At 55.1% G+C, this 56,380-nt stretch carries 58 protein-coding genes and 1 tRNA gene (1 of these 59 running past the window's edge); 43 read left to right on the plus strand and 16 right to left on the minus strand.

Translation table 11 applies throughout. The features are described 5' to 3' along the window. Positions 1-72: 72 nt before the first annotated feature. Positions 73-324, plus strand: a complete 252-nt coding sequence (locus tag ACRBB0_RS16000) for a hypothetical protein (RefSeq protein WP_431375453.1) — start codon at positions 73-75, stop codon at positions 322-324. Then, positions 321-623 carry a hypothetical protein gene (locus ACRBB0_RS16005; RefSeq protein ID WP_431375454.1) on the plus strand — a complete coding sequence of 101 codons (303 nt, stop codon included), beginning with the start codon at positions 321-323 and terminating at the stop codon, positions 621-623. The genes ACRBB0_RS16000 and ACRBB0_RS16005 overlap by 4 nt, the downstream gene beginning before the upstream one ends. Positions 624-630: 7 nt before the next feature. On the opposite strand, the gene ACRBB0_RS16010 is transcribed toward ACRBB0_RS16005, so the two are convergent. Beyond that, complete coding sequence (locus tag ACRBB0_RS16010; protein WP_431375455.1) at positions 631-1,113, minus strand: DUF2938 family protein; 483 nt, start codon at positions 1,111-1,113, stop codon at positions 631-633. 67 nt (positions 1,114-1,180) lie between these two features. Between ACRBB0_RS16010 and ACRBB0_RS16015 the strand changes: the two genes are divergently transcribed. The 5 genes from ACRBB0_RS16015 to ACRBB0_RS16035 all read left to right on the plus strand — a co-directional run bounded on the left by ACRBB0_RS16015 (position 1,181) and on the right by ACRBB0_RS16035 (position 4,858). Beyond that, positions 1,181-1,585: a MerR family transcriptional regulator gene (locus ACRBB0_RS16015; protein WP_431375456.1), complete on the plus strand. Its 405-nt coding sequence runs from the start codon at positions 1,181-1,183 to the stop codon at positions 1,583-1,585. A gap of 67 nt (positions 1,586-1,652) precedes the next feature. Then, positions 1,653-2,537 (plus strand): S-methyl-5'-thioadenosine phosphorylase, encoded by an 885-nt coding sequence (locus ACRBB0_RS16020; protein ID WP_431375457.1) that lies wholly within the window; start codon positions 1,653-1,655, stop codon positions 2,535-2,537. Positions 2,538-2,746: 209 nt separating this feature from the next. Further along, complete coding sequence (locus ACRBB0_RS16025) at positions 2,747-3,211, plus strand: DUF2927 domain-containing protein (protein WP_431375458.1); 465 nt, start codon at positions 2,747-2,749, stop codon at positions 3,209-3,211. A 3-nt stretch (positions 3,212-3,214) separates the two neighbouring features. Then, positions 3,215-3,838, plus strand: coding sequence for a LysE family translocator (locus ACRBB0_RS16030; protein ID WP_431375459.1), 624 nt, complete (start codon positions 3,215-3,217; stop codon positions 3,836-3,838). 480 nt (positions 3,839-4,318) lie between these two features. Then, on the plus strand, positions 4,319-4,858 hold the full coding sequence (locus tag ACRBB0_RS16035; RefSeq protein ID WP_431375460.1) for an adenine phosphoribosyltransferase: 540 nt from the start codon (positions 4,319-4,321) through the stop codon (positions 4,856-4,858). Between the two features lie 116 nt (positions 4,859-4,974). Here ACRBB0_RS16035 and phaZ read toward each other — a convergent pair whose 3' ends face one another. Further along, on the minus strand, positions 4,975-6,267 hold the full coding sequence (phaZ, locus tag ACRBB0_RS16040; protein WP_431375461.1) for a polyhydroxyalkanoate depolymerase: 1,293 nt from the start codon (positions 6,265-6,267) through the stop codon (positions 4,975-4,977). A gap of 131 nt (positions 6,268-6,398) precedes the next feature. Between phaZ and ACRBB0_RS16045 the strand changes: the two genes are divergently transcribed. The 3 genes from ACRBB0_RS16045 (at position 6,399) to ACRBB0_RS16055 (ending at position 9,343) form a co-directional block, all read left to right on the plus strand. Next, positions 6,399-8,201 (plus strand): PHA/PHB synthase family protein, encoded by a 1,803-nt coding sequence (locus ACRBB0_RS16045; protein WP_431375462.1) that lies wholly within the window; start codon positions 6,399-6,401, stop codon positions 8,199-8,201. 123 nt (positions 8,202-8,324) lie between these two features. Further along, complete coding sequence (locus ACRBB0_RS16050; RefSeq protein ID WP_431375810.1) at positions 8,325-8,765, plus strand: phasin, PhaP; 441 nt, start codon at positions 8,325-8,327, stop codon at positions 8,763-8,765. A gap of 215 nt (positions 8,766-8,980) precedes the next feature. Next, complete coding sequence (locus tag ACRBB0_RS16055; RefSeq protein WP_431375463.1) at positions 8,981-9,343, plus strand: hypothetical protein; 363 nt, start codon at positions 8,981-8,983, stop codon at positions 9,341-9,343. 81 nt (positions 9,344-9,424) lie between these two features. Here ACRBB0_RS16055 and ACRBB0_RS16060 read toward each other — a convergent pair whose 3' ends face one another. Beyond that, the gene (locus ACRBB0_RS16060) at positions 9,425-10,051 is read right to left on the minus strand and encodes a 3-oxoacid CoA-transferase subunit B (RefSeq protein ID WP_431375464.1); all 627 of its coding nucleotides are present in this window, start codon (positions 10,049-10,051) and stop codon (positions 9,425-9,427) included. After that, a complete protein-coding gene (locus tag ACRBB0_RS16065) occupies positions 10,051-10,755 on the minus strand; it encodes a CoA transferase subunit A (protein WP_431375465.1) in 705 nt (234 codons plus the stop codon). Before ACRBB0_RS16065 ends, ACRBB0_RS16060 begins: the two co-directional genes overlap by 1 nt. Before the next feature lie 272 nt (positions 10,756-11,027). On the opposite strand from ACRBB0_RS16065, the gene ACRBB0_RS16070 reads away from it, so the two are divergent. Continuing rightward, the gene (locus ACRBB0_RS16070; protein WP_431375466.1) at positions 11,028-11,570 is read left to right on the plus strand and encodes an RNA polymerase sigma factor; all 543 of its coding nucleotides are present in this window, start codon (positions 11,028-11,030) and stop codon (positions 11,568-11,570) included. Further along, entirely contained in the window at positions 11,563-11,940 is a 378-nt protein-coding gene (locus ACRBB0_RS16075; protein ID WP_431375467.1) for a DUF6768 family protein, read from the plus strand. The genes ACRBB0_RS16070 and ACRBB0_RS16075 overlap by 8 nt, the downstream gene beginning before the upstream one ends. A 43-nt stretch (positions 11,941-11,983) precedes the next feature. On the opposite strand, the gene topA is transcribed toward ACRBB0_RS16075, so the two are convergent. Next, a complete protein-coding gene (topA, locus tag ACRBB0_RS16080; protein ID WP_431375468.1) occupies positions 11,984-14,692 on the minus strand; it encodes a type I DNA topoisomerase in 2,709 nt (902 codons plus the stop codon). A gap of 165 nt (positions 14,693-14,857) precedes the next feature. Between topA and ACRBB0_RS16085 the strand changes: the two genes are divergently transcribed. Next, positions 14,858-15,301 carry a hypothetical protein gene (locus tag ACRBB0_RS16085; RefSeq protein WP_431375469.1) on the plus strand — a complete coding sequence of 148 codons (444 nt, stop codon included), beginning with the start codon at positions 14,858-14,860 and terminating at the stop codon, positions 15,299-15,301. 3 nt (positions 15,302-15,304) lie between these two features. Here ACRBB0_RS16085 and dprA read toward each other — a convergent pair whose 3' ends face one another. Together dprA and tldD are read right to left on the minus strand one after the other, a co-directional pair. Further along, a complete protein-coding gene (gene dprA, locus ACRBB0_RS16090; RefSeq protein WP_431375470.1) occupies positions 15,305-16,519 on the minus strand; it encodes a DNA-processing protein DprA in 1,215 nt (404 codons plus the stop codon). Between the two features lie 207 nt (positions 16,520-16,726). Then, complete coding sequence (gene tldD / locus ACRBB0_RS16095; RefSeq protein WP_431375471.1) at positions 16,727-18,148, minus strand: metalloprotease TldD; 1,422 nt, start codon at positions 18,146-18,148, stop codon at positions 16,727-16,729. Between the two features lie 179 nt (positions 18,149-18,327). Between tldD and coxB the strand changes: the two genes are divergently transcribed. The 10 genes from coxB to ACRBB0_RS16145 all read left to right on the plus strand — a co-directional run bounded on the left by coxB (position 18,328) and on the right by ACRBB0_RS16145 (position 27,389). Continuing rightward, positions 18,328-19,194 (plus strand): cytochrome c oxidase subunit II, encoded by an 867-nt coding sequence (coxB, locus tag ACRBB0_RS16100; protein ID WP_431375472.1) that lies wholly within the window; start codon positions 18,328-18,330, stop codon positions 19,192-19,194. Positions 19,195-19,289: 95 nt separating this feature from the next. Beyond that, the gene (gene cyoE / locus ACRBB0_RS16105) at positions 19,290-20,225 is read left to right on the plus strand and encodes a heme o synthase (RefSeq protein ID WP_431375473.1); all 936 of its coding nucleotides are present in this window, start codon (positions 19,290-19,292) and stop codon (positions 20,223-20,225) included. Further along, a complete protein-coding gene (locus ACRBB0_RS16110; protein WP_431375474.1) occupies positions 20,222-20,389 on the plus strand; it encodes a hypothetical protein in 168 nt (55 codons plus the stop codon). Before cyoE ends, ACRBB0_RS16110 begins: the two co-directional genes overlap by 4 nt. Beyond that, entirely contained in the window at positions 20,379-20,963 is a 585-nt protein-coding gene (locus ACRBB0_RS16115) for a cytochrome c oxidase assembly protein (protein ID WP_431375475.1), read from the plus strand. Before ACRBB0_RS16110 ends, ACRBB0_RS16115 begins: the two co-directional genes overlap by 11 nt. A 19-nt stretch (positions 20,964-20,982) precedes the next feature. Continuing rightward, entirely contained in the window at positions 20,983-21,792 is an 810-nt protein-coding gene (locus ACRBB0_RS16120) for a cytochrome c oxidase subunit 3 (protein WP_431375476.1), read from the plus strand. A gap of 99 nt (positions 21,793-21,891) precedes the next feature. Continuing rightward, positions 21,892-22,563 carry an SURF1 family protein gene (locus ACRBB0_RS16125; protein ID WP_431375477.1) on the plus strand — a complete coding sequence of 224 codons (672 nt, stop codon included), beginning with the start codon at positions 21,892-21,894 and terminating at the stop codon, positions 22,561-22,563. A gap of 4 nt (positions 22,564-22,567) precedes the next feature. Beyond that, on the plus strand, positions 22,568-23,956 hold the full coding sequence (thrC, locus tag ACRBB0_RS16130) for a threonine synthase (protein WP_431375478.1): 1,389 nt from the start codon (positions 22,568-22,570) through the stop codon (positions 23,954-23,956). Continuing rightward, positions 23,953-25,215: a M16 family metallopeptidase gene (locus tag ACRBB0_RS16135; protein ID WP_431375479.1), complete on the plus strand. Its 1,263-nt coding sequence runs from the start codon at positions 23,953-23,955 to the stop codon at positions 25,213-25,215. Before thrC ends, ACRBB0_RS16135 begins: the two co-directional genes overlap by 4 nt. Next, positions 25,215-25,802, plus strand: coding sequence for a GNAT family N-acetyltransferase (locus ACRBB0_RS16140; protein ID WP_431375480.1), 588 nt, complete (start codon positions 25,215-25,217; stop codon positions 25,800-25,802). The genes ACRBB0_RS16135 and ACRBB0_RS16140 overlap by 1 nt, the downstream gene beginning before the upstream one ends. A gap of 174 nt (positions 25,803-25,976) precedes the next feature. Further along, positions 25,977-27,389: an FAD-binding oxidoreductase gene (locus ACRBB0_RS16145; RefSeq protein ID WP_431375481.1), complete on the plus strand. Its 1,413-nt coding sequence runs from the start codon at positions 25,977-25,979 to the stop codon at positions 27,387-27,389. 5 nt (positions 27,390-27,394) lie between these two features. Here ACRBB0_RS16145 and ACRBB0_RS16150 read toward each other — a convergent pair whose 3' ends face one another. Beyond that, entirely contained in the window at positions 27,395-28,240 is an 846-nt protein-coding gene (locus ACRBB0_RS16150; RefSeq protein WP_431375482.1) for a lytic transglycosylase domain-containing protein, read from the minus strand. Positions 28,241-28,590: 350 nt separating this feature from the next. Between ACRBB0_RS16150 and ACRBB0_RS16155 the strand changes: the two genes are divergently transcribed. From ACRBB0_RS16155 to ACRBB0_RS16220, 14 genes are all read left to right on the plus strand, one after another. Continuing rightward, positions 28,591-28,770, plus strand: coding sequence for a Flp family type IVb pilin (locus tag ACRBB0_RS16155; RefSeq protein ID WP_299930108.1), 180 nt, complete (start codon positions 28,591-28,593; stop codon positions 28,768-28,770). Positions 28,771-28,856: 86 nt separating this feature from the next. Further along, positions 28,857-29,039: a hypothetical protein gene (locus tag ACRBB0_RS16160; protein ID WP_431375483.1), complete on the plus strand. Its 183-nt coding sequence runs from the start codon at positions 28,857-28,859 to the stop codon at positions 29,037-29,039. Positions 29,040-29,230: 191 nt separating this feature from the next. After that, on the plus strand, positions 29,231-30,088 hold the full coding sequence (cpaB, locus tag ACRBB0_RS16165; RefSeq protein WP_431375484.1) for a Flp pilus assembly protein CpaB: 858 nt from the start codon (positions 29,231-29,233) through the stop codon (positions 30,086-30,088). A gap of 203 nt (positions 30,089-30,291) precedes the next feature. Further along, positions 30,292-31,710 carry a type II and III secretion system protein family protein gene (locus ACRBB0_RS16170; protein ID WP_431375485.1) on the plus strand — a complete coding sequence of 473 codons (1,419 nt, stop codon included), beginning with the start codon at positions 30,292-30,294 and terminating at the stop codon, positions 31,708-31,710. A 16-nt stretch (positions 31,711-31,726) separates the two neighbouring features. Beyond that, a complete protein-coding gene (locus tag ACRBB0_RS16175; RefSeq protein ID WP_431375486.1) occupies positions 31,727-32,407 on the plus strand; it encodes an OmpA family protein in 681 nt (226 codons plus the stop codon). Positions 32,408-32,644: 237 nt separating this feature from the next. Continuing rightward, a complete protein-coding gene (locus tag ACRBB0_RS16180) occupies positions 32,645-33,892 on the plus strand; it encodes an AAA family ATPase (protein WP_431375487.1) in 1,248 nt (415 codons plus the stop codon). 15 nt (positions 33,893-33,907) lie between these two features. Continuing rightward, a complete protein-coding gene (locus ACRBB0_RS16185) occupies positions 33,908-35,356 on the plus strand; it encodes a CpaF family protein (protein ID WP_431375488.1) in 1,449 nt (482 codons plus the stop codon). 5 nt (positions 35,357-35,361) lie between these two features. After that, positions 35,362-36,327: a type II secretion system F family protein gene (locus ACRBB0_RS16190; protein ID WP_431375489.1), complete on the plus strand. Its 966-nt coding sequence runs from the start codon at positions 35,362-35,364 to the stop codon at positions 36,325-36,327. 12 nt (positions 36,328-36,339) lie between these two features. Next, positions 36,340-37,311, plus strand: coding sequence for a type II secretion system F family protein (locus tag ACRBB0_RS16195; protein WP_431375490.1), 972 nt, complete (start codon positions 36,340-36,342; stop codon positions 37,309-37,311). A gap of 2 nt (positions 37,312-37,313) precedes the next feature. Then, positions 37,314-37,895: a tetratricopeptide repeat protein gene (locus ACRBB0_RS16200; RefSeq protein ID WP_431375491.1), complete on the plus strand. Its 582-nt coding sequence runs from the start codon at positions 37,314-37,316 to the stop codon at positions 37,893-37,895. A 15-nt stretch (positions 37,896-37,910) separates the two neighbouring features. Then, positions 37,911-38,762 carry a tetratricopeptide repeat protein gene (locus ACRBB0_RS16205; RefSeq protein ID WP_431375492.1) on the plus strand — a complete coding sequence of 284 codons (852 nt, stop codon included), beginning with the start codon at positions 37,911-37,913 and terminating at the stop codon, positions 38,760-38,762. Between the two features lie 14 nt (positions 38,763-38,776). Next, positions 38,777-39,310, plus strand: coding sequence for a prepilin peptidase (locus tag ACRBB0_RS16210; RefSeq protein WP_431375493.1), 534 nt, complete (start codon positions 38,777-38,779; stop codon positions 39,308-39,310). Positions 39,311-39,454: 144 nt separating this feature from the next. Next, positions 39,455-40,768: an ATPase gene (locus ACRBB0_RS16215; protein ID WP_431375494.1), complete on the plus strand. Its 1,314-nt coding sequence runs from the start codon at positions 39,455-39,457 to the stop codon at positions 40,766-40,768. A 259-nt stretch (positions 40,769-41,027) separates the two neighbouring features. After that, positions 41,028-41,104: transfer RNA gene (locus tag ACRBB0_RS16220), tRNA-Met, on the plus strand. A gap of 268 nt (positions 41,105-41,372) precedes the next feature. Here ACRBB0_RS16220 and ACRBB0_RS16225 read toward each other — a convergent pair. Then, complete coding sequence (locus ACRBB0_RS16225) at positions 41,373-42,122, minus strand: DUF1013 domain-containing protein (protein WP_431375495.1); 750 nt, start codon at positions 42,120-42,122, stop codon at positions 41,373-41,375. Positions 42,123-42,407: 285 nt separating this feature from the next. Between ACRBB0_RS16225 and ACRBB0_RS16230 the strand changes: the two genes are divergently transcribed. Beyond that, positions 42,408-43,058: a ribonuclease T2 family protein gene (locus ACRBB0_RS16230; protein WP_431375496.1), complete on the plus strand. Its 651-nt coding sequence runs from the start codon at positions 42,408-42,410 to the stop codon at positions 43,056-43,058. Positions 43,059-43,070: 12 nt separating this feature from the next. Further along, entirely contained in the window at positions 43,071-43,400 is a 330-nt protein-coding gene (locus ACRBB0_RS16235; RefSeq protein WP_431375497.1) for a DUF1294 domain-containing protein, read from the plus strand. 86 nt (positions 43,401-43,486) lie between these two features. Here ACRBB0_RS16235 and ACRBB0_RS16240 read toward each other — a convergent pair whose 3' ends face one another. Continuing rightward, positions 43,487-44,164 carry a methyltransferase family protein gene (locus ACRBB0_RS16240; protein ID WP_431375498.1) on the minus strand — a complete coding sequence of 226 codons (678 nt, stop codon included), beginning with the start codon at positions 44,162-44,164 and terminating at the stop codon, positions 43,487-43,489. 310 nt (positions 44,165-44,474) lie between these two features. On the opposite strand from ACRBB0_RS16240, the gene ACRBB0_RS16245 reads away from it, so the two are divergent. Further along, positions 44,475-44,993 carry a helix-turn-helix domain-containing protein gene (locus ACRBB0_RS16245; RefSeq protein WP_431375499.1) on the plus strand — a complete coding sequence of 173 codons (519 nt, stop codon included), beginning with the start codon at positions 44,475-44,477 and terminating at the stop codon, positions 44,991-44,993. Here ACRBB0_RS16245 and ACRBB0_RS16250 read toward each other — a convergent pair. Continuing rightward, a complete protein-coding gene (locus ACRBB0_RS16250; protein ID WP_431375500.1) occupies positions 44,990-45,628 on the minus strand; it encodes a sulfotransferase family 2 domain-containing protein in 639 nt (212 codons plus the stop codon). The genes ACRBB0_RS16245 and ACRBB0_RS16250 overlap by 4 nt on opposite strands. Positions 45,629-45,729: 101 nt before the next feature. On the opposite strand from ACRBB0_RS16250, the gene ACRBB0_RS16255 reads away from it, so the two are divergent. After that, complete coding sequence (locus ACRBB0_RS16255; protein ID WP_431375501.1) at positions 45,730-47,352, plus strand: AMP-binding protein; 1,623 nt, start codon at positions 45,730-45,732, stop codon at positions 47,350-47,352. Positions 47,353-47,563: 211 nt separating this feature from the next. Here ACRBB0_RS16255 and ACRBB0_RS16260 read toward each other — a convergent pair whose 3' ends face one another. The 5 genes from ACRBB0_RS16260 to ACRBB0_RS16280 all read right to left on the minus strand — a co-directional run bounded on the left by ACRBB0_RS16260 (position 47,564) and on the right by ACRBB0_RS16280 (position 53,305). Beyond that, positions 47,564-48,670 (minus strand): hypothetical protein, encoded by a 1,107-nt coding sequence (locus ACRBB0_RS16260; protein WP_431375502.1) that lies wholly within the window; start codon positions 48,668-48,670, stop codon positions 47,564-47,566. Between the two features lie 353 nt (positions 48,671-49,023). Further along, the gene (locus tag ACRBB0_RS16265; RefSeq protein ID WP_431375503.1) at positions 49,024-49,284 is read right to left on the minus strand and encodes a hypothetical protein; all 261 of its coding nucleotides are present in this window, start codon (positions 49,282-49,284) and stop codon (positions 49,024-49,026) included. A gap of 34 nt (positions 49,285-49,318) precedes the next feature. Beyond that, entirely contained in the window at positions 49,319-49,798 is a 480-nt protein-coding gene (locus ACRBB0_RS16270; protein WP_431375504.1) for a hypothetical protein, read from the minus strand. A 193-nt stretch (positions 49,799-49,991) separates the two neighbouring features. Further along, positions 49,992-52,142 (minus strand): hypothetical protein, encoded by a 2,151-nt coding sequence (locus ACRBB0_RS16275; protein WP_431375505.1) that lies wholly within the window; start codon positions 52,140-52,142, stop codon positions 49,992-49,994. Next, positions 52,139-53,305 (minus strand): phosphatase PAP2 family protein, encoded by a 1,167-nt coding sequence (locus ACRBB0_RS16280; protein WP_431375506.1) that lies wholly within the window; start codon positions 53,303-53,305, stop codon positions 52,139-52,141. The genes ACRBB0_RS16275 and ACRBB0_RS16280 overlap by 4 nt, the downstream gene beginning before the upstream one ends. A 210-nt stretch (positions 53,306-53,515) precedes the next feature. On the opposite strand from ACRBB0_RS16280, the gene ACRBB0_RS16285 reads away from it, so the two are divergent. Both ACRBB0_RS16285 and ACRBB0_RS16290 read left to right on the plus strand, forming a co-directional pair. Then, positions 53,516-55,114 carry a hypothetical protein gene (locus tag ACRBB0_RS16285; protein WP_431375507.1) on the plus strand — a complete coding sequence of 533 codons (1,599 nt, stop codon included), beginning with the start codon at positions 53,516-53,518 and terminating at the stop codon, positions 55,112-55,114. 194 nt (positions 55,115-55,308) lie between these two features. Then, on the plus strand, positions 55,309-56,380 hold the 5' portion of the coding sequence (locus ACRBB0_RS16290; RefSeq protein ID WP_431375508.1) for an efflux RND transporter periplasmic adaptor subunit. 173 nt of this gene lie beyond the right edge of the window; 1,072 of the gene's 1,245 nt are visible here — the first part of the coding sequence; it begins with the start codon at positions 55,309-55,311; its stop codon lies off the right edge, out of view.

The following is a 56,380-nucleotide window of genomic DNA, read 5'->3' on the forward strand; positions in this document are numbered from 1 at the left end:
CGCAGCCATATGCGTCTGCTGCACCTCACCTCGGAGCTTGACGCTTGTTACCTTGGTAGCTAGATAACAAATATGCGAAAAATTGAACGAATCCAAACGGGCTTGCGATTGGAGAAACGTCTGCTCAAAACCCTCAAGGCTTTGGCCGAGCATTTGGACATTTCGACCGCAGAATTGGTCGAAGCCATGGCTCTGCACGCCTTTGAAGGAAAAGCGCCGTTTTCTCCTGAAACGCGGGCAAAAATCGACATGTTGCGTCAAGTCTATGACCTTGATTTGACCGCTGCCGACAGTCACGCGACCCACGAAACGGATACTGAATGACCCTGCTTCAGGCCTTTTTGAACGACACAATCGACGCGCAAGATTTTGATCAACGCGCCCATGTGATTGTTGGGTTTGAGATCCTCAGGTCGCATACTACGAAGGACGCGACTGCGATCTATGCGCGACACCTCAAGGCGCTGACCATTCGGGCCGGGGCCCCCGAAAAATTCAGCGCCAAGATCACCGAGCATGCCTTGAGCTTGATTGCCTCTCGTATGAGCGGTGATGAAGACGCCGCGGCGTTTCTTGATCAAAACCCCGACTTGTTAAACTCAAAGAGTTTTCGTTCTGATTGACACGTTGTCAGAGAATGTAGGCAGCCAAGGCAACGGCCACATAGTGTCCGATGCCGTAACTGAAATGCGCAAACAGGCTTCGTACTCGGGCCAAGGGCGGGGTTGGGGTACGACTGGCGAAAAAGCCGAAACCAAAACACGGCATCATAATAAGGAATGGCATGGCAACCGTCGCAATCCCAAATCCGACGTGCAGCCAAACCGATGGCACAAGCGCCACCTCAATCCCGACAATCAGCCCCAGACACAGTGCAAAACCGGCACCAATCAAGTAATGAGCGCCCCATCCGAGCGGCTTTTCGCCCTGGATACGGGCGGAGGTCATGATTGAGGCATGCGCAAATTTCCCATGCCCCCAATGCCCGATCCATCGCCCAACCAAGGCATAATCGAGCCCGAAAATCCCCGTCAGGCGTGCTTTCCCCCAAGCCACGACATCCATAAACGCCGTCGCGCCCAACCCAGTGGCCATCAAAACGATCCAATCCATTCCCATATCTCCGATATCTCTTTAAGACGGCGGGCAACCTGCCACTTGAAGCGCGATTGAGGTCAACATGGAATTGCTAGACATTTCGGACGTCGCCGAACAATCCGGCATGACAGCGTCTGCGTTGCGATATTATGAAAAGCGTGGGCTTATCGAAGCCCTTGGGCGCAAAGGCCTCCGTCGCCAGTATGAACCCTCAGTCCTGCCACGGCTGGCATTGATCCAAATGTGCCAGACTGCGGGTTTCACATTGCAAGAAACAGCTGATCTTTTGCCAAATGAGCCGCGGTTTTCACTTGATCGGGTCAAGATCGACCGTCGAGCCGACGAGATAGACGCGCAGATCGCCAATTTACAACGGCTTGCAAAGCTGTTGCGCCACATCGCCAAATGTAGCGCCCCAAGCCACGCGGAATGCCCTTCCTTTCAAGCCACCTTGGCCGAGCTGGCAAACCAAAAACGCAGCGCGTGATACCTTTCCTTTTCAGCCTGCGCAGTGCACAAATAACAGCAAGCAAAACACCTATGGGTTCCATGACATGACACAAACAATGATCGGCGTGATTGGCGGTTCGGGCATCTATGACATTGACGGTTTAGAGAGCGCAGAGTGGATCGATGTCGCCAGCCCGTGGGGCACCCCTTCGGACCAAATTTTAACCGGTACGCTGGGTGGTGTGAAAATGGCGTTTCTGCCGCGTCACGGACGCGGACATGTCCATAGCCCGACCACTGTTCCATACCGCGCGAACATCGACGCGTTGAAACGTCTGGGCGTGACCGATGTGATTTCAGTGTCGGCCTGTGGGTCCTTTCGCGAAGAATACGCTCCAGGCCATTTTGTTGTGGTTGATCAATTCATTGACCGAACCTTTGCCCGTGACAAAAGCTTCTTTGGCACCGGATGTGTTGCCCATGTGAGCGTGGCCCATCCCACCTGCCCCCGCCTAGGTGACGCGTGTTATCAAGCGGGCCTGGACGCGGGCATTACAATCCACAAGGGCGGCACGTATCTGGCGATGGAAGGGCCGCAATTCTCGACATTGGCGGAATCTAAGTTGTATCGCGAACAATGGGGCGCAGATGTGATCGGCATGACCAATATGCCCGAAGCCAAACTGGCCCGCGAAGCAGAGCTTTGTTACGCCTCCATCGCGATGGTGACCGATTACGACAGCTGGCACCCAGATCATGGCGAAGTTGACGTCACCGACATCATCAAGACACTGATGGGGAACTCAGAAAAGGGTCGGGACATGGTGCGCCGCCTCCCTGCCCTTCTCGGGACAGAGCGCGATGTTTGCCCGCATGGCTGTGACAGGGCGCTGGAATTTGCAGTGATGACCGCCCCAGACAAACGCGATCCGGCGTTGGTGGCAAAGTTGGATGCGGTCGCTGGCCGTGTCCTTGGGGCACAAGCCTAATCCTGCGGATGCAGATGGTGCGATGGATAGGTCTCTGCTGTTGCTTGGCCCAATCGGCGTATGCGCAGGAATTTGTTGAAACCAATGGCCCCCTTACTGACGATGCCTTTTATCGGCTGGTGTCCTGCGCTGCGCATCCCGACGGTCCATGCCAAAAGGAACAGCTTCGCTGGCCACAGGGAGCCCGCCTTCGGGTTAGCCTCGAGCCCATGGATCGCGCCTTTCTTGGCGGCAAGAAAAAGCGCGCAGGGGCGGCATTGGTTCGTGCGCTTCAGCATTTAAACAAGGCGTCTTTCAACCTGTCGCTGACCCAGGTCCCGCCAGAGAACGACGCAGACATCCGCATTTACTTCATTGATACCGATGGAGAGGCCCCCATTTCCGGTCGTAATATCAACGGTGTAGATGGCCAGACCGTCAAGGGCGCGCGGGTGTTGGTATGGGCTGACGAGGGGACAATCACCCGTAGCGTGATCATTTTTGGCACCCGCCTCAATATTCGCAGCTACGAAAGCGCAATGCTTGAGGAAATCACCCAAGCGCTCGGGCTCTTGACCGATATTCGGAACCCTGATTACGATGGCATCTCGATTTTTTCGCAGGACAGCAACGCTTCCAAAACCCTTGGCCCACAGGACATAGTGGCCCTGCAACGCCATTATCCACCGGAGTAACCCATGAGTTTTGATCTTTGGCTCGCTTTTGCGGCGGCAACCTGTGTCTTACTAATCATTCCCGGCCCGACGATTCTGTTGGTATTGAGCTATGCTTTGACCAAAGGCCGCTCCGTTGCTGTGGCATCTGCTGCCGGCGTCGCCATGGGGGATTTCATCGCCATGAGCCTATCACTCGCAGGGCTCGGCGCGTTGGTTGCCACCTCAGCGACCCTGTTCACGGCGCTCAAATGGGCTGGCGCGGTGTATTTGATCTACCTCGGCGTGAAACTGATCCGCTCTGCCCCGACCGACGGTCTGAGCCTTCCTGAGACAGAGATTTCTGCCAAGGGTATCTTTGCCCACAACGCGGCGGTGACCGCTCTCAACCCCAAAAGCATCGCTTTCTTTATTGCTTTCGTTCCGCAATTTGTAGACAGCACCGCGCCGCTTTTGCCGCAGTTTGCCATTTTGATCAGTACGTTTGTTGGCCTCGCCACTTTGAACGCCCTGGCCTATGCGCTGGCCGCGGATCGCCTGCGAAAAGTAATCGACCGCCCATCGGTGATTGCATGGATCACCCGCGCTGGCGGTGCGGTTTTGATCGCAATGGGCGTGTTCACCGCAACCTTGCGGCGCGCGGCCTAAGCCCTAATCCTCGCCTAAATCTCATCGGCGTTTTCTTTCAAAAAACGCCGAATAAACAGCCGAACCTCCCTTGAGGCGGAGCTGTCCAGCGCCTTGCACATGTCAACAAAAGCGTCTCGTTCCTCTCGGTCAAGGCGCAAAACCAGCTGTGCATCCTTGCCCTTTGGCTTCTTTTTCTTGTCGTCCTTGGACAAAAAGACCTCACGTTATTTGAATTTTAAGTAAATACTACGTATATACAAATTACAGCACACGCACAGCAAGATGCTATTCTTAAAACGGGGTATTAACAATGAATCCAATGCTAGCAAAGACTTTCTTCATCAACGATCGCCTCAACGGATCTCGCCCACAGCTGCGCTGGTTGCCACAAAAACTCTATACGTGGCGTCTAAAAAAGCGCTGACCTCCGGCTTGGGTCTTGCTATGTGCGCCGCGCTCCGACACTAGAGGGCGGCTTTGATCGCGCAGGAGAGACCCATGCCCGCCCAACCTCAAGTTCGTGACTACATCCGCACAATCGTGGATTTTCCGCACGAAGGTATTCTGTTTCGAGATGTCACAACACTCTTCGCTGACCCGCGTGGATTTCGCATGGCCATCGATCAGCTGCTTCATCCATATGCGGGCGTTCGCTTTGACAAGGTGATTGGCCTAGAAGCCCGCGGCTTTATCTTGGGCGGTGCCGTCGCGCATCAGCTCTCGGCGGGATTTGTTCCGATCCGCAAAAAGGGCAAGCTTCCCGGTGCGGTCATTTCAGAAGAATACACTCTGGAATATGGGGAAGCCGTGGTTGAAATCCATGATGAGGCCATTCAGCCCGGTGAAAAAGTGCTGGTTGTCGATGATCTCCTGGCCACGGGGGGCACCGCCGAAGCCGGGATCAAATTGATCGAACGCCTGGGAGGTGAAATCATCGGCTGTGCGTTTATCGTGGACCTTCCCGAGCTTGGCGGGCGCAAAAAACTCGAAGATATGGGAATGGATGTCCACGTTCTGTGCGAATTCGAAGGTCTTTGACCGGCGCTCGCGGCGTTCTGGATGGCACCCTGAGGACGTCGCCCACGGCGTAAGGACGAAACAACAAGAGCGCGCCCATGGGCGCGCCCCTTTTAACAACATCTAACCTTTTGACTTTAAGCCGCGCTGCTTTTTACAGCTTTCAACTTGGCTTTTCCCTTGGGGGCAGGCTTTTTGGGGCCAGAATTGGAATCGATAAAGTCCAAAACCAATGGGCGAATATTGTTCCGCCAGCTTTTACCGGCAAAAATTCCGTAGTGCCCTGCACCAGGTTCCAAATGTGACGCCTTCATCTCATCAGGAAGACCCGTGCACAAATCCAGAGCCGCCACACATTGACCGGGTGCAGAAATGTCATCTTTTGAGCCTTCGACGGTTTTAACCGCCACATTGGTAATCGCTCCGATGTCGACTTTATGACCGTCGACCACAAACTCATTTGCCGCGATTTCGCCCTTCTTAAAGATTCTCTCCACCGTCGACAGGTAAAACTCCGCCGGCATATCCATCACAGCGAGGTATTCGTCGTAGAATCGGTTGTGCGCATCGTGGTCCGACGCTTCGCCGCGACACACGCGCATGATCTGATCCCGGAACGCTTGGCTGTGACGCTCACCATTCATGCTCATGAACGATGATAGCTGCAGCAGGCCAGGATAGACCATCCGGCCGACGCCTTTATACTTGAACCCGACCCGTTGGATCATTGTCTCTTCGAGCTGGCCCATCGTCACACGGTGGCCAAAATCGGTCACCTCAGTGGGCGACGCATTGGGATCAATTGGACCGCCAATCAACGTCAGTGTCCGTGGCTGTGCATCAGGGTTCAACTCAGCCAGGTAAGCCGTCGCGGCAAGCGTCAAAGGTGCTGGCTGACAGATCGCAATCACATGCGTATCAGGGCCAAGTTCCTTCATGAATTCCATCAGATAGAGCGTGTAGTCCTCGACATCAAACTTGCCGGCAGAGACCGGAATGTCGCGGGCATTGTGCCAATCTGTTATGTAGACTTCACAGTTTGTAATCAAGGACTTAACTGTTGAACGAAGCAGGGTCGCATAATGGCCCGACATCGGGGCAACCAACAGGATCTTGCGCGGTTGCTCCTCGCGGCCAGAAACATCGAAATGGATCAGATCGCCGAAGGGTTTTTCCACGACCGTTTCGACATTCACCAGATGGTCTTTGCCATCGTCGCATGTGAATGTCCGAATCCCCCAATCGGGTTTCACCACCATACGTTCAAAGGTGCGTTCCGTGACTTCGCCCCAAGCCGCCGCCCATTCCAATGCTGGATTTGGAAAGACTGAGAACATGGGATACGACGCCACGGTCTTGGCGGTCGCGCCCAGCCACTGGTTGGTGTTACGGACCGTTTCCATCAGATCATAGGTCGCCATATAGCGCATGCGTGCCACTCCTTACCGTGTCAAAGGGGGCGCATATTTCTGCGCCATTTGCCCCGAGCCAATTCGTCGCTTTGCCGCAAAGGCAACCCGACGCTATGCTGCGGATGCGAAGATAGGGGGAATTTGCATCAATGACAACGAACGACGTTGACGCAGGCCAAAGTCGCGCCCGAATGGAAGCGAATTTGACCAAAATTGAAGAGTTACAGCAGCGGCTTGTCGCGGCATTAACCAAGAAACAACAAATACCTGCCTCCTTGAATGGACCTGAGGCCACGCTTTATGCAAAAGCCGGTCAGAGTTACTGGCAAGAGGCCATGCAAAACCCGGCAAAGTTGATTGAACAGCAGGTTCAATACTGGGGCCAAACCATGCAGCATTTTGCTGAGGCGCAAAAAGCGTTTGCCTCTGGCAAAATGGCAGCACCAGAAAACACGGGCCCTAAGGATCGCCGTTTTGCGAACCCTTTGTGGAACACCAACCCATATTTCAACTTTATCAAGCAACAGTACCAGATCAACGGTGAGGCGATCCGTAAGGCGGTCGAAAGCATCGAAGATCTCGATGCCACGGAAAAACGCCGTTTGCGCTACTTTGCTCAGCAGATCACAGATATGCTGGCACCGACCAATTTCTTTGCCACCAATCCCGACGCCTTGGAACGCGCGATCCAGACGGATGGCGAAAGCCTTGTCAAAGGGCTCGAAAACCTTGTGGCAGATGTGGAAGCCAATCAGGGCGAGCTGATTGTTCGTCTCGTGGATGAAACAGCCTTTGAAGTTGGCGGAAATATCGCCACAGCAGAGGGCAAGGTTGTCTACCGGAATCGGATGATGGAGCTGATTCAGTACTCTCCTACGACCGAAAAGGTACATGAAATACCTATCGTTTTGTTCCCGCCGTGGATCAACAAGTTTTACATTCTCGATCTCAAAGAGAAAAACAGCATGATCCGTTGGATTGTGGATCAAGGGTATACGCTGTTTGTCGTTAGCTGGATCAACCCCGATGAGGCCTATTCAGACGTTGGCCTCGAAGACTACATCGAAGAGGGCTATTTGACGGCCTTCAACATCGCGCGCGAGATTTGCGGGACCGAACAAGTCAACGCCGTTGGGTATTGCATTGCGGGCACCACATTGTCGTTGACCCTGTCGCTCTTGAAGAAGCGCAAACAAAAAGTGGTGAAATCGGCCACGTTCTTTACCACGCTGACTGACTTTAGCGATCAGGGTGAATTTACACCCTTCCTTCAGAACGATTTCATCGACGGCATCGAAGAAGAAATCGACAACAAAGGCATGTTGTCGTCCTTTATTATGGCGCGAACGTTTTCGTTCCTGCGGTCTAACGACCTGATTTATGGCCCCGCGATCAAAAGCTATATGATGGGTGAGACACCTCCGGCGTTTGATTTGCTCTATTGGAATGGCGATGGTGCCAATCTGCCCGGCAAGATGACCATGCAATATCTGCGGGGCCTTTGTCAGCGGAACGAGTTTTCGAACGGAACCTTTGAGTTGTTTGGTGAAACCCTGTCCTTGAAGGACGTTGATGTTCCTTTGATGTCGATCGCGACCGAAACCGATCACATTGCGGCAGCGCGCGACGTCTATCGCGGGGTGCAGCAGATGGGTTCACGGTCGAAAACCTTTGTCTTGGGCGAATCCGGCCACATTGCAGGTATTGTGAACCCACCCAGCAAGGTGAAATACGGTCATTTTCTGAATGATGATCTGAGTGCCGATTTTGACAGCTGGCGCAATGCAGCAACGCAGCACGAGGGCTCATGGTGGCCACAATGGGGGGCGTGGCTCAAGAAGCGTTCGGGCAAGCAAGTGACGGCTCGCGCTCCGGGTGATTCGACTTACAAAGCACTCGCCCCTGCTCCTGGAACCTATGTTCAGATAAAAGCTGTGAAGCAAAAACAGTAGTTTAGCAAAAATCATGCTGCGTCGCAGAAATTTCACTTGAAATGCCGCGATGCAGCATGCATATTGTTTGCAGCTGCAGCACACGGGGTGGGCCCGGAGGCAGCGGAACTAAGGATTTGTAAGATGGCACAAGCTCAAGATTTCACCGCTGCACTCAAAGACGCTCTGGGTGCTTTCCCTGTTGACACCAAAGCCATGGAAGATGCGTTCAAATCGCAAGCGACCATGAACGAAAAGCTGGCCGGCGTTGCGCTGGAAGCTGCTGAAAAATCTTCCGAGCTGTCTGCAGCATGGACAAAAGACACTCTGGCCAAACTGGCTGACATCACTGCTGTTAAAGCAGAGCCAGCTGACTACGCCAAAGCCGCAACTGATTTCGCTTCCGCTCAGGCTGAAGTTGCTGCCGAAAACATGGCCGCCTTCGCTGAAATCGCGAAAAAAGTTCAGATGGACACCGTTGAGCTGCTGATGGCTGCTGGCAAAGACCTGCAAGAAGATGCAACTGCCGCAGTTAAAAAAGCCACTGACGAAGTGACCAAAGCCGCGAAAAAGACAGCTGCTTAAGCATATCGACCCTGACGGGTTGAACAGATAATTGTGCCCCTCCTCCCAATCAGGCACAATTACCTTGAGGCGGGTTCCCTAGCGGAGCCTGCCTTTACTTTTGGGACCGGCCCTTTTTGCAGGTAAGGAATGGCTGACCGTCAATCATGCCATTTTGCGCACGGTGTCATGCACTGCTTTACTATAGCTGTCGCAGACAACATCGGAGGCAAAAAATGCGTTGCCTGATCGCCGCCCTAATCCTTGGTCTCATCACCGCCCATTCTGCAACTGCACAAGAGCGCGTGCTGAGATGGCAAAACCTAGACCCAACCACCACAGAGGCATTGCTGCAAAAGCTAGAGACAGCTGGATTTGAATTGCAAGACATGCGCCCGCTCAGCTTGATCGTTACGCAACAGGCCTGCAGCGCCGGGTGTACTGTTCGTGCTGCCGGATGCGCCTGCCCTAAAACGGACGCGCCCTGCCCCCAAGGCCAAAGCGAAAGCCCAGGCGGCGCGCTCTGCAGCGGCCCCTTGTCAGGCGTTCAGATCATGTTGGAAGACGGCCGGGTCAGCGCGCCGGTAGCCCTGCCTTAGGGTCTGCGTCCCAGCACGCGGCAAAGAAAAAAGGCCGCAAGGTTTCCCCTGCGGCCTTTGGTACAAATTAGTTCGATGATCTTAGACAATCGTCGCCTCGGTCGCAGCGCGGAACTCTTCCTCGCTCACACCATCAGCCAGTTCGACGATTTTCAAGCCGCCTTCAACCACATCCATCACACCCAGATTCGTGATGATCCGGTCCACAACTTTCTGGCCGGTGAGCGGCAGCGTGCATTCTTTTAGAACCTTGGACACACCATGTTTGTTGGTGTGATCCATCACAACAACCACACGCCCAACACCAGCAACGAGATCCATCGCGCCGCCCATGCCTTTGACCAGCTTGCCGGGGATCATCCAGTTTGCCAAATCACCGTTTTCGGCCACTTCCATCGCGCCAAGGATCGCCATAGCAATCTTGCCGCCACGGATCATCGCAAAACTCTGCGCGCTATCGAAATAAGCCGTCTGAGGCAGCTCAGTGATGGTTTGCTTACCAGCGTTGATCAGGTCTGCATCCTCGTCACCCGCAAAAGGGAACGGGCCCATGCCCAGCATGCCGTTTTCGGATTGCAGCGTGACTTCAACACCTTCGGGGATATAGTTCGACACCAGCGTCGGAATACCGATACCGAGGTTCACATACCAACCGTCTTGCAGCTCTTGTGCGGCGCGGGCCGCCATTTGGTTACGATCCCAAGGCATTATGCTTCCTCCCGCTTGCGCACAGTGCGCTGTTCAATCCGCTTTTCATGATCGCCCTGGATGATGCGATGCACGTAAATTCCGGGCAAGTGAATGGTATCGGGGTCAAGCGAACCTGTTGGAACGATTTCTTCAACCTCAACAACACACAGTTTGCCACATGTCGCAGCAGGCGCATTGAAGTTTCGCGCCGTTTTGCGGAACACCAGATTGCCGGTTTCGTCGGCTTTCCACGCTTTTACAATGGCAAGATCGGCAAAAATTCCTTCTTCCATGATAAAGGTTTCGCCGTTGAAGTCCTTGTGGTCCTTGCCCTCGGCGATGACCGTGCCCACACCCGTTTTGGTGTAGAACCCAGGAATACCGGCCCCACCCGCGCGCATGCGCTCGGCCAAGGTGCCCTGCGGATTGAACTCAAGCTCAAGCTCACCCGACAGGTATTGGCGCATGAATTCCGCGTTCTCGCCCACATAGGAAGAGATCATTTTGCGAACCTGCTTGGTCTGCAACAAGATTCCGATGCCAAAATCATCAACGCCTGCATTGTTGGACGCAAAGGTCAGATCCTTAACGCCACTTTGCTTGATCGCCTCAAGAAGCAGTTCTGGAATGCCGCAGAGGCCAAATCCGCCTGATGCAACCAGCATTCCGTCCGTCAAAACGCCGTCCAGCGCTTCTGCGGCCGAGCCGTATACTTTCTTCATGATGTCCTCCCTTGGAACACGTGCCTAGAACAGGTCGATGAAGGGAGTTGTGACGCCCGATAGTTAACCTGTCAACAAATTCGCCGCAACGCAGCAAAGAGTGAATTTAAATCACCCTTAGGTTGCGTGCTTCGCGTCGCATTTTATCAATAAATATATAGAACTGTAATTCATATTGAGATTCTTCCTTGGGTTGTTTTACCTATTTCATCTAACAAAATGAACCTTTTGTCTCCCGTGGCGCACTCTCTAACATAAGCTCAGGAGAGGACATGTCAGACACAAGACGCGCTTACGAAGAGTATTTGGTTGCTCAGGTCCGAATGGGCCGCGAAGAGGCCGCAATCGCCCTTGTGGAGCTGCGCGGGCCAAGGCTTATGCTGCATGCAACCCGATTATTGGGGAATCACGAGGAAGCGCAGGACGCCGTCCAAGATGCGTGGATCGAGGTTTTCAAAGGGCTCAAAGGGCTGCGCAACGACGCCGCCTTTCCCGTCTGGGCTTTGCGGATCGTGACACGAAAATGCGCCCAGTTGATCAAAGGCAAACAACGCGACAGATCGCTGGCTCGGGCCCTGGCACCTGTTTTGCCACAAGTGATAGAGCCTCCGCCCGGCGTTTCCCGCGATCTGGCCCGCGCTATTGCCGACCTTCCGGCAGGTCAAGCAACTGCCGTGGCGCTGTTTTATATCGAAGGGCTGAGCGTGATCGAAGTGTCCATTGCCTTGGACATCCCGGTCGGAACCGTAAAATCGCGCCTGTCCTTGGCGCGCCAATCCCTAAAATCCGCATTGCAAGGAGACCATGATGCCTGACGTTTTCGAAAAAGATCTCGACGCCCAGATCAAAGCCGCCCTCACCAGGCAAGATCGGGAAATCTTGGAAGCCACACAAGAGCTTGGCTGGTTTCAGTTGGGTCTGAATCAATTTACCGGCAAGCTTGGGTGGGTGACCTGGGTGCTTATTATCCAACAGCTGGCAATGTTCGTTGTCGCGATCTGGTGCGCCGTAAACTTCTTTGCTGCGACCGACGTTTTGCCAGCCCTCAGATGGGGGCTGAGCTCGGCGGTTTTAATGCTGGCGTCCTTGCAGATAAAGCTGAGCCTCATGCCGCAAATGCAGGCAGACCGTGTCATTCGCGAGGTAAAACGCCTTCAGCTGATGATTGCCGCCAAAGACGGCTAGCACGAGTCAAACAAAAGCCCGGCCATAACAGCCGGGCTTTTCATTATTCGGTATCTGCGGCCTTCTTGGCCGCCGGTTTCTTGGCTGCTGGCTTCTTGGCAGCCGTCTTTTTCGCCGCGGGCTTTTTCTTGGGGGCAGCCTTCTTTTTCGGTGCCTTCTTGGTTTTTTCCGCGATCAACTCGACCGCCATCTCAACCGTGACATCCTTTGGTTCGGTGCCTTTGGGGATCGTCGTATTGACCTTCTCCCACTTCACATAGGGCCCATAGCGCCCTTCCATGATGCTCATCCCGCCACCATCCGGGTGGTCACCAAGCTCGCGCAGGGCTTTTGCCGCCGCGCCGCGTCCGCGCCCCGGGTTGGCACGTTTATGAGCCAGCAATTCCACCGCATGGTTCATGCCAACTTCAAACATCTCATTGTATTGCTTGAAGTTTACGTAAACTGGCTTCTCATCGCCGGGCAGCTTGTGCATGATATAGGGCCCGAACCGGCCCAAATTCCCGCTGATCCGCCCGCCTTCGGGGTGATCCCCAACATGGCGTGGCAAGCTGAGCAACTGCACCGCCTGTTCAAGCGTGGTCTGATCTTTTGGCCAGCCGCCATTTCGCGCCAAAGGCAACGACGTCCGTTTCGGCTTTTTATTTTCTGGCGTGACTTCTCCACGCTGAACATAGGGGCCATAACGCCCATCTTTCAGCCAGATTTCATCACCCTGATCTTCGCCCAGCAGCTTTTCTTCGCCCTCGGCCCCTTCGCCGGCAATCGGCCGCGTATAGGTGCATTCAGGATAATTACCGCATCCGACAAACCCACCCGTACGTGAGGTTTTCAGGTGCAACTGACCCGTTCCGCATTTCTGGCAAATCCGCGGATCCGACCCGTCTTCACGTGGCGGATACAGTTGAGGTGCCAAAGCATCGTCCAAAACATCGAGAACTTCCGACACTCGAAGTTCTGTCGTTTCCTCAATCGCGACCGAGAAGTCGCGCCAAAATTTGCTGAGTACGTCAACATATTCGGTCTCACCTGCCGACACATGGTCAAGCTCATCTTCCATCGCAGCGGTGAAATCATACTCAACGTAGCGCTTAAAGAAGTTGAGCAAAAAGATCGTCACAATCCGCCCACGTTCTTCTGGGAAGAGGCGGTTTTGTTCTTTGCGAACATAGGCATGTTCTTCGAGGCGCGTCAGGATCGAGGCATAGGTCGACGGGCGCCCAATGCCCAATTCTTCCATGCGCTTAACCAATGTCGCCTCAGTGTAGCGCGGAGGGGGCTGGGTAAAGCTTTGCAACCCCAATACCGCAGCATCCTCCGACATCACAGCAGCGTCACAGCGTTGCATGCCACCGTCGTCAACCAAGGCACCACCCGTACCGGCCGCTTTGTCATAAGCAGCTTGCAGCGCACCAGAGCCAAAGCCCGCAGCCTCCCCCAGCATGATCTGGGGCAGCCGTTTGTCGTCATCTTCGACCGGCTCATCGCGGCCTTCTTCATAGACTTTAAGGAACCCGTCGAACAACACAACCTGACCGCTGGCCCGAAGCACAACCTGCCCGTCCTCGCTTCCAACTTCGACTGTTGTTCGCTCAAGCTTGGCGCTTTCCATCTGGCACGCCAGAGTCCGCTTCCAAATCAGATCATAGAGCTTGCGCTGATCATCTTCAGAAAGCTTTAGGCTTGACGCATCGCGTGTCATATCCGTTGGGCGAATACATTCATGCGCCTCTTGGGCATTTTTCGCCTTGTTTTTATAGACGCGCGGGCTTCCCGGGACATATTCCGCCCCATACCGATCCGCGATGGCATCACGCGCGGCCGTCACCGCCTCAGGGGCCATATCGATCCCGTCGGTCCGCATATATGTGATGTGCCCGGCTTCATACAAACGCTGCGCTGCATTCATTGTCTGGCGCGCGCCCATCCCAAATTTGCGGCTGGCTTCTTGTTGCAAGGTCGACGTCATAAACGGTGCCGATGGGTTTCGGCTTGCCGGTTTGGCTTCGACTTTGGTGACCGACAGGCTCCGCGATGTTATCGCTTGAACAGCCATTTCCGCTTGGGTCGCGTTTTCCAGGTCAAACTTGTCGAGCTTATTGCCCGCCAAAACCGTCAACCGCGCCTCGTAACTTTGGCCCCGTGGTGTCGAGAGCTGTGCCTTGACCGTCCAATATTCACGCGGATTAAAGGCTTCGATTTCCATCTCGCGCTCAACAATCAGACGCAAAGACACCGATTGCACGCGCCCCGCCGCCTTGGCCCCCGGCAGTTTACGCCAAAGCACAGGCGACAAGCCAAATCCAACCAGCCGATCAAGCGCGCGACGCGCCAAATAGGCTTCGACCAACGGCATATCAATGTCACGCGGCGCAGCCATGGCTTCTGTCACAGCCGTTTTGGTGATCGCGTTGAATGTGACACGGCTCACATGGGTCGATTTCTTGATGGAACGGCGCTTGGTGAGCGCTTCTTTCAGGTGCCAACTGATGGCCTCACCTTCGCGATCAGGGTCAGTCGCGAGGATCAGTTCATCATCGGTTTTCAGAGCATTTGCGATCGCGGCAACATGTTTTCGCGAATCGGTGGGCACTTCCCAAGTCATCTCAAAATCTTGCTCAGTGTCGACCGCAGTGCCCTTACGCGGGAGGTCCCGCACATGCCCATACGAGGCCAGAACCGTATAGTCGGAGCCGAGATATTTGTTGATAGTCTTGGCCTTAGCCGGGGATTCCACAACAACGACTGGCATATTACTCTGAACCTCTTCGTAAAATTCGCAGGGCCTCTTTTCGGGCCGCATATGGCCGCGCAGAGTGAAGGGCGCAAGGGGGAATTGTCAATGTAGGCAACTTAGACACGTGGCAACAAGTTTTTGATTGCGGTATAATTGGGCATATCAACAGGAGGGTTTTTCATGCGTTTTTCGGCACTTGCTGCATCCATTGCATTCGCAACAACACTGCCATTCCAAGCGGTTGCGTGGGAGGAACCGCAGCGCGGATCGCAAATTCGCAATGATTTGATGGATGCCATGCGCCCCCATGCCGAAGCGGTTTTCGGCGCACCCGTGGTTTTTGTGGTGCAGGAGCTGCGGGTTGAGGGGGATGTTGCTTTTGGCATGCTGAAACCAGTCCGGCCGGGTGGCCAAGAAATTGGATTTGACGATTTGGGCCCGCGGTACCGTGAATACGAGGATCGGGAATATTGGAGCGGTGCAGACATGCAGGTCTTGTATGAACGCTCCGGTCGAACCTGGGTTGCGACACACCAGACGTTTGGCGCTACGGATGCGTGGTGGGCCGATACGCAGTTTTGCCCCAAATGGCACCCGGTCATTTTGGAAGTTTGCGCCAATTGACCATCAATGTCGTGTGCCGTCTGGATCAGTATTGCGTTCAGGGGTCAAGGACAGCAACCCGCCGGGTTGGCGTTGCACACGGCCCTCTAATTCCAAATCTGTCAAAACCGGCGATACGTCGCCGGATCCGACCCCGAGATCACGAATGAGCTGATCTTCTGCGACCGGAGATGGCCCGAGTTGTTGTAAGATTTGCAGGTGCAGATTTGCTGTCTCGCGCAAACTTCGGCGGGGTGGCGGGCCCTCAGGGAGAGATCTCAGAATATCACCGGGAGGTATCGAATCTTCAAAACCCGGAAATTCGGCTTGTTGAGCCGGCTCAGATGGCGGCAAGGCCTCAAGGATGTCCTCAGTGTTGCGCACCAAACGCGCCCCATCCCGGATCAGGATATTGCACCCGCTGGCGCGGGCATCCATCGGGTGACCCGGAACAGCCAGAACTTCACGCCCTTGATCCAGCGCGCAACGCGCGGTGATGAGCGAGCCGGATTTGGCTGCGGCTTCCACAACGACAACGGCACGTGACAAGCCAGAAACGATCCTGTTGCGCATTGGGAAATGCCGCGCCGTTGGTTGAAGGCCCATAGGTTGTTCGCTGATCAAAGCGCCCCCCTTGGTCACGATTTCTTCGGCCAATCGGGTGTTTTCTGACGGGTAGAGAACGTCAACTCCACCGGCCATAACGGCGATTGTCCCATGATCAACGGCTTCGACATGGGCTGCGGTATCAATACCACGTGCGAGACCTGACACGACTTGATACCCCGCAGCGCCCAAACCGCCCGAGAGAGAACGTGCCATACGTAGCCCAAGAGACGATGCATTGCGCGCGCCAACCAAGGCCACCATGGGACGCGTGAGTGCAGCCGGATCACCAACAACCCAAAGCATCGGAGGCGCATCCGACAGTTCTGCTAAATCAGCTGGATAATTTGGATCGCCGTGGCATATCAGCTGCGCACCGCGCATACGTCCGGCTTTGAGTTCGGCATGAACAACGCCTTCTGGGCAGACCTCATAGCGCTGCACACCAGCGGATCGCGCCACATCAGGCAAAGCATCAAGCGCATTTTGCGCGCTGCCATGTTCGGAAAGAAGACGCCAGAAGGTTGAAATTCCTACCCGGCGTGACCGCAAGAGACGGAGCCACGACACACGGACATCTTCCGTGGTGGGTGGGAGTGGGGGGTGAGTGGAAGAGTAGCTGTTGTCGCGCATCTTAGCCCCGTCGTCTTGCACCTATAGGGGTAGCGCAATGAGGGTTAATCACCGGTAAACTGCAGCAAGTTTCTGCAGTTTTAGTTACAAAGCGTTGAAACAAAGCGTTTTTTAATGCATCTTATTCAGATGACGTCGCGGCAAACCCTTGGGTCGCCGCGAAATTCAGTCGAATCGATTAACCATTTTCGCGGGATTCGCTGAATGTCAGCCCCCCGCTCCCCCGACCGTCAGCCCCCCGATCCGCACAGTTGGCTGCCCAACCCCGACCGGAACCCACTGACCTGCTTTGCCGCAATTGCCCATGCCAGGATCAAGCGCCATGTCGTTGCCGAGCGCTTGAATACGTTTCAACGCATTTGCGCCATCGCCGATTAATGTCGCCCCTTTGACCGGAGCACCGACTTTGCCGTTTTTGACGCGATACGCTTCTGTGCAGGAAAACACGAATTTGCCGTTGGTGATATCAACCTGCCCGCCCCCAAAGCCGACGGCCCAAATGCCATCTTCCAGCCCGGAAACAATGTCGGACGGATCGTCTTGGCCACCTAACATATAGGTGTTGGTCATGCGTGGCATCGGGACATGCGCATAGCTTTCGCGGCGCCCATTTCCGGTGGGCTTGTCGCCCATCAACCGGGCATTTTGCCGGTCTTGCATATAGCCCACCAACACACCGTCCTCGATCAGCACGTTTTTACCAGAGGGCGTGCCTTCGTCATCAACGGAAATCGAACCACGACGGTCTGGTATTGTCCCGTCATCCAAAACGGTGACCCCTTTTGCCGCGACCTGCTCCCCCATGAGCCCGGCAAACACAGATGATCCCTTGCGGTTCGCATCGCCTTCCAACCCGTGCCCAATGGCTTCGTGTAGCAAAATACCGGGCCAGCCGGGACCAAGCACAATGTCCATTACGCCCGCCGGTGCCGGTTCTGCCTCGAGGTTGACCAAAGCGATGCGCAGCGCTTCGCGGGCTTTGGACTGCCAGTCTTGCGGATCCAGCAAGCCGTCAAGGGCCACCCGGCCACCACCGCCCGCTGTCCCAGATTCGCGACGCCCGTCTTTTTCAACAATCACAGAAACATTCACCCGCGTCATCGGGCGCACATCCATAACCAAACCGCCTTCGGGCCGTAAAATCGCGATTTCCTGCAAAGACGCCGCGATTGTCGCCGTCACTTGCACAACACGCGAATCAAGATCGCGGGCAAAGGCATCTATTTCACGCAATGTTGCGATCTTGACCGGGAAATCAGCCCCGGCAATCGGATCATTGTCAGTATAAAGACGCTTATTTGTACCAGCAGGCGGCGGAGCAAGAACACCGCCCCCCTGGCCAACCGCAAGACGCGCTGTCTCAGAGGCGCGCAACAGCGCCGATTCACTTATTTCAGTGGCATGGGCATATCCCGCCACCTCTTGATTGACCGCCCGCAAACCAAACCCTTCTGAGGCATCATAGCTTGCGGTTTTAACCCGACCATCGTCAAAAACCAACGATTCCGAGCGCTTACGCTCCAAGAACAGCTCTCCATCCTCAGCCCCGGCTAGGGCATCTCGCAGTATTTGGGTGCTCTTGTCTAAGTCGAGATGGGTCTCAAACGGGCGGAAAGGGGCGTCACTCATGGGGGCCTCGATTTGATCTGGATCAAGAAAAGCGGCGCTTTGCCGCAAGGGTGGTACTTTATAGGTGCACCAGAATATGATTTTAAACGCACAGAACGCAATGGGAGGTGAGGGAGTCGGTTTGCCGGTGCCCTCCTTTTTCCGTAAGTAACAGAATTCGAAACCGATCAGGGTGAGATATGCAACTGAAGACGATGCTGACGGGCCTGGCGGCCACTTTCCTGGCTGCACCCGCGCTGGCACAAGAGCTCGAAATCGTGGGGAAACCTGTCGATGGTGCCATGGGATGGCAACCCCCCGCAACGAGCCTGGCCGAGCAGCTGCAAGGCCTGGACCACCTGCTGTTGGTGATCATCACGATCATCACATTGTTTGTGACCGGCCTGTTGGCCTTTGTGATTCTTCGTCACAACCGCCGCGCCAACCCAACCCCCGCCAGCTTTACCCACAACACCCCGCTTGAGATTGCCTGGACGATCGTTCCAATCGCGATTCTTGTGGTTATTGGGGCCTTTTCGCTGCCCGTGCTTTTCGCGCAGCAGGAAATTCCCGAGGGTGACATCACCATCAAAGTAACCGGTTACCAGTGGTACTGGGGTTATGAATATGTCGGCGAAGACGAGCTGGCCTTTGACAGCTACATGATCGGTGCCGGTGAAAACCGTATGTCTCCTGACGTTGAGGCCGAACTGGTCGAAGCGGGTTATGCCAAGGAAGATTTCCTTTTGGCCACCGACACAGCCGTTGTTGTGCCTATCGGCAAAACCGTTGTGATGCAGGTGACCGGTGCGGACGTGATCCACTCCTGGACCATCCCCGCCTTTGGTGTGAAACAAGACGCCGTTCCTGGCCGTCTTGCGGAACTCTGGTTCACACCTGAGCGCGAAGGCATCTATTTTGGTCAGTGTTCTGAGCTCTGTGGTATCGCCCACGCTTATATGCCCATCACCGTCAAAGTGGTTTCCGAAGCGGCTTATGATGCTTGGGTTGAGGCCAACAAAGGCGGCGCGGACTATGTCGACGTCAGCACTTTCTTGACCAACTAATCCTAATTGGGGCCCTGCCCCACCATAAAATAGATTGGCGCGGCACTCGCGCCATCTGACTTCTTAAACACTCAAGACCCAAGCGGACACAGCACATGAGCGACGCCAGCTTTCAAAGCAAGCCCATCGAAAACGAGGCACAGTTCGGCGACTTTTTCGCCTTGCTCAAGCCACGTGTGATGACGCTTGTGGTCTTTACCGCCTTTGTTGGTCTGCTCGCCGCGCCCATGCCTGTGCATCCCTTTGTCGGGTTCTGCGCGATCTTGTTCATCGCCATCGGTGGCGGCGCGTCTGGCGCATTGAACATGTGGTACGACGCGGACATCGACGCTGTGATGAAGCGCACCAAGGGCCGTCCGATCCCCGCAGGCCGCGTTACCCGCGAAGAGGCCTTTGCCTTTGGCATCACCCTGTCGGTCTTTGCCTGCGTCTTTCTTGGCCTTGCCACCAATTGGCTGGCCGGTGGGTTGCTGGCCTTTACCATCTTCTTTTATGTGGTGATATACACCATGTGGCTCAAGCGTTTGACGCCGCAAAACATCGTTATTGGCGGTGCCGCCGGGGCCTTCCCCCCGATGATCGGCTGGGCCGCCGCGACGGGCGAAATCTCGACCGCCTCTGTTTTGATGTTCTGCCTGACATTCATGTGGACGCCGCCGCATTTCTGGGCGCTCTGCCTGTTCATGCGCAGCGATTATGACGATGCTGGCGTTCCAATGTTGACTGTGACCCATGGCCGCCCGGCGACACGCCGCCACATCCTTGGTTACACAGCCCTGCTTGCAACCCTAGCCATCGCCCTTGGCTTTACCCAAGTGGGTGGATGGGTTTACCTGAGCGTCGCCGTTGTGCTGAACGCCTTGTTCCTCAAGGGGGCATATGACATCTACCGCCGCGACGAAGACATGTCCGAAGCCGACAACTTTGCCGCCGAGCGTAAATTCTTCAAACTTTCCTTGCTCTATCTCTTCGCCCATTTTGGAGCGATTTTGATCGAAGCTGGGCTTGATAAATTCGGAGCCCTGCTGTGAGCCTGACCAAACAACACGAATTGCATGCGCGCCGCAAAGGCCGCAATATCGGCCTCGGCCTGACTTTGGCGGCCTTTGTCGCCATCATCATGGGGTTGACCGTTGTCAAAGTCACAAGCCCGGAATTTCGGATGCCTGCTGCGGAGACTGCGAATGGCAACTGACCCGAAAACCAAAACAGTGCTGCAATTGGTTGGCGTCGTCGTCACCATGGGCGCATTGGCATGGGCTTCGGTCCCGTTTTACGACTGGTTCTGCCGAGTTACGGGTTTTGGCGGCACGCCCAACATTGCCGAAGGTCCCGCCGGTGAGATTCTGGATCAGACCATCAAAGTGCGGTTTGACGCATCGTTGGAACGCAATATGCCATGGGAATTCAAACCCATGCAGCTTGAGATGGAATTGCGCATCGGCGAAGAAGGCATGGCCTTTTACGAGGCGTATAACCCAACCGACAAACCGGTCGCGGGTCAGGCGTCTTACAACGTCGCCCCCTATTCCGCTGGTGGTTACTTCTCAAAAATTGAGTGTTTTTGCTTTACCGAGCAAGTGCTTCAACCCGGTGAGCGTGTGCAAATGCCGGTGGTTTTCTTTGTCGATCCTGACATTATCAATGACAGCGACGCCAAACATACCGGCCACATCACGCTTTCCTACACCTTTTACCAAATCGACTTGCCCAACGATGCGCAGGCCGCTTTGACATCAACAACAGACGCTCAAACGTCTTTGAACTAACGCGAAACGAGGACAGAATATGGCCCACGCCAAGAACCACGATTATCACATTCTGAACCCCTCTATCTGGCCCCTTCTGGGCTCGGTTGCAGGTTTCATCATGCTTTTCGGCGCCGTCATGTGGATGAGCAAAGATAGCCCATGGATGTTCCTGATCGGCTTTGTTGGCGTTTTGTACGTCATGTTTGGCTGGTGGTCGGAAACCGTGGCGGAAAACCAAGTTGGTGATCACACACCCGTTGTTCTGATCGGCCTGCGCTACGGCTTTATCCTGTTCATCATGTCGGAAATCATGTTCTTCTTTGCTTGGTTCTGGAGCTTTTTCAAGCACGCCATGTATCCGATGCACCCCGAAGGTCTGAGCCCGGCCATTGATGGCGTTTGGCCCCCAGTTGGCATCGAAACATTTGACCCTTGGCATCTTCCGCTGATCAACACGTTGATTCTGCTGTGCTCTGGTGCGGCAGCGACATGGGCCCACCACGCTCTGGTTCACGAAGAAGACAACCGTCAGGACATCAAGTCTGGCCTGACCATCGCCATCGTTCTTGGCCTGATCTTCACCGTGTTTCAGGCATATGAATATGGCCACGCAGCCTTTGGCTTTGGCGGCAACATCTACGGCGCGAACTTCTTCATGGCGACAGGCTTCCACGGCTTCCACGTGATTGTCGGCACCATCTTTCTGTTCATCTGCCTGATGCGGGTTTTGCGCGGTCACTTCACCGCCACCAACCACCTCGGCTTTGAGGCTGCGGCCTGGTACTGGCACTTCGTTGACGTTGTTTGGCTGTTTCTGTTCGTCGCAGTCTATGTCTGGGGCGGCTAAGCCAACCTTTCGGCTTGAAACCCAACCGATGGAATGAAAAAACAAGGCGCGCCCACTGTGGCGCGTCTTGCTCGTTAAAGCCTCTGGATATTTGCCGTCGTGAAACGCCTCATTGCCCCAATGTTGATTGGCCTAGTCGGAGCCGCCATTCTCGTTGCGCTTGGCACATGGCAACTACAACGCCTATCCTGGAAGTCAGACATCCTGGATGAAATCGACCGTGTGATCGTCGCCGAGGCCCAGCCCCTGCCCCAGATGATCTATCCGAGCGAACAACGGTATTTACCCGTCACAATGCAAGGTACAGTCGAAGACGGTGCTTTGTTTGTGCTGGTCTCTGTCAAACGGCGCGGGCCGGGTTGGCGGGTGATTTCGCCCTTCACCACGCAGGACGGTCGGCGCGTGCTATTGGATCGTGGGTTTGTTCCCACCGACAAAAAGGATGCGGAGCGTTTCACAGGCACGGCACAGATCCTTGGCAACATGCACTGGCCCGATGATCGCAACAGCTCGACGCCTGAAAATGACGTTGCCAAGAACACATGGTTCGCCCGCGACATCGCCCAAATGGCCGAAGTGTTGGATACCGAACCGCTCCTTATTATCACCCGCAACATGTCGCCTGCGGATGAGGGTGTCATGCCCCTGCCCGTCGACAGTTCCGGTGTGGCGAATGACCACTTGCAATATGCCATAACCTGGTTCTCTCTGGCCGGGATATGGATTTTGATGACTGGCGTCTGGATACGACGCCTAATGCACAAAGGCTAACCCAATGAAATATGTCTCGACCCGTGGCAATGCACCGGAACTAAGCTTTGCTGACGCGATGTTGACCGGGCTGGCCCGTGACGGCGGGCTATACGTCCCCGCAGAAATCCCGGTGATGAGCACCGATGACATCCGTGCCTTGCAAGGGTTGAGCTATGAGGAAACTGCCTTTCGGATCATGAAGCCATTTGTGTCCGAGAGCTTCAGCGATGACGAATTGCGCGGTTGTATCACCCGCGCCTATGCTGGGTTTGGCCACAATGCCCGCGCGCCCATGGTGCAACTGGCCCCCAACCATTTCTTGCTCGAGCTGTTCCACGGCCCAACCTTGGCATTCAAAGATTTCGCCATGCAAATGATCGGCCAGCTGTTTCAAGTTGAGCTGACAAAACGCCAAGAACACGTGACCATCGTTGGGGCAACTTCGGGCGATACGGGCTCGGCGGCGATCGAAGCCTTCAAGGGACTTGATGCCGTAGACGTCTTTATCCTCTACCCCCATGGCCGTGTGTCCGAAGTGCAGCGCCGCCAGATGACAACCCCGTCAGAAAGCAATGTGCACGCGCTGGCGATGGACGGCCATTTTGACGATTGTCAGGCCCGTCTCAAAGATATGTTCAACCATTTCGAATTCCGCGACGGTGTAAAACTTGCCGGTGTCAATTCGATCAACTGGGCGCGGGTTTTGGTACAGGTGGTGTACTATTTTAGCGCGGCGGCCTCCCTGGGGGCCCCGGATCGCAAGATCAGTTTTACTGTGCCGACCGGCAACTTCGGTGATATTTTCGCAGGATACATCGCCAAGAAAATGGGCCTGCCTATTGATCGGCTGGTGGTCGCGACCAATCAAAACGATATCCTGCATCGCTGCCTGAGCACGGGCGCGTACCAAAAAGGCGAGGTCGCGCCGTCGATCAGCCCGTCGATGGATATTCAGGTCAGCTCCAATTTCGAACGCGCGCTTTACTTTGCCTATGATCAAGACGGTGCCGCCGTGGCGCAATTGATGGATGAGCTGGCAAATGGCGGCTTCAACGTTTCTCAAGGGGCTTTGCAGGCCCTGCGCGAAGACTTTGATTCAGGCCGCGTGTCCGAAGATGAAACCCTCGCCTTTATTGCTCAGGCCAACGAGACAATGGGCGAACTGCTTTGCCCGCATTCTGCCATTGCAGCCAAAATCGGCGAAGAAAGTCGTGTTCCGACCACGCCGATGGTCTCTTTGGCCACCGCGCATCCGGCAAAATTCCCCGATGCAGTGGAAAACGCGTCGGGCATTCGTCCGCCTCTTCCCAATCGCATGGCAGACCTTTATGAGCGTTCCGAACGGGTGACCCGGGTTCCAAATGACCTGACAGCCCTGGAGACCCTCATTCAGGAGCGTATCGCCAAGTGACTGTCCAACTCGCCACGTTATCCAATGGCTTTCGCATCGTGACCGAACACATGCCAGGGCTGCAATCTGCTGCCCTCGGCATTTGGGTCACCGCTGGTGGCCGCAATGAACGCCCCGAGCAAAACGGCGTGGCACATTTCCTTGAACACATGGCGTTCAAAGGAACCGAGCGACGCAGTGCGCTTCAGATTGCCGAAGAGATTGAAGATGTTGGCGGCTATATCAACGCCTATACATCCCGCGAAGTCACCGCCTATTACGCCCGTGTTTTGGCCGGCGATACTGCGCTGGCGATGGATGTAATTGCTGACATTTTGCTCAATCCGGTTTTCGACCAAAAAGAGATCGAGACCGAGCGACATGTGATCTTGCAAGAAATCGGGCAGGCGCGCGATACGCCTGACGATGTGATTTTTGATTGGTTGCAAGAGAAAGCCTATCCCGATCAGCCAATCGGACGCACTATTCTGGGCGAAGCGGATAGGGTTCGCAGTTTTGGTCGTGATGATTTGTCGACCTTTATCTCCGAACATTACGGACCTGATCAGATGATCCTGTCTGCCGCAGGCGGTGTTGACCACGACACATTGGTTGCACAGGCTGAAACCTTGTTTGGGCACATTCCAGCCCGCAGCGCGCCCAGCTTTGCCAAGGCATTGTATAAAGGGGGCGAAAGCCGCGAGATCAAAGATCTTGAACAGGCGCATATGGCGCTGGCGTTCGAAGGTCCCGGTTATCGCGACGATGATTTCTATGCGGCGCAGATCTATTCCAGCGCTTTGGGCGGCGGCATGTCTTCGCGCCTCTTCCAGGAAATCCGTGAAAAACGCGGATTGTGCTACACAATTTTTGCCCAGAGCGGAGCCTATGCCGACACCGGAATGACCACGATCTATGCAGGGACAAGCGGCGAAGAGCTTGGCGATCTGGCCATGCTGACCATCGACGAGATGAAGCGCGCCGCCGAAGATATGAGCCAATCAGAGATTGATCGTGCCCGCGCCCAAATGAAGGCCGGTTTGCTGATGGGGCTTGAAAGCCCAGCCAGCCGTGCCGAGCGTATGGCCCGTATGGTCCAGATTTGGGGCCGTGTGCCACCAATCGAAGACACGGTGAAACGCATTGACGCAGTGACCGTGCAGGATGTTTTGACCTTCGCGCAATCACAAGCGGCCAAGGCGGCCCCCTCTCTGGCCCTGTATGGCCCGATTTCCGGGGCACCGACTTTGGCTGATCTTCAGGCGCGCAGGGCGGCCTAATGCTAAGTTTGCGGCGCAAGTTGAAGCTCGAGACCGAGCGGTTGACACTACGCCCACCTGTGCATGGTGACTTTGCCGCGTGGTCCGCCTTGCGCGCGCAAAGCCGTGACTTCCTGACCCCATGGGAGCCAAGTTGGTCCGCGGATCATCTGAGCCGTCGCGCCTTTACGAACCGCGTTTATTGGGCAGCGCGCTCTGTATCAGGTGGCACCGCAGTGCCGCTATTCTTGGTCCGGCGCAACGATGGGGCGCTGCTTGGGGCGATTACACTCGATAATATTCGGCGCGGCCCGTCTCAGGCTGGCACGCTTGGATATTGGATCGGAGAGCCATACGCGCGTCACGGGTATATGCGCGAAGCCATTTCCGCTGTTGTCCATCACAGCTTCGAAAAGCTCGGCCTGAGCCGGATTGAAGCGGCCTGCCTGCCCGAAAACGTGGCCTCACGCGGATTGCTCGAAGCGTCACATTTCAAATATGAAGGCGTCGCACAAAGCTATCTTCAGATCAATGGCCGCTGGCGCACCCATGTTCTTTACGCCGCCTTGCGGATGGATCGGCGCGGCAAGAGCACCGCTGGCCTATAAGACCACGCTGTTGTGCAAGGGTCGGCATGCCCCTTGCTCCCTTCCCCCCAAGGGGGAAGGTCAGGTTGGGGGGCCAACACCAAGCACGCCGTATCAGCGTCCCATTTGGAAACACCAGCTTGGGTTACGCCCCATTGCAGGGTATTGCTAAGCCACCCAATTTAGGACCCGCGCATGCCCCTCAATCCCGCTGACGACATCTTTGCCCAAGCCCTAAGCACAATCCTGCCCCCCGACTCTGTGCGGCCAAGTGAACCGCGTCACCTCGAAGAACCGCGTGGCCGTTGGCAGGGATGCTCATCCTGGGTCGCCCTCCCCCGCAGCACCGAAGAGGTTTCGAAAATCGTCAAAACCTGTGGTGCGAAACAGGTTGGCATCATTCCCTATGGCGGCGGAACCGGCCTTGTGGGCGGGCAAGTCGCACCAAAGGGGCCCGCGCCTTTGCTCTTGTCGCTTGAACGCATGACGGCCATCCGCGCCGTCCATCCGCTTGAAAACGTTGCCACGGTTGAGGCCGGTGCTATTTTGGCCGACGTACAGAGCGCAGCGCTTAACGCCCAACGTCTGTTTCCGCTGTCTCTCGCGTCAGAAGGGTCGGCGCGCATCGGAGGTTTGTTGTCGACAAATGCCGGCGGAACCAATGTGTTACGCTACGGCAATGCCCGCGACCTCGTCTTGGGTCTCGAGGCTGTTCTGCCGGATGGCAAGATCTGGAATGGTCTCAAACGGTTGCGCAAGGACAATACCGGTTACGATTTGCGCCATCTCTTGCTTGGGGCCGAAGGCACTTTGGGCATAATCACCGCAGCCAGCCTCAAACTTTTCCCACGCCCCAGCACAGTGGGAACCGCTTTGTTGACCGTCCCGTCTCCGCAGGCCGCATTGTCTTTATTGGCCATGGCGCGTGACAGGATGGGCGACACTGTCACCGGATTTGAGTTGATGAACCGCACCGGGTTTGACTTTCTGTCCGAATGCCTCCCCGATATTCGCCAACCTTGGAAGCAAGCCCCGGAATGGACGGTGTTGATAGAAATCAGCCTGCCCACAGGCCTTTCGCCACAAGACGCGCTTGAAGAAATCTTTGCTGAAGGATTTGAGCAAGAGTTGGTGACCGATGGCCTGATCGCGCAATCCCTCGCGCAGGCTCAAAGCTTTTGGGACATGCGCGAACATATCCCGTCAGCCAACCGAGCGATTGGAGCGATTTCCAGTCATGACATTTCTGTACCGCTCAGCCTCCTGCCTGATTTCATAGAAAGGGCTGGAATGGCTTTGGCTGATCTGGGGGATTTTCGGATCAATTGCTTTGGTCATTTGGGCGACGGGAATTTGCATTATAATGTCTTCCCGCCCAAAGGCCGGGATCGCGCTTTATGTAATGACAGGCGTGACGCCATCAAAACCTGCATTCATGACCTCGTGCATGCCTTGGACGGATCGATCAGCGCCGAACATGGCATCGGTCGTTTCAAAATTGACGATCTCGAACGGTATGGCGATCCTGCAAAGCTGGCTGCCATGCGTGCGATTAAAACAGCACTGGACCCCACGGGTATTATGAACCCCGGTGCCGTACTGCGTTGATTTGATTACTTCGAGATGCGGAATACACAGCCGTCTGACGCCAATTGTGGCGGCGTTAGGCACAAACCGCTGGCGACCTTGAACGCCGCCAAAACTTTCGGAACATAATCACGTGTCTCGGAAAAGGGCGGCACGCCATCATGTTTTCCAATCGAGTTCTCGCCAGCATTGTACCCGGCCAACACCAAAATCGGATCACCGTCAAACTTGGTCATCAGAAAATCGAGGAACTTTACCCCGCCTTTGATATTCTGCACCGCATCCAGACTGTCGGTCACACCAAACCGTTTGGCAGTATCGGGCATCAATTGCATGAGCCCTTGCGCGCCAGCACCGCTCACGGCATCAGCTTGACCAGAGGATTCGACGGAAATCACCGCCAACGCCAATGCCGGTGACACTTGGGTTCCAATCGTTTGCATTAAGATGTCGCGCCCATGCCGCTCCGCAATTTCTTGTAGGCTCTGAAGCCGCGGTGAAGCCACCGACTGCCCTTGCGGACCTTTGGTTAAACTGGCCAGCGCCGGTTCCAACCGCCCGGCCCCGGTTGTTCCGAGACTTGGCGACACCTGATCCCAGAACCAAGAATACCGAGACGATGGTTTTCCACTGTCTTTTACGTCTGGCGCATTCGGTGTTGCTGGCGCTGCAACATCTGCTTTGGAATTGGGAAGCGGCGGAACAGCAGGATTCGCCCGCGGGGCCACTTGAACAATGCTGCGGCGGTCACCGGGCTTGGGCGGCTTAAGCCATTTTGCCGATCGCCCGCCCGAATCCGCTTGAGCCTGTGCCTGTATCGGCATGAAAAGCGCCGTCGCAATCAATGCGACAGAAAAAAATCGTATCACCATGTCTCTGCTCGCCACCTTCGTTGGGTGTGTTTTTTCCATATATGGCACAATCAGGGGCTTAAATCCATCTGTGTCTCTGAACCGTAAACATTGTGCCACAGTCAGGTACCCAAAAGGATAGGTTTTCCCTAAACTTTTAACCTTCGTTAACTTTTAAATCCTTTATTTTCAGCCTGTTATAAAAACTTTCAGCAATTTTCTCCGAAAGCTAGAAAACACTGCAATCGGGTCAAATTCTCGCCCCAATGCAAGGCGATAACGTCTTCATACCGCAGCGGACGGGGCAAGTGAGAGAGGCCCACAACGTTCAACACGGTGAGCAAAACATGACTAATTCTGGAGAGAGACCAATGATCAAATTCATCAAAAACTTCCGCAAAGACGAAGCTGGCGCCGTAACTGTAGACTGGGTTGTTCTGACAGCCGCTGTTGTTGGTCTGGCCATCGCCGCTTACTCGACCATCGAAACAAACGCCACCACACTGATCACCGCTGCAGGCGGCGCAGTTGCGGCTGAAAACGACTTCTAAGTCGCGCTTTAGCTAACGTATGAACCTCTTGGACAGGCCAACCTGTCCAAGAAAAATACCCCCCAATCAAAAGCAGGAAAGGGTTCATGATGCTAAAATTTTTTAAGGCATTCCGTGATGACCAATCTGGCGCTGTCACAGTAGACTGGATTGTAATTACATCTGCAGTGGTCGGTATGTCAGCCGTGGCTTTCTTCACCGTTGAAGATGCATCATTCGCACTGATGGACGCCGCTGGCACAGCAGTCGCTGCTGAAAACGACTTCTGATCCCCTATTCCCTACGCATCGAAGGCTGTTCCTCATCTGAGGGGCGGCCTTTTCTCCTATGCGGTTCTTGCGGTGCAAAGTTTCACGGAAGAACCGCCATCAGGGCCACTTTTGGCCACAATTGACGATCAAACTAGTACTTGGGCAAAAAGCCGTTTGGGCTGCCCTGAGGTTAGAAACGAGGTAAAAAAATGCGACTTGTTTTCGGATTGGTGCTTATTGCTGGGCTGGGGCTGGCCGGATTTGCCGTCTACATGGCGCAAAATTACATCGGAGCCTATGAGAACGCACTGCAACAGGAACGCGCCAAATCTGTGGCGTCGATCCCGACACAGCAGATTTATGTCACCAACCGTGCAATTGCATACGGTGAGGTGATCCTTCCTGAGGATATTCAATTGGCCCCCTGGCCCACAGAAATCCTGCCAGAAGGGTATTTTGACGAGGCCAATCCAGCCGCCACCGACGGTGAAACACCACGTGTTGCCATGCGCCAGTTGGAGAAGTTTGAAGCATTGATGGCCATCAAGCTGTCTGAACCCGGCGGCGACGCGGGCCTGACATCGCGCCTTAAGAGAGGCCAGCGCGCTTACGCCATTAAGGTTGATGTTGCGTCAGGTGTTTCCGGCTTTTTGCGCCCTGGCGACCGTGTCGACGTCTATTGGACAGGCCGCATTCCAGGTAACAACCCAAACTTGCCAAAGGGTGATGTGACCAAACTCATCGAAACCGGCGTTGGCCTGATCGCGATTGACCAAATGTCTGAAGCCGAAAGCTCCGCAGCCACCATCGCTCGAACTGTCACCGTTGCCGCAAGCCCACAGCAAGTTGCCGCGCTGGCACAGGCCCAGAAAACCGGTCAACTGTCCTTGTCCTTGATGGCCAGCAACGACGATACTGTTGCCGAAGCCATCGAAGTCGACCAGTTGTCACTCTTGGGGCTTGAAGAGGTCACCGAAGAAAAACCAGCCAGAGCGTTGCAAACTTGCACACGCACCGTACGCCGCGGCGTCGAACGTACCGAGATACCGATCCCTTGTAGTAATTAAGGGCATTTCAACGACTTGACGTAGACGGGCACCCCAATCGGTGCCCGTTTTTCGTGTGTCATTTCCCGATCTGTTGCGAGTTATCCACATAAATCTAACTTCCGAAGTCATTGATTCTTGCAAAAAATCCGAAACTGGCGCAGGTTTAGACAAAATGCAGGCAGTAAGACCTGCGAACGAGGCGTGATCGAAAGGCAGGTCACATGAAAATTGATAATTTCATGAAAGCAGCCCTACTTGGGCTGACATTGGCTGTGGCTCCGGCTGCATCCATGGTACAGGCGGAAACGCTGCGCGTCGTAAGCAGTGGGACGCAACAGGTGCTGAACGTGCCGATGAACCGCGCGGTGGTGGTGGAAACCGACCAGCCCTTTGAGGACTTGTCGATTGCCGCTCCCTCTATTGCGGATATCTCGACACTCTCCGATCGGTCTATTTATGTCCTGGGCGTATCGCCGGGCACGACGACGCTGACCCTTCTGGATGGACAGGGGCGGCTGATCGCCAATGTGGATGTTCGGGTTGCTGCAGACGTTACTGAATTCAAAGAACGTCTGAGACAAATCCTACCAGACGAAAAAATCGAAGTGCGGACTGCCAATGACGGGATTGTCCTGTCGGGCACCGCATCGTCTACGGCCCGCATGCAGCGCGCCTTGGATCTAGCGGAACGATATGCCCCGGAACGCGTGTCCAACTTGATGACAGTTGGCGGCATCCAACAGGTAATGCTCAAGGTTCGCTTTGCTGAAATGCAACGGACTGTTGGCAAACAGCTGCGCGCGTCTTTGGCGACGGGCGGTTCGGTTCTTGGTGGCGACTTGGGCCTCGAAATCGGCACCGGCAATGCGGCCCCAGGGGCCCATGTCGATCAGGTTGCGAACAAACTCTTCCCCGAAGGGATCGACACCGAAGGTGCCGCCTTGCTTGGGTTCAACATGGGGGGGCTCGAAGTTGGGATCCTTCTGGAAGCGTTGGAATCCAAAGGCGTCGTTCGCACATTGGCCGAGCCAAATTTGACGGCTCTCTCCGGGCAAGAAGCCAAGTTTCTGGCGGGCGGTGAATATCCGGTGCCCGTGTCTCAGCAAAACAACACGATCACCATCGAATTCAAACCATTTGGCGTTGAGCTGAACTTCATTCCACGCGTTATGGATGGCGATCTGATCAACTTGGAAATGGAAGCGGCGGTTTCGTCTATCGACAACACGAACGGCATCAGCCTGTCGGACATCACCGTTGCTGCGTTCAAACGTCGTGAAACCCAAACAACGGTTGAGCTGCGCGATGGGGAAAGCTTTGCCATCGCGGGTCTGTTGATGGATGACTTTACCGACCTGAATGGTCAAGTGCCTTGGCTTGGCGATGTTCCGGTTCTGGGGGCCCTGTTCCGCAGTGCGGAATATCAGCGCGAACAGTCCGAACTTGTTATTATTGTGACCCCGCACCTTGTGACACCAACACGAGGCGAAGCTCTGGCTTTGCCGACAGATCGTGTCACCCCACCGACCGAACGTGATTTGTTCCTGCGTGGGCGTGTGGCCGGAACACCAAAAACTGGCGCAGCCGGAGAGGTGGCGAAACAAGATTTCACCGGCTCTTACGGCTATGTGATGGATTAAGCGGAGGCTTGGACAGATGATCAGGACCACCATAACCGGCATCGCCATCAGTTTTGCACTGGCTGGCTGCGGCAACGACCCGGTCGCCGGGGCATTTCACCGCGAAGCGGGTGCCCTGATTGACACGGGCCATTTCGGCAACGCCACAATGCACAACACCCAAATCATGAACGGAGAAAAGCAATTCGTTTTTGACTTGTCTCAGCGCTTTGCCTCCGAAGTCATGACCACGGTGAATTTTGCCTTCAACAGCTCGAAATTGGATGCGGGTGCGATTGATACGCTACGCGAACAAGCGCGCTGGATTCACCAATTCCCCGAAGTCCGTTTTAAGGTCTACGGGCATACTGACAAAGTCGGCGGCAATGGCTTTAACAAGAGTCTCGGCATGAACCGGGCGCGAACTGTCGTAAATTACCTTGTTTCTCAAGGTATTGACCGCAGCCGCCTTGAGGCCGTCGTAAGCTATGGCGAAACTCAACCTCTGATCGTGACCGATGGCCGCGAACGTCGCAACCGCCGCACAGTCACCGAAGTCTCGGGTTTTGTCGGGCGTCATCCGACCGTCATGGATGGGAAATACGCCGAGGTTGTTTACCGCGAATATGTTCGGAGCGCCGAACCCACAACCGGACTAACCGGATTGGCTGGCAGTGATCTCAATGTTGACCAGGGTGCCGATGGCGGCGACGGTTAACCCAAATATGTTTTTGTGAACAAGGGCGCCCTACTGGGGCGCCTTTTTGTTTTCACCGTCCAGAAATACCGTACAATTTCGGCTTTTTGGCCCCAATGTTGCCGCCTTTCCCGGTCAATTTCCTTGGCAAAGGATCAAAGCATCGCAGTGAGTCGGTGCATCGGGTTCGGAAATTGGGTGGCGAATGAGCAGTTTCTCCACCTTTCCGCTCCGGCCCGTAGGAAAGGACGTAAGGCTATGACGAGTGTAACACCAAACCAGACAGACCCATTACCGATTGCGGCCTGTACAATTAGCCGCGATGTACAAAACTTCGATCTCCTGATTGAAGATATGGAAACTATTCTCGGCGAGAGTTGGGGGGATCTTGGTTTCGATGAAGCCCTAGCCTTTCTCAACCAAAAAGAAGCTGAGGGTTTGGAATTTGTTGCAATGGCCATCGACGCCATTGATGAGCCCGACCTCACCTTACTTGGTGGGATCATTTCCGGGGCCAAAGCACGCGGCATCAAAGTTGTCCTTATTGCCGAAGACGTCACGCCAGCCTCGCTTCATCAACTGCTGCGTCAGGGCGCGGACGAGTTTGTCCCCTACCCGTTGCCTGAGGGTGAACTTGCCGCAGCGGTCGAGCGGATGCGCAAGCCACCGGCTCAACCGGTGCACCAGTCGCAGGACACCAGCAAAGACGGGGTCAAATTAAGCGGCGGCGGCGATGGAGTTTTGATTGCGGTCCAAGGGCTTGCTGGCGGAGTTGGAGCCACCACAATGGCGGTCAATCTGGCCTATGAATTGGCCACGATGCGTGACGAAAATGCCCCCAAGGTCTGCCTGATCGATTTTGGCCTCCAGTTTGGCACCGTCGCAACCTATCTGGACTTGCCGCGCCGCGAAGCCGTGCTTGAGCTGCTTTCCGATGTTGAAACCATGGATGGTGACAGCTTTGGCCAGGCCCTCGTCAGCTATGAGGAAAAGCTTCAGGTCTTTACCTCGCCGTCTGACATCTTGCCATTGGACATGATCGGCCCAACCGAGGTTCAGGCCCTGTTGGATGTGGCGCGTGATCATTTTGATTACGTCATCGTCGATATGCCAAACACCATCGTGCAATGGACCGAAACCGTGCTGAACGAAGCCCAGGTCTATTTTGCGATGGTCGGGCTCGACATGCGCTCGGCGCAAAATACGATGCGTCTGAAACGCGCTTTGCAGGCCGAAGATCTGCCCTATGACAAATTGCGCTACGTGTTGAACCACGCTCCGAAATTCACCGATCTTCAAGGCAAGGGCCGCGTAAAACGCATGGCCGATGGGTTGGGCATCGCGCTGGATCTACAGCTGCCGGACGGCGGCCGCCCAGTTGCGCAGGCCTGTGATCATGGTCTGCCGCTGGCGAACCACGTTCCCAAAAATCCGCTTCGCAAAGAATTTGTAAAACTAGCAGCTCAGCTTGATGCGATCGGCAATTCCGACGCCGAAGCCGCTTGAGAACGAGGAAAATAAATGTTTTCGCGCTATAAGAAAAACCAGGTTTCCGAAGCGGCACCGGTAAAAGCCAAGGCTCCGGCCGCTGCCCCTGCCCCGGCAGCTGAACCCCCTGTAGAACCAACAGCTACGCGCCGCGTTGTGCAGCCTAACACGCCAGCCCGCGTTGCTCCGGCTGACAAAGAAAAGAAACGCAAAGAGCGTCTGGGCGAAATCAAACTGGAAATGCACCGCGCTCTTCTGGAAAACCTGAACCTCGCCGCGCTTGACGCCGCAACCGAGGCCGAGCTGCGCGAAGAGATAACCGACATCACCTCTGAAGTGCTTCAGGAAAAAGGTGTTGTTCTGAACCGCGACGAGCGGCGGGCGATGATCGCGGACCTCTATGATGAAGTGAAGGGCCTTGGCCCGCTTGAGCCTTTGCTCAAGGATGAATCAATTTCGGATATTCTGGTTAACGGTCCGCACCAGATTTTCATCGAACAAAACGGCAAGCTGTCGGTTTCTGATGTGACCTTCAAAGATGAAAAGCACCTGATGCGGATCATCGACAAGATCGTATCAGCGGTGGGACGTCGTGTTGATGAAAGCAACCCCTACGTTGACGCCCGTTTGCAAGACGGTTCGCGTTTCAACGCCATGGTTCCGCCAGTTGCGATTGACGGCTCGCTCGTCTCTATTCGTAAGTTCAAAAAGGACAAGCTGGGCATTGATGACCTGGTGAACTTTGGGGCCTTTACCGAAGAAATGGCGGTCTATTTGCAAGCCGCCGTTGCCACCCGCCTCAATATCATTGTGTCTGGTGGTACTGGTTCTGGTAAAACAACCACGCTTAACGCGCTGTCATCCTTCATTGATGACGCCGAACGTATCCTGACAATCGAAGACACTGCGGAACTTCAGCTGCAGCAGTCGCATGTGGGCCGGATGGAAAGCCGCCCGCCAAACGTCGAAGGCAAAGGCGCGGTAACCCCGCGTGATTGTTTGAAAAACGCTCTGCGTATGCGTCCTGACCGGATCATCGTTGGGGAGACGCGTGGCGAAGAAGTTATCGACATGTTGCAGGCGATGAACACTGGTCACGACGGTTCGATGACGACGATTCACGCCAACTCGGCGCGCGACGGTGTTGCGCGATTGGAAAACATGATCGCCATGGCCGGGATCGAAATGCCGCTCAAAGCGATGCGCGCACAAATTTCATCGGCTGTGAACCTGATCGTGCAGGCATCCCGCCTCCAGGACGGCTCGCGTCGGATGACCTCGATCACCGAGATCACCGGGATGGAAGGCGATGTGATTTCCATGCAAGAAATCTTTCGTTTCCAACGCGTTGGCCTGTCCCCTGACAACAAGATCCTTGGCCACTATACCGCCACCGGCGTGCGTTCGGCGTTCTCAGAACGCTTCCGCATGTGGGGCTATGACGTGCCGTCCTCGATCTATGAACCCTTCCGAGCGGAGTAAGAACAATGCTCAGTGCAGCCCCAATTATTTACGGCATGATCTTCCTTGGCGTTTTGGTCATGGTCAACGGCATCTATCTGGTGGCCTTTGGCAAATCGATCAGCCTGTCCAACAAGGTTAACCGCCGCCTCGAAATGCTCGACAAGGGCGAGCGCCGCGAAGACGTTTTGGCCAAACTCCGCAAGGAGATGGACCAACACATGAAATCGCGCTCCTTTCCGCTCTATTCGCTCTTGGCGGACAAAGCGCAAAAGGCCTCCATCGCCTTTACCCCACAACAATTGATCATGGTTATGGGCGTTGCCACGGCTGGGGCGTTTCTTGGCCTCACTATCGGCACCGAAGCGTCGCTTCCGGTGCGCGTGATCATGGCCGGGGTCATGGGGATTGGCGGCGTCTATATGTGGGTCAATCACAAGGCCAAAAAGCGCCTGAGCATGATTGAAGAACAGTTGCCAGACGCTGTTGAACTGATGGTGCGCTCTTTACGCGTTGGTCACCCGTTCAGCTCAGCCATCACAATCGTGTCCAAAGAGATCAAAGATCCGCTGGCCACCGAATTTGGCGTGATCGCCGATGAGGCCACCTATGGCCGCGACGTGGGTGAAGCGCTCAAACATATGGCCGAGCGTCTTGATATGCAGGATTTACGCTTTCTCGCGGTGGCCGTGGCCATTCAACAGCAAGCCGGTGGTAACTTGGCCGAGATCCTCGAAGGTCTTGCCAAGGTGATCCGCGCCCGTTTCCGTCTGTTCCGCCGCGTCAAAGCGATCACAGCCGAGGCGCAATGGTCTGGTAAATTCCTATCGGGCTTCCCGGTTGGTGCGCTGATCTTCATTCAGGTCGCCAAACCCGATTATTACGACGAAGTGCTTGACCATCCGTGGTTCATTCCAGCCTGCTTTATCGTGGGTATCATGCTGACGCTGAACGTTTTTGTGATGCGTGCGCTTGTGAACATCAAGGTTTAAGGGAGCCAAGACATGTTTGAACAGATCAACACAATGATCACCGATCTGCTTGGCCCGGCTGGCCCGTTGATTGTGGTTGCCGGACTGGCTTTTGTCCTGATCCTCGCCACGATCCCGATGATGCTGAACGCCAAACCCGATCCGATGGACAAGCTCAAAAAATCCGCCCAGGATCGGATGAATGACGATACCAAGGCGGTCCTTCGGGAAAAGAGCAAGAACCAAAAACTGAACAAATATTCTCAGTTTCTTGAACCTCAGGATGAAAAAGAGCTGTCCGACATTCGGATGAAACTCTTGCAGGCTGGGTATCGCACCAAAGATGCGGTTCAGATCTATTTCTTCGCACAAATGGCGCTTGGCTTGCTGCTTTTGGGCGGTGGTATCGTCTACTTCCTGATGTTCGTGAATGGCCCCGAGGCCACCATGCAACAAAAGCTGATGTACATCCTCATCCCCGGCGCGGTTGGGTACATGGGCCCCAAATACTGGGTGAACAAACGGGTCGAAAAACGCAAAGAAGAAATTCAAAGTGGTTTTCCAGATGCGCTTGATATGATGCTGGTTTGCGTGGATGCGGGTCAGTCGATGGACCAATCCATCGTGCGGATTTCAAAGGAACTGCGTGCGTCCTACCCTGCTTTGGCCGATGAATTCGAAATCATCAGCCACGAGATGAAAGCCGGTAAAGACAAAACGCAGGTTCTCAACGATATGTCTGAGCGTTGTGGTGTCCAGGATGTGAGCTCATTTGTAACCGTTTTGAACCAGGCACAAACCTTTGGTACGTCGATTTCTGATGCCCTGCGGGTCTATGCCGGCGAAATGCGTGACAAAAGGGTCATGCGTGCTGAAGAAAAAGCAAACCAGTTGCCGACAAAGATGACGCTTACCACTATGATGCTGACAGTGCCGCCGCTGTTGATCATCCTTGTTGGTCCCTCTGCGGTTGGCATCACGGAAATGGGCAATATCGGACAATAATCATGCGTTTGGCCCCTTTAGGCGCCGCACTATCAGTCTTGACCCTTTTGGCCGCCTGCGATCTGGGCGGCCAAAACGCGTCTGACGGATCACCTTTTGCGCCAGCACTGGATCCCCGCGGAGAGGCCGTTGACGGCTTGGTGGTCGGACACCGACTTATGGAAGCGCATCAATACGAATTGGCCCTCGACGCCTATACGCGCGCCGCTGGCCAAAAGGGCCTCACAGGCGAGGTTTTGGTTGCGCTCGGCTCGGCAAATTTGGAACTTGGCCGCCTGCAACAGGCGGAAAAGCAACTGCGCCGTGCCATCAAGAAAGAGCCAGATTGGCCCGAAGCCTGGAACAATCTGGGGGTTTTGCTCATCGAAAAGGGGGAAATCGCTGAGGCGGTCGGCGTTTTGCGTCGCGCATTTGCCATGGATAATGGCGAAAGTGACGCAATTCGTGACAATTTGAGGTTGGCGATAGCTAAACAGGAAAATTCTGTTTATGCTGAAGACTTAGAACAAGATTACACGCTGGTGCGACGAGGGCGCGGACAATACACGATCCGCAGCGCAACAGCAGATGAGGCAGAGCAGTAAAAGGACGCAGGCACAATGCGCCACTTGACAATTGTATCTATCGCCGCGGCAGGAATTGTCGCGCTATCGGGCTGTGAAAAAGGCATCGATACCGCTGAAATGGAACGAAAATTCCAAGGCGTGAACGTTGTGGATGAAACCAATCTCAATGAGGTCATGCTCACGGTTGGTGACCCCAATGAAGCGGTGAATTATTTCCAACGCGCCTCCTCCGCGGATCCGGACAGGATCGACTTGATGCGCGGATTGGCCCTTTCTCTGGTGCGCGCCAAGCGAACCAACGAAGCAAAGATCGCCTGGGCCAAAGTGGTCGATCACGAGGATGCCACCAATGACGATCGCGTCAATCTGGCCGATGCCTTGATCCGATCCAATGAGTGGGACAAGGCGGAAAAGGTCTTGAACGCGATCCCTCCGACCCACGAAACCTTCAAACGTTATCGTCTCGAGGCAATGATTGCTGACGGTAACAAGGATTGGAAAAAAGCGGACAGCTTCTATGAAATTGCGGTTGGGCTGACGACAAAACCCGCCTCGGTTCTGAACAACTGGGGGTATTCGAAACTGTCGCGCGGTGATTACCCCGCAGCAGAGCGTTTGTTTAATGACGCTATCCGCCAGGACACCACCCTGTTTACCGCCAAAAACAACCTTGTTCTGGCGCGCGGGGCTCAGGGCAAATACACGCTTCCCGTCGTGCCAATGACACAAGTGGAACGCGCAGAGTTGCTCCATTCCATGGGCCTTGCGGCGATCAAACGCGGCGATGTGGAAACCGGAAAAGGTCTTTTGCGCGATGCGGTTGAAACCCATCCCCGTCACTTTGAGGCGGCCAAAACAGCGCTTGATGCGCTCGAAAACACCTAACCGGCCTGTCTGAGATGCATATCCCAGCGTTTCAAGCTGCCTTGTTTGCGATCTTTGTGATCCCAATCTGGCTGTACACATTTTATGTGGACATGAAGCTCAAGAAGATCAGTAACCTGACTGTTTGGGCCTTGTTTGCAGTCTTTGTTGTGATCGGCATTTTCACGATGCCGCTGATGGAATACCTGTGGCGCTTTGCCCATTATGGCGTTGTTTTTGCAGTGGGTTTCCTGTTTTGGATGGCCCGTCAGGTTGGCGCAGGGGATGTGAAATTCGCGGCTGTCGCTGCGCTTTTCATCCACCAGGGTGACTTGCGTTTGATGATGTTTATCGGCATCGCGGCCATGTTGGCGGCGACCGTGACAACCCTGCTGGTCACCTTTAGCCCGCTCAAAAAAATGGCCCCGCATTGGGCGACTTGGAAAATGCGTGACCCAGACAACCCAGACTCTGTTGGCGGGGGCAAACAATTCACCCTGCCCATGGGCACCGGCCTTGGCCTGATGGTCTGCGCCTATCTCGTCATGGGTGTCGCGTTCGGGCAGTAAAACAGCGATTTGGGGCCGCGCTGGCCCCAGAACCGCCCCTGTTTTATTCACGCGATGTCAATCAACTTCCGCGATCAGGCCCATATCCTGCCACAAAGCCCGTGCATGCTGCCCCAAAGACCCCAAGCGGCAGGATAACGAGCAATGAATATGCAGACCGGCGCAGTCATGGCGCCCCCCTCCCCCAAGTCATTGGACGACGTCGGGCTGACGGTTGTTATGATGCGCGACATCCTGCTGAAAACGCAGTTTCGCAAAAACATCAACAAAGTCACCGATCTGGCCAGGGCCATCGCCCTACCGGTTCCCATCACCCAAGAGCTGATCGACTTGGCCCGAGGACAGGGCCTTCTCGAAGCGATGGGGACATTGGGTGCCGCCGGTGAAGTGAGCAGCGAAATGCCCTATCAGCTGACGGATCAGGGCAAAGCCCGTGCTCTGGATGCCCTGGCGCAATCAGAATATTTCGGCCCGATGCCGATCCCGCTCGAAAGCTATCGCGCGCAGATGAAGCGCCAATCCATCCGCAACATTCAAATCACCCGCGAACAATTGACCGGTGCCATGGGCCATTTGATCTTACCCGAAGATCTGATCGGCAACCTTGGCCCCGCGGTTGGCTCTGGCCGCTCCATTTTGATGTACGGCCCCCCCGGCAACGGAAAATCCTCGATCTCGAATGGTATTCGTGACGCGATGGGGGACAAAATCTATGTCCCGCGGGCGATTGAATATTCCGGTCAGGTAATCACGGTCTATGATCCAATTGTGCATTCCAAAGCCACGGAAGATGAAGAAAACCCAAACCAGTTGCGCCGCAGGGCACAATTTGACCGCCGCTATGTGTATTGCCAGCGCCCGACAGTGATCACCGGGGGTGAGTTGTCGCTCGACATGCTCGATTTGGTCTACAACCCCACAGCGCGCACCTATCAAGCCCCGCTTCAGCTCAAGTCCTCCGGCGGCATCTTTATCGTTGACGACCTTGGACGTCAGGCTGAGCCGCCCCAGAAACTGGTCAACCGTTGGATTGTTCCGCTCGAAGAGAGCAAGGATATTCTGGCTCTGCAATCGGGTGAAAAGTTCGAAGTGCCTTTTGACACTTTGGTTATTTTCTCGACCAACTTTCACCCAAATGAGATCTTTGACCAAGCGGCCCTGCGCCGGATTTTCTTCAAGATCAAAATTGACGGCCCAAGCCAGGAAAACTTCCTCAAAATTTTCGCGCTGGTTGCCCGCAAGAAAAAGATGCAGTTGGATGAAGCCAGCCTGGTGCATTTGCTCAAGACCAAATACCCGACGATCAACAACAATTTTGCAAACTACCAGCCTGTGTTTTTGATTGATCAGATGATGTCGGTCTGCGACTTCGAAGGCATCCCATACAAAATGACACCCGAACTCGTGGACCGTGCATGGGCGAACATGTTTGTCAAAGATGAAAAGATCGTAAAGTAACGCGGTCACAGCGATCTTCTACACTCCCCCGTTCCGGCGCGTTCCAAGACGGGGGGCATGAACTCAGAGCTTTGAATGCGCCACTCTCACCCGGTCAAACTGCGGTTCTGCCCCCGGTTTTTGCACGTCTAGGCCGAGCGAAAGATCGCTCCTTTTGGTTGAAATTGAGTCCCGCCATAAAACCCGATCTTTTTGACAGTTTTTTGTCGGATTGTGCTTGACGACTCTGCCCCCCTGCCTTACCCACCGCGCACGGTCAGGCGCGGTAGCTCAGTTGGTTAGAGCGATCGACTCATAATCGATAGGTCGGGAGTTCAAGTCTCCCCCACGCCACCACCGTACTTCCTCAAAATCAGCTGACACTTCTGTCACACACATCCGATAAATCGGGTGAGTGGTTTCTTGAATGCGAGATGTCGGTAATCTTACGCCATCCCTTCTCAGGCAACCTTGTGTCGAGCCTCTGACCGCTTCAAACGCACCGTGACACGCCCCGGATTGGCCAAGAACACAACGGTGTTTCCAGAGACTTAAGCTCCTGTTTGAGAAACAAAAAACCCCGGCGCAGTGGCCGGGGTTTAGGGTCATTCACATGAAACGAAGCTTATTCCTTGGCATCGTCGTCTTCATCGCCGCCAGGTAGGTTAAAGAAGCTATCGGCATCCGAATAATCGGCATCGCTCTTTTCGTCTTCATCATCCCCTCGTGGGTCAGACAGGCTAAACGTCTCCAGACCCTCCATGGACGACGGCAGACGTGGCTCTGTTTCCATCTCAAGGCTCTGCTCAGTCGAAACCAGTTTACGACGCTCGTCATCGCTCATCACGGTGCCGGTGGCCTTGGCGGCTTTGGCAACGGCAGCATCCAGCTCAGATTGACGGCACAGCCCCAACGCAACCGGGTCGATGGGTTGCATGTTCTGGATGTTCCAGTGGGTGCGCTCACGGATCGATTGGATCGTCGGTTTGGTTGTGCCGACAAGCTTGGAAATCTGTCCGTCGCTCAATTCCGGGTGGAACTTGACCAGCCACAAAATCGCGTTCGGGCGATCCTGACGTTTTGACAGCGGTGTATAGCGTGGGCCACGGCGCTTTTCTTCGTCATGAGCGGCGGGGTTGAACTTGATCTTCATCTTGTACAGCGGGTCTTTTTCCGCCTTGTCGATCTGTTCCTGTTCGATCTGGTTGTTCGAAACCGGGTCAAAACCTTTGACGCCAACCGCAACATCACCATCTGCGATGCCTTGCACTTCCAGCTCATGAAAACCGGTGAAATCCGCGACCTGCTTGAACGTCAGCGTGGTGTTATCCACCAGCCAAACGGCGGTCGCTTTGGGGTGCAGCAGCTTTGCCATGATGTAAACTCCTTGCGAATTTTGGTCCCGAAATAGCTATATGCCCCGCCCGAGGCTTTGGCCTTGGGCGGCCCCAGCAAGGCCGGGGCGGGTTACCGTTGTAGGGAAACTTGGCCGGTATATAGTGTCAACCCCTGCAAGAGGGAAGGGAAAATGCGCTTTTTAGCAATTTTGCCGCCACTTTTGCCGGTGATTTCCCCCTTAACAAGCGATAGACGCCGCCGCGCCAGTGCTCTACCAAATAACCAAACCCAAAGTCCCTACGCGCGAATGTGGAGTATCGTGATGACCCTATTGAAAACTTGCCTGTCCGCGGCTGCTATTGGGCTGACTATGGTCAGCGGAGCTTTTGCCAAAGGCGACAAATCGGGCGAGTTTGATTATTACGTGCTGGCAATGAGCTGGTCACCCAATTGGTGCGAAATCGAAGGCGATTCCAAACGCTCTGAGCAATGCGAAGACCGTCATGATTACGGCTGGGTGCTTCATGGACTGTGGCCGCAATTTCACCGTGGCTGGCCAAGCTTTTGCCCGACTGTAGAGCGCCAACCATCGCGTGGCATGACCTCTGAAATGGTTGATATTATGGGAACATCCGGCTTGGCTTGGCACCAGTGGAAGAAACACGGCACCTGTTCAGGTCTAAGCGCGCGTGCCTATTTTGACCTGTCCCGCCAAGCCTATGACAGCGTCACCCGACCCGCGATTTTTCGCAAGTTGGACAAAAGCGTCAAACTCCCTGCCTCCGTGGTTGAAGAAGCCTTCTTAAAAGCCAACCCAGATTGGACCGCCGACAACCTGACGATCACCTGCCGGGACGGTTTCATTTCCGAAGCCCGCCTATGCCTGTCCAAGGATCTGCAACCTGTCCCCTGCGGTCGTGACGTGATCAAAGACTGCAAACTAAAAGACGCCTTGTTTGAACCGGTTCGCTAAGAGGCGGCGCTCTTGGTTTTGGGCATAAGCACGTGGGGTCTTCCCGCGCTGATCTATGGATGCGTGATCAACGTCGCGGCGTTTCTGGCCTTCTGGGTCGATAAACGCCGGGCCAAAACCCATGAATGGCGCATTCCCGAGAAAACATTGTTGGGGCTTGCCGTCGCGGGCGGCAGTCCGGGCGCGAAACTGGCTCAGATCAGGTTGCGGCATAAAACGCGAAAGCAACCTTTCGCGACCCTGCTCAACCTGATCATCGGCCTTCAGTTGCTATTCGCGGTGTCGCTCCTCTTTCCGGGGGGTCGCACCGCCGTGATACAGCGCGTTCTAGAAACGCTTTGATCCGGTCATCATTGCGCGTCCAAATCGTCGCGCGCGGGCAGAGATTTGCGCGCTCTCTGCGCATAGCAGTCGAACAGGACGGGCGCTCAATACAGGTATGGGACAAACTTGGCTGTACGCTCTGAATATGATTTGAATTCAGCACCATAGCGCTGCACAAGATAGGTGTCCAATCCGGGAATATGGTAAAAGACAAACCCAACCGTCATCAGAAGCGGAATGGCAAATGCCAAGACGGAGTGGGTCAGTAATGCCCAACCGAAAAACAAGACCGAGTCGCCGAAATAGTTAATATGCATCGAGTGACCAAACAGCCCCAGGGTGTAGGCGCGCCCCTTTGATCCGGGCAATTTCTTCCAGAACCAACGCTGCAACTCAGACCACGTATTGAGCCATGACCCGGTCAAAACCAACGCAACGGCCCCCAAATCCAGCGCCGATAACGCGGAAGGCTCACCGCCAAACGCCTTCCCTCCGAGCAAAACAAAACCAATTTCAAACACTGCTATAAAGCCCGAAAGGCCAAGCACTTCCGACCACGCAACGTTGCGTTTTAGCAATACAAACAAGGTGATCAGATGGCGTAGGAAATACAAAGCCGCGCACAGAGCCAACACTTTGGCCCGAATTGGATCCCCCAGAGAAAGGCCTCCAAAAGCCACCCATGCACAACAGGCCACGATACTCCCATGCAAGGCTGCAAACGCCCATTTTTGACGCAGGGAAGGATCGTGCTCTCTTGAAACCCCACCGGTTTGTGCCATCAAATTCTCCTTAAAATGGTTTGGCTCCCGTCACTCAGAACGTGACAAAGGTTAAGAAAAGACCCTCACAGGTCGGGTCGTACAAGGTGATGTGCCACTGACGGCACCGACTTTTGGACCGCGCAGCAAGCCCCCTGCCTTTTGTCGGCAAAACACCCCTCTCATTGGGGCACCCGCAACCAAATGGTGCCGCCTCATGACAGTAAAATTGCGTCCATTACCCTTTTTTCGTCCAAATGGTCCAAAACAAACCCCTATGGACTTAGCTGCCCATTCCTGTCAATCTTTTTCGACCAAACGGACCATAAACATGCCAAAGATCATTGATCACGACGCCTATCGCCTGCAATTGGCAGGGCAAGCAGCCGCCCTTTTTGCCCAAAACGGCTATTCTGGCTTGGGAATGCGTAAAATCGCCGACGCTCTCAACATTTCAAAAAGCGCGCTGTACCACTACTTTCCGACCAAAAAGGATTTGTTCCTTGCCGCCACCGCCGTGGCGACCACGCCGCAAGAGGCGACTCCAAGAACCGGAAGTCCGACAGATCAAATGATGGATTTGGCGACCGGGATGCGGGATGGGTTTGCCGCGGAAATGGCGCTGGTTTTTGACTATATCCGCGCCATGTCACCCACACAGGTTGCACAAGATCCGGCGATGGTACAGGCCATCGAAAACTACCGCTCTGAAATCACCGCGATCACCGGAGCGGACAAGTCCGACGAAGCGCTCACACTGGTGCTTGGCGCTTTGATGTTGGATTTATTTGCTGGGGGGCATTGGCCAGCTGATGCGCTGCGAGAGCGCTTTGATCGTCTGCTGGCTTAAAAGGCATATCCGAAACGGGCGATATCTTCGGCGCATAATCGCCCGACGAGATCACGTAAATCATCATCGTAATAGCTCCGATACCCCGCCCGCTCTGAGCGGTTTTCGTGGGGCAGTTCGGGGGTGAACCCAAGGTGATCCACCAAGGGCTGCATGTCTTCCGCCAACCGTTCCAGCCGAATAAAACCGCCGCGCTCACGCCCGGTTGCGTCGCGCATATAGCGCCCATAAGGCCAGGCGATCAGCGTCGACATCGTCAAACGATTTCGCAAAAATCCACTAAAGTTCAAAGACTTTGCCAATGTCACAGCGGGGTGATCAAAGCTTTGCTCTTGTAGCCAATGGTAATAGCTCACCTGACGATCCCACGGATTGCGCACAAGGGTAAAACAAAACATCTCACCAATCTGCCCAGCGCTAAACGCACCATCAATGTCGGACAGGCTCGAATGTTTCCAAAGCCGCCCTTTGGCGTTCAAACTCTTGACGCGGGCGCGGCGTTTGCGCGCTTTGGGCGTATCGCCGATCAAAATGTCATCACGATGCGCCCGCTCTTCCAGCGCCAGCGCCATCGAGGTGCCGCCCGTTTTCGGAATATGGACAAAAATGAAACGGCGGCCGGGTGATATGATCATGCGCGCACTGTAACGCCGCAATCCCCAACAAGGAATCCCCCTTTTCACCAAAGGCTTCCCTGCGCATAGTGACCCAACCACTTGAATGACGGAGGAACATCATGGGCTGGATGCGTGACGAAACAGGGCTGGACAAAAACGACGCCAACTATGTGCCGCTAACGCCTTTGTCATTTCTCAAACGCGCCGCAACGATCTGGCCTGATCACTTGGCCGTGGTCTATGGTTCGCATCGCAAAACCTATGCCGACTATATCACCCGTGTCACTCGGCTTGCCTCTGGTCTGAGCAAACTGGGCATCACTCCGGGCGATGTTGTTGCGACGATCCTACCCAATATCCCGGCCCAAGCCGAAGCGCATTTCGGCGTGCCTGCCTGTGGCGCAGTGCTGAACGCGATCAATACCCGGCTCGATGTGGATACAATCACCTATATCCTTGAGCACGGCGAGGCCAAGGTGGTGCTTTGTGATCCGCAATTTCTACCGGTTTTGGCCCAGGCGGTTGAGCAAATGGCCACCACCCCGCCGCAGATCGTCGAAGTGGCCGATGATCATGCCGGTGTCCACGCCCATGGTCATTATATGGAATACGAAGATCTTCTCGCATCCGGTGACCCGGATTTCGACTGGATCATGCCCGAAGATGAATGGGAAAGCCTTGCGCTCAACTATACCTCGGGCACCACCGGGCGCCCAAAGGGTGTGGTTTACCATCATCGCGGCGCGTATCTCAACGCAATGGGCCAGGTGCTGAGCTGGCGCATGACATTGCACCCGATTTACCTGACCATCGTGCCATTGTTTCATTGTAACGGCTGGTGCCACACTTGGATGATGCCCGCCCTTGGTGGGACGGTGGTTTGCTGTCGCGATATCACCGCAAAGGCGATCTTTGATGCCATTGCCGACCATGGTGTGACCCATTTTGGCGGTGCGCCAATCGTATTGAATATGTTGGTGAATGAACCTGACGCCCAGCGCCCGGTTGATCACATTGTCGAAGTCTTTACCGCCGGTGCCCCACCTGCCCCGGCCACGCTGGCCAAAATCGAACCAATGGGTTTCAACGTCACGCAGGTTTATGGGCTTACCGAAGTGTACGGCCCGGCCACCGAATGCACATGGAACCCGCGTTGGGATGATCTTGAAGGCGACGAACGCGCTGCGATCAAAGCCCGACAAGGGGTCGCCATGCCCTTCATCGAAGAGGTGCGCGTGACCGATGAGACGCTTAACGACATTACCCGTGATGGCAAAGCCAAGGGCGAAATCATGTTTCGCGGCAATGGGGTTATGAAGGGCTACCTCAAAAACCAACGTGCCACGGCAGAGGCCTTTGAGGGGGGGTATTTCCATTCCGGCGACATCGCCATCCAACATCCCGATAGCTATGTTCAGATCGCGGACCGCGCCAAGGACATCATCATTTCAGGTGGGGAAAACATTTCATCGGTCGAGGTCGAAGCCTGTTTGATGAATCACGAAGCGGTGTTGCTGTGCGCCGTGGTGGCCAAGCCTGATGAGAAATGGGGCGAAGTGCCCTGTGCGTTTGTTGAACTCAAAGACGGCCACAGCGTCAGCCCGGAGGAGATCATGCGCTTCTCAAAAGATCGGCTGGCCGGGTTCAAAACGCCCAAGGCAGTGGTCTTCCTAGAGCTCCCCAAAACCTCGACCGGGAAAATCCAGAAGTTCGAATTGCGTCAAATGGCAAAATCTCTTTGAGGCCCTGTATCCCCAATCATGTATCACAAAACATGTATTCCCAATACATGCGCCTTAAATCATGCCCCAAAGACCATGCGCGAAAAAATAGCGCCGGGAGATGGGTTTCCCCTCATCCCGGCGCGACTTCATAGAAAAAAGCCAAACACGGCGTCTCACACAACACACTCACACAGAATGAACTTGTTGATTTTTGCCCGAAATTTCAACTTCATCTTTCTTCATCTTTGATGAAGTCCCGGTTTCGCAAGACCAAATCCTGCTTTTTGAGACCGCCAAGTTTCAAACGCGCCGATTTCCAAATATCTGCATTTGCGCGCACTGAAATCCCAAATAACGCCGCGCCATCTTTGACCTGTCCGCCTTGGGCCAAATGGCGCACCAATAGCTTTTCACGCTCATTCAAATCGGCATGGTTCCAATCCGGTACCTCAAGAGCAGCAGCTTGTTTGCGAACAATAAAAACAATGCGATAGCCATCCTCTTCCCCCGAGAGATGCTCTAATCGCACGTCTCTGGCGACGAAAGGCTGCCAGTTTTCCATGCCCACGCCACCGTCCAGGTTGGCGACATCATGCAACTTTGAGGGCAAATAGCGCTGCCACGTTTTGGGAAGCTGCAACTTTGATTTCGGTTTCGCCACCACGGTCCCCGCGGCAGACAATTCGGAGGCCGCAGGATTAACATCAGACACAACATTTTGGACATTCAAGACGATACAAGGGTCCGACATATAATCCACAATCGAAGGAACCGGACGAAAACCTGATCGGGCTATAAAAACATCGCGGCCGGCCGTCCACATCGCCGACACATCTGCCAAGACAGATGCAAGGCGTTGCAAAACGCCATCGACATCGCGCGCCTGATCCGCATCCAAATGCAAATTAAGCGCGGTCCAGCCGCTCTCGTCCTGATCAATTTTGGCAACGATGCAATCCACAATTCCCTGGGGTTCAAGCCACTGCCAAAACGCCGTTTCACGAAGCTGCTTTATCGGCAAGAACCGTTGCATCGCATATGGGGTATAGGGGAAATTCTGTGCTTCTATTTGGTTCCAGGGATCAACGGCCCCGAATTGTGTCGCAAAACTCTCGACGTCCTGCTTGGAAAACCCATAGATCAAAGGGCTTTGCCATTGGTCTCGAACCTGTGTTGGAATAATGATTTGCGCATCTTTTACAGAGCGTCGTGAAATCAACGCCTTGGACGCCCCGCAATAGTCACATAACTCTCGAAGGGCATTGTTCCACTCATGGGAATCCAAAACAGTCCTAGCCAGTGCCGTCAATAAATCTGCGGCTGTGACGTCTTTCATCAAATCTTTCCTGCCGTAAATGCCAGACGAGACTAACAAAGCCGCACACATTCGTGAAAGCGAATAAAGGACGCAGGGGCAATTCTGTTGAACGGCCCCGGATGCGGAACCCCATGCAATTTCGACAATGAGTTATGGCCCTTTGGGCTGAAGCTTGGGCTGAAATACGCATCGCCTCTCTCGGAGTGACCAAGAGAGGCGATGGCTTTGGGGTGAGGGGAAAAATACTACAAGCGTGAACTCAAAAAACACATATCCGCCCAAAAACCTCGTGGTCCAAAACGTAAAACCGGACATACCCCAAATTTCAGTTGCGCGGTTCATCACGTGGCCGCGCCGAATTCTGCACCGTGTTATTTGTGCCCGGAAAAGCTGACCAAGATTTCTTGATCGTCTTGTGGTTCTTCATCCACCCTGTTCTGAGCAGAGGCGAAATTGACGAATTTCACATGCTCCATATCGCTATAGGCCGCCAAGGCGTCTAGCTCATCCTCTTCCCAACTGGGGTCGGGCGTCGTGGGCGGTGATGTTGTGGCTTCGTCACCTCGGACGATACGCAGTACCGGACGCCCCAAAAGCGCCTTTGCACCTACGACCTTGAGCTTGTCACTCATGTATCCACTCCTTCAACATAGTTCTTGTGCCCTTTCATCGCGCTATTTGCTGGCGCAACCGTCTGGCAACTTCGGCCGGAACGGGGGCTCCTTCATATACCGGCTGATACCCATGCCGGTCCGAATACACATGCCGCCTGACGTCTCCGCCAGAGGTCTTCACATCAATCACACGGTAACCGTTCACTATTTCCTTGGTGAGCCGATAGGTTTCCCCCTTCTCGAGCCACCCTCCGTAAAAGACGACACCGTCGGCGTCGCGCATCACGATTTCCAAAAAGCCGACCCCTTGCATTTCAAAGATCAAATCCAAGGCCGAGGCGTCTTTTGAAGATGCCTCTCCGACTTTTAACCATTGCGAACTCACCTTTGCCCCGATCAGGCAACTCACTGGGTACTCAAACTCAGAAACCACAGCGCTAAGAACCGAAGAGACCGCCTCAGTTCTTTCAAATTCACGTATATCTGCGCCGTATTGCGCGTAAATTCTAAGAAAGCGGAAGCTTCCTGACATATCCACGTCCCTGAGTCGCCAGCCGTCTATCGCGGCTTGGATAATTCTTAGCAGGTCACCTAGTGGCGATGGTCAATTCTGGGTCAATCCTGGGTCAAAAAATCTGAAAAAACACATTTTCTGACGCTTTTTCCAATTGTTGTCACCAAGGCGTAGATCGCACGCCTTGGCGTTTCTTGTGATGTTTGCGCGCCTAGGATCGTCTGCGCATCTGCTCGCGTCGATCAGTATTCGCGATGCGGCCAGCACCACCTCGGGCGGTGTCACGCCTAGGATCCGCGTTTGCGAGGGTCAAAACATGCGCGCGCAGATCTTGGGTTATTGTGTTTGTTCCCACTGCGACCTCACCATCCAAAATCGCATCCGCCAACCGGCGGGACAGGCTTGCTGCGGCGGCGCTGGTGCCATTGGCCAAACGCACCGTGCCCGACCCGGTCCCCGAGGCCAACATAGAGCGGCGCGCATCCGACAGCTCAATCGCAACCCCCGCCACCGGCCCCGATGGTTCGTCCCCGGCAGGGTTGGTGCCCGCGCCTGCCGAAGAATAGGCCGCAAACGCGCCCGACCCGCTCGCTCGGGTCGCAGACACCACCAAGACATCACGCGCACAGGCATTGCTGCTGATCGTGTTGCGTCGTTTTATAGGATCGCCAGTGACCGACAATGCCTCATCCAAGCGCCCATTCCCGAGCCGCCGTTGATGGTTTCGGTGATCCAGATAGGCCTGACGTCCACGCGGTGGAAACCCCGCAAGGCTGTCCCCCCGTTCAACCCAAAGCATCACCCGTTCCTGAGCATCCAACGCCACATCTGACTTTGGCCCAAACGCCAAAGTCCAACGCCCCGCTGGGGCCACGCGCGCTTTGGGATCATCGCTTGCGGTTGGCCGCAACGCCAAAGTCACCCGCGTGCGCGCCCGGCCAACGGCTCCGGCTGGAAGCGCATAATCGGGTTCGTCACGCTGAACATATAGCCGGGCCAACGCCTCAGTAGGATCATCCATGTCCTGCAGATCACCGTCGCCAGCCAATGGCGCAGGTGGCGGTGTGAAACCGGTTGTTGAGGGCGGCGTGACGCTTAGAACAAAGGGTAGCTCGTCATAATCGCCTTCCAACCAAAACTGAACAAAACTGGCGGTTTTGTCATCGGGCTGCAGGCAAAGGAAAAGCTCCTGCCCGGCGGCAATCTCCGCCCCGGTCAGCTCGGCATGACAATCGGCCTGAAACGCATTGCCCGCAGACACGGTAATGGCAGCAAACTCGCTTCGATCCAGTCGCAGCTGAAAATCTGCATCCAAGAGCCCCTGGCCATCATGCCGCCCACTGTGATCGCCAAAACTATAGTTCAGCAACACCTCATGCGGGGTGTCCGCATAAAGCTGGCTTGCCGTGTCCCAAACCCAGTTCATTGCAGATTTCACATAGATTTCATGCATAAACCCGTTGGTCTGGGCCACCAATTGCGGCGGGAGCTCGACCGCGAGGATGCGATGCCGCGCCGCCTTGGGGTCCTCCAACTGTCGGCCAGCGGCGATATCCAACATCATGCCGCCATGACAATAGGATTGCGCCAAGGGCCGGTCCCCCGCTTGCCACATGCCACCTGCCGGATTTGCAAGCTGGGTATAGACCGCGGCATCGCCGCCCAATTCGGCCACACTCGGCGTCAAAAGCTGATCGATGTCAGCCGCAAACAACGCCCGACCGATGACAACATCGCCCGACGGATGCGCCCCGCCCCGCCCTTGCAACCAAACCGCATCCACGCGGCTTTCGGTCAACGATTGACGAAATCGGCTGTTCGCAAAGGGTATCGCGTGGTCAATCATGGCCGTTACAACCAAAGGCCCCTCATCGGATTTGGTCTCCTCGTGATATCGCGATTGTATCACCACAGGCTGCTCTGCCTGCGTCGCTTGGGGGGCGGCACGCGTGGCAATCCCGCTGGCCGCTGCACCAATTGCAGCAACCGTGATATGCTCAGGAGACGCGACGCCCAAATGGGCCCCCATCTTCTGGTCCAAATCAAAGCTGTCATTGTCGCTGTCACTCTTAACGTGTTCAAACACGATCAGCTCGTTTGGCCCGTTGTCAAATCCGGTGGTGCCTGATTGCAGATTGCAATGCATCCAGTGGTTCAGGTCATGCTGCGTCACCCGATAGTCGCTCTGGGCTGCAAAAAACGCCTGCATATCGGTCGCATTCACTTTGGCGGCGACGCTGGTCTCTGTATAGATGATCCGAGGTCGCCAAGCGTCGGAACCTGCCCTCCCGTCACTCTGGGCAAGCCAATCCCCCATCGGATCGACCTGCGCCGTTGGGCGCGATGTCCAGGTAAGAGTCATACCCCTGCCCCCGCAGGTGCCTCTGGTGCCGCAGGAATAGCCCATTCTTCGGCGACTTTGTTCCAAAGCCAGGCCATCGACGGGCTATTTGGTACGGCAAACGCTGTTTGCGGGCGAACATAGGCCCCGGCCTGTCCCCCATCCGGGCCCTCGGCTTGGGTATTGAAATCGGCCAAACCAAAGTCGGGTGTGTCACCGCCAACGGCCGGATCCCATGGGCTTTCGAACCGCAACCCGCGCATGTCTGCTTCGGCACCCGCCGGACGCGAACGGCGCACCATATATTGGCCCAAAGCCGTTCCCAGGCTGGCACCTGCAAATGTATCAATCGGGTAATGCACCCCCGCCACTGTGCGGTTCACCCCAACACGGGCGGCCTGCATTTGCATCTGACCGCGGCGCGACACACGCCCGGTGAGCTGTTGCGCCCCGTCCATATGATCCACAATCGCCGCCAAAACCTCTGACATTGCAAAGGCTTCTGTCGCGTGACCGCTTGGGAATGCACTATGCGCCGGGGTGGTGATCATCGGCTGCATCTGTGACGAAAGCTCAAACGGACGGCGCACATTCATCACCGCCTTAAAGCGCTTTTCGATCTCGATGACCGCGCCCACCGCGACAAACAAATATTCGATTGTCCATTTATGGCGCTGCGGGTGCAAAGAAATGGTCTGACCAATCACCGACATGATTTCACCGACCTGCGCGTAAATCTCAGGGGCCCGGTCAAGGCGCAAATCCGCATAGGCTGCAATATAATCGAGCTGCTTTTGGAACTCGCCTATATCGGGGCGTTTGATACTGGCGATGACACCATTGGTGGCGCGATCCGAAACCGAAAACTCTTCTTCGCCAATGTCGAATTTAATTTCGGAAAACAGCTCGGATTGGATGGCGGAAATGCGAACACCCGTTTCCATAAACGCCATATGATCCATCGAATTAAATGGCAAATGGTCTGGAACAACCGCAGGCGGCTCATAATGTCCGACAATGCCGTCGCGCGCTCCGATCAAAGACCCAGACGCCGCAGCCGGAACCGCCTCAGTTGTCAACGACTTCTGGCTTCCCCCTGAGCTGGCCATTGAGGCCATGCTCGCCATCGAGGCCATGCTTGCCATTGAAGCCATGCTCGCCATCGCATAAGAATTCGTACCCATCGATATATCTCCCTTTCCCAAGCAAAGGCGGTAGAATTCTAAATATTCCTTTTGTTCCGCCTCGGTTAAAAGATCAGAGCGGATAGGGCTCTGGGTCAAGCAACGTGCGGTTGAACCGTGGCGTTTTGACCGATTTTTGACCAGCGCTATGCAGGATCGTATTCCTTTGATACCTTGCAAAAGACACAAGGCGACGATCAAAGAGGTTTTATGCGCACCCCACAGGCCCCATTGGCAAAAGCGCAATTGTTTGGGTCTTTTGAAATCCGGGCCATGGACGGCCGTGACCTGACACCACGCAAAAGCGCAAAAGCCCAAGGGCTTTTGGGGCTGTTGCTATTGGCACCTGATATGTCGCGCTCCAAAGAATATCTGATCGACAAGCTGTGGAGCGATCGCCAGCCGGTTCAGGGCGGGCGCAGCCTCAAAAATGAAATCTACACCATCCGCCGCCATTTTGGCGATTTGCGCGATCTGATCCGCACCGAACACAACACAGTCAGCCTCAAACCCGGTGCCTTTTTGAGGGATCTGGATGCGCCCGATTTCAAACCGGCAGACGGCGCGGCACTGCTCGAAAGCAGCTCTATCCGTGACCCGGAATTTGTTGAATGGTTAGAGACCGAACGCAGCAACGCCGCCAAATTATCCCAACGCCGCCCGGCACCGATTTTGTACATCGATTCGGCACGCGAAAGCGCTTTGTTTCACAATGACGCGGTCACCAACGCCTTTGGCCAAACCCTGGCCGATTGGTGCGCCATCCGCATCGTCTCAGCCAACGAAGAAGACCCCGACTTCAACATTGATCAGGAAACCGCATCCGGGTTCTGGTTGCGCAGCTCCGCCGCCAATGGCGCCTCACAAGTGGCCACAAATCTGCAAATGTCGCGCAGTTCCGACAAACGCCTGCTGTGGAACCGCAGCGAGCTTTTGCCAGTTGATCCAACAGACCTGTTGCAAACTCCCCAGATGCACCGTCTGGTCAATACCAGCGTGGATCGAACCGTTTTCAATCCTGCTTCACCTGATCGAAAATCCCCTGAGCTGCGGTATCTCGAACGCGGGACACTTGGCGCCATCCGATTGATTTTTAGAAATCAAAACAAAGACCTGGAACTGGCGCGCCATCAGCTGGCCGTCAACCACGAAGCCGAACCCAGCGGCATCTTTTTGGCGTGGTCGGCCTATATCCTTGCCTTTTTCAAAGGCGAGCGGCTCGTTGCTCAGGAAGCTCTGCGCGATGAGGCCGAGGATTTGGCCAGCCGGGCGCTCGAGCTGGACCCATATAATTCGATGGTTCTGGCGCTGACCTCCTACATCTATACCTATTTGCTGGATAATCCGGCTTATGGCCTCGAACTTTCCGCCCGCGCCATCGAGGCCAACCGGTCTAACCCGCTGGCCTGGAGCTTTCGCTCTGCGGCGCTTTATACATTGGGGCAATTGCCCGAAGCCATGACCGCCGCCAATTTCGCCCGCAGCATTTCCGGCGATGGGCCGTATCGCTATGCGGTTGAGACATTCTATTGCATTGCTGCCGCCAAATCGCACCACATCGACGAGGCGATCCGCGCGGGCGAGGCCTCGTTCCGTCTCAAACCCGATTTCCGGGCCCCGTTGCGGTATTTGACGCTGCTATATGCCTACAAAGGTGAAACGAAAAAGCTTGATCGTTTGGTGACACATATGCGCCAGGACGAGCCGGATTATTCGCTGAGCAAATTGATCCACAACAATAACTACCCATCGGAAATTCTACGCAGTACCCGCGTCGCCAACGAATTGATTGCTGCAGACGGTGGTTGACCCGCTCTTGGGTCATGGCCAACGCGCTGCTGTTTGGGGCAAATACGATCTGCCCTCAGGAAACCTTGGGTTTTTCAGTGCACATAATACGTTGGTAAATTGAGGTTGCGGCCCGGGACTCATCACTTAAACCTTTTACTTGGTTCAAAATTCGTGCCACTCTGGCAGGACATTCTACAAATGGGTCTAACACAATGAAAACATTGTTATTTGCGACTGCACTGACCGGGGTTATTGTGACGGGGGCGACCCAGACTTGGGCTCAGGACTCTGTGCGCCCGGCAAAGGTATTCACGGTTCAGGAATCTGAAACGGCGTTGCGCCGCGATTACTCGGCCGTTGTTTTTCCGTCACAAGAAGTAGAGTTGTCTTTCCGCGTTTCGGGCCGTGTCATTGAACTGCCTGTGCGCGGCGCAACGCAAGTGAACAAAGGCGATATGATTGCCCGCCTTGATCCCCGCGATTTCGAAGCCAATATCGCCCAACTCGAAAGCCAGCGTGATCAATCCGCGGCCCAGCTCCAAGCCCTGCGCAGCGGTGCCCGCGCCGAAGAAGTCGCCGCACTCGAGGCAGCCGTCGCTGCCGCTCAGGCCCAGGTAGACCAAGCCAGCGATCAAGCCGTTCGAACACGACAACTTGCGGAACGCGGTGTTGTCGCGGCGGCAAAACTTGATCAGGACGAAGCGACATTGCGCGTCGCCCAAGCCGATCTTCGTGCCAAACAAGAACAGCTTTTGATTGGCACCTCTGGCGGCCGCGCCGAAGACATCTCTTCCGCAGAAGCCGCCCTACGCGGACTGGAAGCCCAGCTCTCAACCGCCCGCAGCAACCTTGAAGATGCAACCCTAACGGCCCCTTTCACCGGGATCGTGGCCCGGCGCGACATTGAGAACTTTACCAATGTTCAGGCGGGGCAGGACATCGTTCTGCTTCAGGCACTCTCGGTCATTGACCTCGCCTTTGATGTGCCCGGTTCTGATGTGATCACGCTCTCCACCTACGATGATCCAAAGGTGACCGTCACCTTTGACAACCTGCCCGGCCCGGTCTTTGATGCTGAGCTGGTTGAGTTCTCAACCCAAGCCGATGCCGCGACGCAAACATATCGTGTCCGCGTTGCCGTTGAAGTTCCCGAAGGCAGGATGATCCTTCCCGGAATGGTGGGCCAAATCAACGTGTTGGTCGAAAACGCCGGGGTCTCCATGATCAACGTCCCGCTCACCGCCGTTGCAGCAGCACCAGATGGGTCGGCCTATGTCTGGCTGA

This window comes from Pelagimonas sp., assembly GCF_050633425.1.
Classification (GTDB): Bacteria; Pseudomonadota; Alphaproteobacteria; order Rhodobacterales; family Rhodobacteraceae; genus Pelagimonas.

Excerpts from the sequence above, each read along its gene's own strand:
- thrC (WP_431375478.1), top strand. The coding sequence starts at position 22,568 with ATGAAATATGTCTCGACCCGTGGCAATGCACCGGAACTAAGCTTTGCT.
- ACRBB0_RS16065 (WP_431375465.1), bottom strand. The coding sequence starts at position 10,755 with ATGAAGAAAGTATACGGCTCGGCCGCAGAAGCGCTGGACGGCGTTTTG.
- ACRBB0_RS16075 (WP_431375467.1), top strand. The coding sequence starts at position 11,563 with ATGCCTGACGTTTTCGAAAAAGATCTCGACGCCCAGATCAAAGCCGCC.
- ACRBB0_RS16060 (WP_431375464.1), bottom strand. The coding sequence starts at position 10,051 with ATGCCTTGGGATCGTAACCAAATGGCGGCCCGCGCCGCACAAGAGCTG.
- phaZ (WP_431375461.1), bottom strand. The coding sequence starts at position 6,267 with ATGCGCTATATGGCGACCTATGATCTGATGGAAACGGTCCGTAACACC.
- ACRBB0_RS16055 (WP_431375463.1), top strand. The coding sequence starts at position 8,981 with ATGCGTTGCCTGATCGCCGCCCTAATCCTTGGTCTCATCACCGCCCAT.
- ACRBB0_RS16025 (WP_431375458.1), top strand. The coding sequence starts at position 2,747 with ATGGATCGCGCCTTTCTTGGCGGCAAGAAAAAGCGCGCAGGGGCGGCA.
- ACRBB0_RS16015 (WP_431375456.1), top strand. The coding sequence starts at position 1,181 with ATGGAATTGCTAGACATTTCGGACGTCGCCGAACAATCCGGCATGACA.
- ACRBB0_RS16010 (WP_431375455.1), bottom strand. The coding sequence starts at position 1,113 with ATGGATTGGATCGTTTTGATGGCCACTGGGTTGGGCGCGACGGCGTTT.
- ACRBB0_RS16070 (WP_431375466.1), top strand. The coding sequence starts at position 11,028 with ATGTCAGACACAAGACGCGCTTACGAAGAGTATTTGGTTGCTCAGGTC.
- ACRBB0_RS16085 (WP_431375469.1), top strand. The coding sequence starts at position 14,858 with ATGCGTTTTTCGGCACTTGCTGCATCCATTGCATTCGCAACAACACTG.
- ACRBB0_RS16120 (WP_431375476.1), top strand. The coding sequence starts at position 20,983 with ATGGCCCACGCCAAGAACCACGATTATCACATTCTGAACCCCTCTATC.
- ACRBB0_RS16190 (WP_431375489.1), top strand. The coding sequence starts at position 35,362 with ATGCTCAGTGCAGCCCCAATTATTTACGGCATGATCTTCCTTGGCGTT.
- ACRBB0_RS16145 (WP_431375481.1), top strand. The coding sequence starts at position 25,977 with ATGCCCCTCAATCCCGCTGACGACATCTTTGCCCAAGCCCTAAGCACA.
- tldD (WP_431375471.1), bottom strand. The coding sequence starts at position 18,148 with ATGAGTGACGCCCCTTTCCGCCCGTTTGAGACCCATCTCGACTTAGAC.
- ACRBB0_RS16240 (WP_431375498.1), bottom strand. The coding sequence starts at position 44,164 with ATGGCACAAACCGGTGGGGTTTCAAGAGAGCACGATCCTTCCCTGCGT.
- ACRBB0_RS16255 (WP_431375501.1), top strand. The coding sequence starts at position 45,730 with ATGGGCTGGATGCGTGACGAAACAGGGCTGGACAAAAACGACGCCAAC.
- ACRBB0_RS16195 (WP_431375490.1), top strand. The coding sequence starts at position 36,340 with ATGTTTGAACAGATCAACACAATGATCACCGATCTGCTTGGCCCGGCT.
- ACRBB0_RS16200 (WP_431375491.1), top strand. The coding sequence starts at position 37,314 with ATGCGTTTGGCCCCTTTAGGCGCCGCACTATCAGTCTTGACCCTTTTG.
- ACRBB0_RS16225 (WP_431375495.1), bottom strand. The coding sequence starts at position 42,122 with ATGGCAAAGCTGCTGCACCCCAAAGCGACCGCCGTTTGGCTGGTGGAT.
- ACRBB0_RS16150 (WP_431375482.1), bottom strand. The coding sequence starts at position 28,240 with ATGGTGATACGATTTTTTTCTGTCGCATTGATTGCGACGGCGCTTTTC.
- ACRBB0_RS16205 (WP_431375492.1), top strand. The coding sequence starts at position 37,911 with ATGCGCCACTTGACAATTGTATCTATCGCCGCGGCAGGAATTGTCGCG.
- topA (WP_431375468.1), bottom strand. The coding sequence starts at position 14,692 with ATGCCAGTCGTTGTTGTGGAATCCCCGGCTAAGGCCAAGACTATCAAC.
- ACRBB0_RS16215 (WP_431375494.1), top strand. The coding sequence starts at position 39,455 with ATGAATATGCAGACCGGCGCAGTCATGGCGCCCCCCTCCCCCAAGTCA.
- ACRBB0_RS16115 (WP_431375475.1), top strand. The coding sequence starts at position 20,379 with ATGGCAACTGACCCGAAAACCAAAACAGTGCTGCAATTGGTTGGCGTC.
- ACRBB0_RS16285 (WP_431375507.1), top strand. The coding sequence starts at position 53,516 with ATGCGCACCCCACAGGCCCCATTGGCAAAAGCGCAATTGTTTGGGTCT.
- ACRBB0_RS16160 (WP_431375483.1), top strand. The coding sequence starts at position 28,857 with ATGATGCTAAAATTTTTTAAGGCATTCCGTGATGACCAATCTGGCGCT.
- ACRBB0_RS16170 (WP_431375485.1), top strand. The coding sequence starts at position 30,292 with ATGAAAATTGATAATTTCATGAAAGCAGCCCTACTTGGGCTGACATTG.
- ACRBB0_RS16035 (WP_431375460.1), top strand. The coding sequence starts at position 4,319 with ATGCCCGCCCAACCTCAAGTTCGTGACTACATCCGCACAATCGTGGAT.
- ACRBB0_RS16275 (WP_431375505.1), bottom strand. The coding sequence starts at position 52,142 with ATGACTCTTACCTGGACATCGCGCCCAACGGCGCAGGTCGATCCGATG.
- ACRBB0_RS16020 (WP_431375457.1), top strand. The coding sequence starts at position 1,653 with ATGACACAAACAATGATCGGCGTGATTGGCGGTTCGGGCATCTATGAC.
- ACRBB0_RS16175 (WP_431375486.1), top strand. The coding sequence starts at position 31,727 with ATGATCAGGACCACCATAACCGGCATCGCCATCAGTTTTGCACTGGCT.
- ACRBB0_RS16005 (WP_431375454.1), top strand. The coding sequence starts at position 321 with ATGACCCTGCTTCAGGCCTTTTTGAACGACACAATCGACGCGCAAGAT.
- ACRBB0_RS16155 (WP_299930108.1), top strand. The coding sequence starts at position 28,591 with ATGATCAAATTCATCAAAAACTTCCGCAAAGACGAAGCTGGCGCCGTA.
- ACRBB0_RS16045 (WP_431375462.1), top strand. The coding sequence starts at position 6,399 with ATGACAACGAACGACGTTGACGCAGGCCAAAGTCGCGCCCGAATGGAA.
- ACRBB0_RS16250 (WP_431375500.1), bottom strand. The coding sequence starts at position 45,628 with ATGATCATATCACCCGGCCGCCGTTTCATTTTTGTCCATATTCCGAAA.
- cyoE (WP_431375473.1), top strand. The coding sequence starts at position 19,290 with ATGAGCGACGCCAGCTTTCAAAGCAAGCCCATCGAAAACGAGGCACAG.
- ACRBB0_RS16050 (WP_431375810.1), top strand. The coding sequence starts at position 8,325 with ATGGCACAAGCTCAAGATTTCACCGCTGCACTCAAAGACGCTCTGGGT.
- ACRBB0_RS16210 (WP_431375493.1), top strand. The coding sequence starts at position 38,777 with ATGCATATCCCAGCGTTTCAAGCTGCCTTGTTTGCGATCTTTGTGATC.
- ACRBB0_RS16230 (WP_431375496.1), top strand. The coding sequence starts at position 42,408 with ATGACCCTATTGAAAACTTGCCTGTCCGCGGCTGCTATTGGGCTGACT.
- ACRBB0_RS16140 (WP_431375480.1), top strand. The coding sequence starts at position 25,215 with ATGCTAAGTTTGCGGCGCAAGTTGAAGCTCGAGACCGAGCGGTTGACA.
- ACRBB0_RS16260 (WP_431375502.1), bottom strand. The coding sequence starts at position 48,670 with ATGAAAGACGTCACAGCCGCAGATTTATTGACGGCACTGGCTAGGACT.
- ACRBB0_RS16270 (WP_431375504.1), bottom strand. The coding sequence starts at position 49,798 with ATGTCAGGAAGCTTCCGCTTTCTTAGAATTTACGCGCAATACGGCGCA.
- ACRBB0_RS16185 (WP_431375488.1), top strand. The coding sequence starts at position 33,908 with ATGTTTTCGCGCTATAAGAAAAACCAGGTTTCCGAAGCGGCACCGGTA.
- dprA (WP_431375470.1), bottom strand. The coding sequence starts at position 16,519 with ATGCGCGACAACAGCTACTCTTCCACTCACCCCCCACTCCCACCCACC.
- ACRBB0_RS16265 (WP_431375503.1), bottom strand. The coding sequence starts at position 49,284 with ATGAGTGACAAGCTCAAGGTCGTAGGTGCAAAGGCGCTTTTGGGGCGT.
- ACRBB0_RS16030 (WP_431375459.1), top strand. The coding sequence starts at position 3,215 with ATGAGTTTTGATCTTTGGCTCGCTTTTGCGGCGGCAACCTGTGTCTTA.
- ACRBB0_RS16280 (WP_431375506.1), bottom strand. The coding sequence starts at position 53,305 with ATGGGTACGAATTCTTATGCGATGGCGAGCATGGCTTCAATGGCAAGC.
- ACRBB0_RS16245 (WP_431375499.1), top strand. The coding sequence starts at position 44,475 with ATGCCAAAGATCATTGATCACGACGCCTATCGCCTGCAATTGGCAGGG.
- coxB (WP_431375472.1), top strand. The coding sequence starts at position 18,328 with ATGCAACTGAAGACGATGCTGACGGGCCTGGCGGCCACTTTCCTGGCT.
- ACRBB0_RS16000 (WP_431375453.1), top strand. The coding sequence starts at position 73 with ATGCGAAAAATTGAACGAATCCAAACGGGCTTGCGATTGGAGAAACGT.
- ACRBB0_RS16180 (WP_431375487.1), top strand. The coding sequence starts at position 32,645 with ATGACGAGTGTAACACCAAACCAGACAGACCCATTACCGATTGCGGCC.
- cpaB (WP_431375484.1), top strand. The coding sequence starts at position 29,231 with ATGCGACTTGTTTTCGGATTGGTGCTTATTGCTGGGCTGGGGCTGGCC.